We start from the raw sequence: 56,622 nt of genomic DNA on the forward strand, positions 1-56,622 counted from the left end.
CTCAGCCATCGCGGACTGGTCAACAATGCACGTTTCTACGCCACCCGGTGCGGAGCGACCGAAAAAACATCCTGGGTCAATGTCATGCCGATGTTCCATACGTCTGGCTGTGGAATGGTCACGCTGGGATGCCTTCAGGCAGGCTGCCGTATGGTATTGATCAGCTTGTTCGACCCGGAAGTGGTTCTGGATCAGCTTGAAGCGTGCCGCGCTGACATCATCCTTGGCGTACCGACCATGGTGGTGGCTCTTCTGGACGCACAGGAACTAAGCCCGCGAGACCTGTCCGCGCTGAAGGTGGTCAGTTGCGGTGGCTCTATGGTTGCACCAGAACTGGTCCGCCGGGTGCAAATCCTGATGGGGGCCGGGTTCTCGACACTCTATGGGCAAACCGAACACTGCCCGGTGATCACCCAGCACCACCTGTCTGATAGCATTGAAGACATTTGCAACACAGCAGGCCGACCGGTTGTGCAGACCGAGGTCTCGATCCGCAGTGTCGATGATAACAGTGCAGTCGCCATAGGGGAGATCGGAGAAATCTGCGCCCGCGGCCCCTGCGTCATGCTGGAATACAACGACAATCCCGAAGCCACATCCGAGACGGTCGATTCGGATGGCTGGCTGCATACCGGTGATCTGGGCCGGATGGACGCGCGCGGGTATGTGAGCGTCACTGGCCGTGTCAAAGAGATGATCATCCGGGGCGGCGAAAACCACTTCCCTGCAGAGATCGAGAACTGTCTGCTGGAGCACCCTGAAGTTGCCGAGGTTGCAGTCGTCGGCTTGCCGGATCCTAAATGGGGTGAGCTGACCGGCGCGTTCATCCGCAGCAGCAAACCGCTCGCAAAGGCAGAACTTCACACACATTGCCGCGCAAACATGTCACCGCAGAAAACACCGAATGTCTGGGTGCAGGTGGATGAGTTTCCCCTGACCGGTTCCGGCAAGATCCAGAAATTTTTTCTCCGCGACCGCTTTGCTGCTGGAGATTTCCATGAACTCTGACCGAAAGGGAACGCCATGAACATCATGACAAAACACTACATCAGTGGACATTGGGTTGCCTCGGTTGACGGGCGCGAGATGGCCGTGGAGAACCCCTCGACCGAGGAACGGATCGCCACAATCTCGCTGGGCGGTCCTGCTGATACCGACGCAGCCGTTGCAGCGGCCAAGTCTGCCTTTCCGGCCTGGGCGGCGACTGAGCCCCAGGAGCGTATCGCCGCGTTGGAACGGCTGATGGAAGCCTACAAAGGGCGCGCGAAGGAAATGGCGCAGGCGATCAGCCAGGAGATGGGCGCACCCATTGCATTGGCAAGTACGGCACAGGTGGGCGCCGGCGCCGGGTATCTCAAGAACACCATCCGTGCAGCCAAGTCGTTTGCTTTCGAGCACCCCTTGGGAGATCACGCACCGGGTGACATGATCTTCCATGAACCGGTCGGGGTCTGCGCTCTGATCACACCTTGGAACTGGCCGATGAACCAAGTGATGCTCAAGGTCGCGCCTGCATTGGCGGCGGGTTGCACGATGGTTTTGAAGCCCGCCGAGCAGGCACCGCTCAGCGCCGTGCTGCTGGCCGAAATGATTGACGAGGCAGGTTTCCCACCGGGTGTATTCAATCTTGTCAATGGCAACGGCGCAGGTGTGGGCAGCGCTCTCACCGCACATCCGGACGTGGATATGGTCAGCTTCACGGGCTCGACCCGTGCGGGTGTAGCGATCAGCAAATCCGCGGCAGACACTGTCAAACGCGTCAGCCTTGAGCTGGGCGGCAAAGGCGCCAACATCATCTTTGCTGATGCAGACAAAAAAGCAGTCGCGCGCGGTGTGGGCCATTGCTTCAACAATTCCGGCCAGTCCTGCAACGCACCAACCCGGATGCTTGTGGAACGCTCCATCTATGATCAGGCTGTCGAAACTGCGCGTGCCGTTGCGGAGAAGACCGAGATCGGTCCGGCGGACGTTGAAGGCCGGCAAATTGGCCCAGTTGTCTCCGATACGCAATTCAACAAGATTCAGTACCTGATCAAACGCGGGTTCGATGAAAGAGCGACGCTGGTTGCTGGCGGATTGGGGCGGCCCGAAGGGCTGGAGCGTGGTTACTTTGTCAGGCCCACCGTCTTCGCGGATGTTACACCGGACATGACGCTTTGGAAGGAGGAAGTCTTTGGCCCGGTTCTGGTCATGGCTCCGTTTGATACCGAAGAAGAGGCCATCGCATTGGCCAACGACACGCCCTATGGCCTGACCAATTATGTTTAGACCGCTGATAAGCTCCACGCACGCCGGGTGGCGCGGCAACTCCGCTCCGGTATGGTCGAAATGAACGGAAAATTCGGCGCCGCCGGATCCCCCTTTGGCGGAATGAAACAGTCCGGAATTGGCCGTGAAGGCGGCGTCTGGGGATTGGAGGAGTTCCTTGAAGTCAAAGCCGTCAGCGATTGGCAGTGAACATGACCAAAGTTCTGTATGAAAAAGACGGCCGCATTGGGCGGATCACCTTGAACCGCCCTGAAGTGATGAACGCGATTGACGATGATCTGCCGCGCGAACTTGCCGCCGCTGTAGGGCGGGCAGACGCAGACCCAGGCATTCATGTGATGGTATTGGCCGGAGCGGGCAAGGCGTTTTGCTCAGGCTATGATCTGGCGCACTACGCCGAAGGCAACGGCCCCAACAAGGTGGTGCAGGAGATGCCCTGGGATCCGATGGGCGTTGTTGCAAAACTCCCTCTTGAGGCCTGACTACCCCTTTCCCCTCTGAACTTAGGCGACGCGGACGATCTCGGCGGTGCCGAGTGCATTGAAGCGATTGATGAGGGCGATGCGGATGTGGATTTCAGCGGTTTGGCTACCAGGGTCTCTTGCGGCGATGCGTTCGCCGAATGCCTTCAAGCAGCGCATCTTTGCCTCGACCCGGCTCCGGGCGTGGTATCCTGTCCAGCGTTTCCAGAAGGCCCGGCCGTAGTGCCGGGTGGCGCGCAAGGTTTCGTTTCTGACCTGTGCCGCCGGGCAGTTTTCTTTCCACGGCTGGCCATTCTTGCGGATAGGGATAATCGGGACGGCCCACGCTTGATGATGGCGGAGTGGCAACGGCGCGTGTCATAGGCCCCGTCTGCAGTCACGCTGCCGATCTCTTCGTCCTTCGGACTCTGGTCGCGCAGTTCCGGCAGGACCGGGCTGTCCACTGCCCGGCAGTGGTTTGCGCAGCATAACCACGAGAGGGGCCGTCGCGGCTGGGGGTGAATTCCCTCTCGTCAGATTTGCTTTGCAAATCGCCTGCCGGACAAGGGACAGCACGGATGTCAGACGTGGCAGCATCCATCGCAAGATGCACCTTGCGCCCCTCTCATTGATTGCTCTGCAATCAACTGCCGGGCAGCGATTGGCGTCGCCCCTGAACGCCGTGCTTGCGGGCCTGCCACTCACCATCGCCAAGGAACTTGATCCCGGTGCTGTCCGTTGCCCGGCAGGGCATTGCATAGCAATGTCCCGAGAGGGGACGCAGGTTCAGCGGACCATCGGCGCGGCGATACGGGATCTGGACGGCCAGCGTTCTATGGGCTTACGCGGCCCCACTGGGGCCACGGTCCCATCTCACTCTGCCGGCGGCACAGTGTAGAGAAATCGGGAACGGGCCAGTCCAACCCCGCCAGGTGCAAAAGGCTGGCGACCATCCCGGCGGTCTGCCGGAGTGGCAACTTGAACAGAACCTTGATCGACAGGCAGAACTGGATCGCCGAGTTCGAGAAGACTGGTGGACGCCCCGGTCGCCCTTCATGCGGCGCGAGCCAGGTCATCTCTTTGTCCAACCGGATCAGAAGCGACCCGCGCTTCCTGAGCGCATCGTTGTAGCTGGACCAATTCGTCGTGCGGTAGCGGGCAGGTGCGGGCTTGCTCATCTAACCCGTCTAACCGCATGGATTCGTGATGTGAATCCTTAGCGGTCAGAGTTCTGCAACAATGCCGATCCGATGCAGGACTTCCAGTTCATGTGGGCGAATACTCAGAACTTCATGTCGCTGTTCCGGGCGATGAAGCCGGTCGTGTGCAAGGTCCATGGCTTCGCCGTCGCTGGCGGGTCGGATATTGCGCTTTGCGCAGATCTGACAGTCATGGGAGATACCGCTCAGATCGGTTACATGCCAACCCGGGGCTGGGGATGCCCGACCACAGCAATGTGAGTGCATCGGCTGGGCCCGGAGAAGGCGAAGCGGATGATGTTCACAGGTGATAAAATCTCTGGCGTCGAGGCCACCGAGATGGGGCTGATACTGAAATCGGTCCCGGATGATCAATTGGATGATGCTGTCGAGGCCTTAGCCGGGCGTATGGCAACTGTACCGATCAACCAGCTGGCCATGCAGAAGATGGTGATCAATTCCGCCGTCGAGGAAAGGATCAACCAGACTCAACGTCTGGCAACTGTATTCGACGGCATTACGCGCCATTCCCCGGAGTGTATGAACTTCAAGGCCCGTGTCGAAAAGGTCGGCTGGAAACAAGCGGTAGAGGAAAGGGATCAGGGTTCGTTCGACTGGACGGGAAACCAGCCATTTGATTCCGACGATTGAGATGTACACCTTCAGGTCGAAGGTGCTATCATAGTTGTTCTGTCGCAAATGCAGACCCTAATAGCAAACGAAAAGAAAGCCAGCTTTCACCCCGGTGCGCGTTAATATGAGGTCGCGAAGCGGCACGAAGCTATCATTCGGTTCCGACAATCTACCGTACACCTTGAGAAGTGAATGAAATCCAACATATGTAGCCGGCACTTTGCATCGCTACGACTTGCTATACCAGTGCGTACCAGATTCGCGTAGGCGAAGGTTGAAACAAATGACGCTTGAGGTTTTGAACGGTTGTGAGAGGATTATTACTAATCCATGGAAGGTTAACTGTGTCCATCAATAAATTTCAAATGAGGGTTTGACCCAAGCTTCGACAAATTGGTTCTATTGGCGTCTATGTACTCTTCAGCCGAACTGGCCGAAGGAAACACCATCGCAGAATTAACAAAAAAGGTGCACCCATCCCCATCCCTCCCCAAAAGATGAAACTTTGGGTCGTCAAATTCAATCGCCCACTTTTCATCTTGAAACACGCTGGTCGGTCCGTTTCCATTTTCTATAAAACGATCAGACGAAAGGGGGTGCGCCTCTACCTTTGTCAGGAACTGATCCGAAATTAAGTGAGCATACGTTAGCGGGTTTTTTGACCGCGGCAACTGACCCTTTGATATGGAAACCTCTATCTTTGGAAGCAAATTTACTAAAACACCTGTCCCAATGGCAGCCATGAGCGCTTCCTCCAAACCTTTCAGTGAGTACATGACCGCACCAGAACCTAGCGCTACCTTGGTATCGATATCCCAATGTAACCTCGCCTCCATAGACGCGAGCGACATAGGGAAACTACTATTCTCGAAACAATTCATCAGATCAGAAATTGCGTCTTTAAGATTGTCGAGCTCTAGTTTAAAAGAAAGAACGCTGTCAGAGGACGATTGAATTTTCAAAAATAATTTTGAAAGATGTAGTCGCAGCGCCTTTCGCTCCTGTGCGCATTTATTCTTAAACTCCACGAGATCCAATAGCTGAACTCCGACAGCTGGCACAGGGATGGCGTCATGCAACCTGACCAAAAGGGAACGACCGACATTCAACTTTCGATGTTGATAAAAAGGGTCGGCAATTGCCCAGCAACCAGGTGACTTCTTGTCAAGCGCGAAAAATGTTTGCACTTGATTTTCCCACTCCAGATCGGAGGTTTCATAAATTTCAGATCTTTGAACATCGTGATTGCGCCTATTCTTGAAAGGGTGCCTTTCGAGAGGGCGGTCCTCAAAAAAATCAAATACGTTGTTCCTCTGGGGCGTTGACAGTAGCTGGTCATGGCAATAATCAATAAGATCAAAGTCCTGAGGTAGCTTCGACACTTTGTTTGGCCTGGGTATTGCAGCTTTATCCCAAAAGAAAAGATGAGCCATGACACCGTTAATGTTGTACTTAGTACCCATTGAAACTAAACGGTTCTGGCCCGTTTTCTTGTAGCTCGGAGGTAGAACTACCCCCGTCCACTCTTCGATATCGGAATTGTCGTAACAGATTATTGAATGATGATATTTTCGCTTTTTCCCACCGCTATGGGTGCTCAGACTGCGACCGGTCGCTCTTTGCCGACTTCTTTCGGTACTCATGTCAGTGCCTCTAGATGAAAATTCCTAAAGTATTTTCTTAGCCTTTTTTGTACTAACTTCTTGATTGCGGTCAAGGATAACTGGTTGAATCTTGTTTTGAAACAAACTCGAACCTGACATTCATGCAAGCCGCAGCACCAGTTAATATGGGCTCGACCCGTTTGTCCGCTAGGTGGGCGCTAAAAGCCCTAATCGGACACTGATTACCAGGCAGGCCCTCGCATCCGCAGAAGGCCGAGCGGCTCTAACCAGGCCTTGATGGCAGGCGCAGAGAAGGTCCGGATAGGGGCCACTTTGTCTTCTGGCTCTTCGTAAAGGCTGACGATCAGCCTCCAACGTGGCTCCAACTATTGCTCAAAGGTCGAAGCCATATCTAAGAAAATCGTAGTAGGCGTGCAGTTTACGAAAAAAGCTTTTGTAGGGATCCTTGTCTAATTGATCGACGTGATTGCATAGAAAATCTCGAAGCACCTCCAAATCAACCTGATCTCGTGGTTGATGTGGAATCATAATTGTAACCTTTTCTGGGTTCGTTTTCTCAATAATTTCTGCAGTGGAAAGACCGGCGAAATCTCTTTCATACTGAGCTTTGTAGCTTGGTATCGAGAAGCCCCGCTCAACGCTGCGGATTGCTATTGTCTTCGCATCTTCAAAATCCGATTCTTCCAGCGCCTTTTTTGAATCCACTCCGGCAGCGCGCAGGTAACGAAACGCGGGGATATACTTGTTTGGCAACTTCCTGAAGGCGGGATAGACGATGTTAAGGAGATCTCTTGCATCATACTCGGAATCATTTTTGATAACATCTGCAAATATATCGTCAACTGTAATACCCTTGTACCCCAGCTTCGAAAGGGTTTCCGCCTGCACCTGTTCGTCGCTTGCGAGCTGTGCTTTGTGGGCTTCCGCAACACCGACACCCACTACGAACTCCACGTCATCCTTATCCTGAATCTCGTCAATATCCACCACAGACATTTTTTCTTCAGGATTGGCGGACTTAACCAGTTCGTACATTTGTTCTTTCGGAAAACGAAGTACACGAGCGGGTACTTGGCGCTTTACGGTGTCTATCGCCGAATAAACTTCCTGAAAATCGTCAGTACTTACAAGAGTGTAGTTTATGTTTGCATCACCCAGCGTCATCACGCCTTGCCCGATTGTACTATCTTTGCCTCTGGCTCGGATGACGAAGATTAGGTTTTCCTGTAGTTTTTCCAGGCGTTCTGGCCCCAGGCACCGAGAAATATCTGAGATAATCGCCTGAATGTGCGGGTCTGTTATCGAGTACCCGATGAAAACTATGGGGGTGCTCGACAAAGATCGTGATTAGCTTCGCAGCAAGATAAGGATTGCGCTCTCTAAATCTGCTATAGTCCTGTTCAGTCAGTACAAGGCTTTCTGGGTCAGAGGAGCAGCCGTGTATTTTGTATATTTCAGCAATTGATTGCGGGTTGGCGAAAAGTAATGGTTCCTGTCCAACGAATGAGCGGTAGTCAGGAAACAGTTCTTCAAGCAGCAGGTCCCAGTTCGTCGTAATAATACCATCGACGTGAAGGCCTTTCAGTGCAGCCAGCTCGGCTTCGAGTCCTTCGGTACCAGCTTGCTTCAGATCAATTTGAGTTAGGTACGTCGCGATTTCGAGCTTCAAAGCCGAAGACTCTGTTCTCAGTGCGTCCTTGTGTTTCTCTCGGCTTTCCGCAAAGCGATCATCCCCCCACCACAACTCATTGAAATCTTGTGCCATCAATGAAGCGGCGCGCGGAAGGTCACCGTTAGCCTTTGTAGAGTAATAGCCAAAATCACGGATCCCATCACAAAATCGCTGCAACAGTTCCGCCCAACTCTCCAGGCCTACGTAGCGTCGCGAGAATCCTGACCCAACAAACAGGAATGGGCCGGCTCCTCGGCCATCCAGTACTTTGGCGAGGCTATCAGCCATAGGTGTGAGCGTCATCGATACTATCTTTCTATTACTGCCGCTCATGCATCTTAGAGTTTACCTTACACATTGAAAACAGTTGGCCGAACACATTGAAAACAGTTGGCCGAGGGTTCACTGGTCGGCTGTAAGTGATGCCGCGACGAGGCATCTTGCGATATGATTTTGTGTGCGGCCCCGCCGGTGCATTGCTACCTTCTACGTTTTGTTGCCGTTCCTGTTCGGCGCAGCGAAGGTCGGCAGTCGGCCCTGTCACTATCGGGAGAGGCTTGTTTTTCGCCGACTTCTCGCACCTGCAGCGAACGGCCGCAAAGTCCCGCATCCCGTTCGTTCGATGATGGTTAGCGGCTGCACGTGCGGCGAAGGTCTGTTCCTGCCATCGCTCATGCAGCATGGGATCGCCGCCTGACTGCCAGACCCCGAGACTATGCAAAGGTCACTAACTGCGCATCGCGCCCCCTGAAGCGGTCCGCAGCATTGGCAGTAGCTCGCCGGGTTCGGTGAGTTGACGCTTTTGGTGAGATGGCCCGAAAATTTTGCACCGGCAGCATCCTTGCCGCGTCGCACCAAGTCTATGACCGCTTCGGGCTGCCTGCTGTCTTGGAGCAGGCTGATGTGAAACTCTATCTTTTCACTGTTGCAGAAAGCGGCGGCTGCCCCCATCGCCGTGCATGAAGCTACCTGGCCCCCGAATATGCAGGCACAGCAAAACGAAGGAGCCTGTTCTCTGTTTCCGTAATGCATTCGGCCTCTGCCACAATGTTCCAACCCAGATATAGAAAAGGCGCCCGCTGGGCGCCCTATATGTAGATCCTGGTGAGAACTCGTGCCGAAACGGTGGGAACTCGTGGAAGATTTACACACATCTTCAGTGTGTCCAGGGACCGCGGCGGTTGGTGGCGAAGTTGTCGCCATAGCCGCCCGGGCGGATGTTGGGCTTGCGTTCCTTGGGCTCGACCACCTGCGCTTCGATGCCGTGGTCCTTGGCATATTCCAGTGCCGCCTCCTTGCTCTCGAACCGCAATTTGACCTGGCTCTGCGTGTCGCCGGAGGAGGTCCAGCCCATCAGCGGATCCACTTCACGGGCCGAGGCAGGCGCGTATTCCAGCACCCATTTCCGCGTCTTGGCCATGCCCGAGGTCATGGCATTGCGTGCCGGCCGGTAAATCCGCGCTTGCATGGGCTGTCTCCCGCTTCGAGTCTTCGTCCAGCGCTTTTATGCGCCGGATACGGCTCTGCGGCAAGGTGCCAATTGCACAGCATTAAAGCGGCTTTGCTGCCGTGCCACAGGCCGCCCGCGCCAGCCCGCCCAGATGGGAGTGCCGCGCGCAAAGGAATTCCATCAGCCGGGCCGGGTACCCCTCCGGCGGCGCCTCCCGTACCGATGCCCGCGCCATGACCGCAGCCCTCCACACCGCCATATGCGAGGCCTCCGGCATCAGCCCGAAATCCCCAATGGCCTCAAATGTCTCAAAATACCGGAAGATGGTGCCCCAGACGCCATCCACCAGACGGAAGGTTTCTCCGGCAAAGAAAGGCCCCGCCACCTCCGGCGCAATCCGCTCAAGCCGGGTGCGCAGATCTCTGGCAGCCGCGGCAAATGCGGCCTCATCCGGTGCGCCATACAGTTTGCCGATGGCCGCCAGCGTCTCGGAGCCGAATGCGATCCAGGCCCGATGCCGCGCCCGCTCCAGCGGATCAGCGGGATGCAGGCTGCCCGGCGTGGTCTCATCCAGGTATTCGGCAATCACCTGGCTTTCAAACAACACCCGCCCGCCGGTTTCCAGCACCGGAACCCGGCCCAGCGGCGACAGCGATCGGAACCATTCGGGCTTGTCCGCCAGATCGATATAGGTGCGCCGGTGCGGGATGGCTTTTTCACTCAGCACAATCACCGCGCGTTGCACATAGGGGCACAGGTGGTGGCTGATCAGATGCAAGTCAGTCATGGGACCTCCATTTAAATGCAATTGCATGTATACCAGATGAGCAGCCCACTCTTGCATGTCAATGCATATGCATTTAAATTCCCTGCATGGAAACACCTGACCCGTTCGGCATCTGGCTGCCGCTGGCCCGCGCCCATAAATCCATCCTCGCCACAGTGGAGGCTGCACTGAAACAGGCGGGCCTGCCGGGCCTCGACTGGTACGATCTGCTGTGGGAGCTTGAGTGCGCCGGCGCCGCCGGTCTGCGCCCCATTGAGCTGCAGGAAAAACTGCTGCTGCCGCAATACGGCGTCTCGCGCCTGGCGGAGCGGCTGGCCAAGGCAGGCCTGCTGCAGCGCCAGACCTGCGACGGCGACGGGCGCGGCCAGACATTGGTGATCACGCCGGACGGCGCCGCCATGCGCGCCCGCATCTGGGCGGTTTACGCCGATGCCATGCAGCAGGCCGTCCTCCCCCATTTCAGCCCAGGCGAAGCACGGCGGCTGGCGGAACTGCTCGGCAAATTCCATCGTCCTGTGCGCAGCTGACAAAAACAGGCGGCATTCCGGCGAAACCCCGCCCTGCCCCCTTGCACAAGAACAAAAACAGACCAAAATCAGCGCCAGCCGCCAACGGAGTCGCCTGATGCCCTATGCCCATTCCGACAAGACCATGCCGATGATGACCCAGCGGGCACCGCAGCAGCGGCCCAAGCTGGAAGGCGGCAAGCGGTTTGTGATGCATACCCCGTTTCAGCCCGCCGGCGACCAGCCCACTGCGATCCGCGAACTGTCCGAGGGCGTGCTTGAGGGCGAGCGCAACCAGGTGCTGCTGGGCGCCACCGGCACCGGCAAGACCTTCACCATGGCCAAGGTGATCGAGGAGACCCAGCGTCCTGCCATCATCCTCGCCCCGAACAAAACCCTCGCCGCGCAATTGTATGGCGAATTCAAAGGCTTCTTCCCGGAAAACTCGGTCGAATACTTCGTCTCCTTCTACGACTATTACCAGCCCGAAGCCTATGTTCCGCGCTCGGACACGTACATCGAGAAGGAAAGCCAGATTAACGAGCAGATCGACCGGATGCGCCACTCTGCCACCCGCGCCCTGCTTGAACGCGACGACGTGATTATCATCGCGTCGGTATCCTGTATCTACGGCATCGGCTCGGTTGAGACCTACTCGGCGATGACCCAGGACCTCAAAGCCGGGGAAATCTACGACCAGCGCCAGATCATGGCCGATCTGGTTGCCCAGCAGTACAAGCGCAACGACCAGGCGTTTCAGCGCGGCTCTTTCCGGGTCCGCGGCGACACGCTGGAAATCTTCCCCGCCCACCTGGAAGACCGCGCGTGGAAGTTGTCCTTCTTTGGCGAGGAGCTGGAGCAGATCACCGAATTCGACCCGCTGACGGGTGAAAAGACCGGCAGCTTCGAGCAGATCCGCGTCTATGCGAACTCCCACTATGTGACGCCGAAACCAACCCTCAATCAGGCCGTGATCTCAATCAAGAACGAGTTGAAGATGCGGCTGGAAAACCTGCTCGGCGAGGGTAAGCTGCTGGAGGCCCAGCGGCTGGAACAGCGCTGCAACTTCGATATCGAAATGCTGGAGGCGACCGGCCACTGCAACGGGATCGAGAACTATTCCCGCTATCTGACGGGCCGCGCACCGGGTGAGCCGCCCCCCACCCTATTTGAATTCATCCCCGACAATGCCATTGTTTTTGCCGACGAAAGCCACGTCTCGGTGCCGCAGATCGGCGGCATGTACAAGGGCGACCACCGGCGCAAGATGACATTGGCCGAACACGGCTTCCGCCTGCCGTCGTGCATGGACAACCGCCCGCTGAAGTTTGAGGAATGGGACGCCATGCGCCCGCAATCGGTGTTTGTCTCTGCCACGCCGTCCAAATGGGAACTGGAACAATCCAGCGGCGTCTTTGCCGAACAGGTGATCCGCCCCACCGGCCTCTTGGATCCGCAGGTCGAAATCCGCCCCGTCGATATGCAGGTTGATGATCTGCTGGACGAGGTGCGCCGCGTCACCGCCGATGGGTGCCGCACGCTTGTGACCACGCTGACCAAACGCATGGCCGAGGATCTGACCGAATACCTGCACGAACAGGGCATCAAGGTCCGCTATATGCATTCCGACATCGACACGCTGGAACGCATTGAAATCCTGCGTGATTTGCGCCTTGGTGCCTTTGACGTGCTGATCGGCATCAACCTGCTGCGCGAAGGCCTCGACATCCCCGAATGCGGGCTGGTCGCCATTCTGGACGCCGACAAGGAAGGCTTCCTGCGTTCCGAAACCTCCCTCATCCAGACCATCGGCCGCGCCGCCCGCAACGCCGAGGGCCGCGTTATCATGTACGCCGACCGCATCACCGGATCGATGGAGCGCGCCCTGGGGGAAACCGACCGCCGCCGCGACAAGCAGATCGCCTATAACACCGAGCATGGCATCACCCCGGAAACGGTCAGGAAAAACGTCGAGGACGTTCTGGCCGGGCTTTATGCCGGCGACACCGACATGAACCGCGTCACCGCGCAGATCGACAAGCCGATGCACGGCGCCAACCTGGAGGCGCATCTGAACGGGCTGCGCGACCAGATGCGCAAGGCCGCCGAGAACCTCGAGTTCGAAGAAGCCGCCCGCCTGCGCGACGAGGTCAAACGGCTGGAGGCAGTGGATCTGGCGATCTCCGACGACCCGCTGGCGCGGCAATCTGCGGTGGAGGCAGCGTCTGATGCTGCGGTAAAATCGCGGGGGCGGTCAACCGCGGGCAAGGCTGGGACAAGGGCGTACCGGGGCAAGTCGCAGAAGAAATTTTCTTGACCATGTTGTTAGGCAAGTCAGCGCGATTGCGCTTTGCTTTGAAAGGAACCAGTGACGATATTCTCTTCTCGTCGCACTGGACTGCTTTCAGAAACAAGGATGACATTTACTTGTCAGAAAGCTCCGCCGGAGGTCTTCACAAAGTCAGCCTGCATGCAAGCGGCATCTGCAGGTACGCGATCACGAGTAATTTGGCGTCTCACAGTCCGCCAATGCCCTCCACTGATCGCGTTATCTCAAAATGGCGAAAAGGAGATTTTCGAGGAATCGAACACACCCATGTTATGTCACTAAAGTTCGTTCCGATTACTAGATGCGTTCCTCACGCTCGTTCCACCCAAAAGAAAATCCATTTTTTACCGGCACCGCCAGTCTCAGGCTGCACCGAGGTTTCAGTTTTTGCGTCAGAAACGAACCCTAACGAATGGGACACTTTCTATTGGCCGCGAAGAAACATACTAGGTACATGGCATCTAAGCGACGGCAGTTACATTTGCTTCCGCGCACGCACTGCGCGTTTTCCTGAAAGCAAGAAACTCGAATTAGCAGAACTCGCTAATTCGACGAAGTTGACAAAAATGGTAGCCGGGGAAAGAGACCCTAGTCTCATGACCGCAGGGCTGTATAGCTGCCTCATCTCTGAAGCGAACGCGAACTTTTGCACTTTGTATTCACTTGAGGGCCTACCAAGCTTTTTCATGGGCAAAACAGCGGATTGGTCCACGAAAACCGGGCATATCTTTAAGCCCTAGCAGTGGGTTGACAGAGCAATCGCAAACCAATTCCCCAAGCACGACTAGTAAATGAGAGTTGGCATCTAGCACTAAGCAACCTCTTGTAAAATTTAGTGCCCCCAACGCCCGATCCCGAGGGTGGGCGTTCGCGCCCGCCGTCACGCCGAAGGCGTGCCACCCACAGTCGGCGCACCTTTGGTGCGACTGGGCGGGTCGGGCGCGATGCACGGCTGCGCTGTGCAATTGGCTCCGCAAAACCACAAAAAATATATTAACACACTATTAATAAACAAAGTTTCGCAGCGAAACCCCTTTTCATTTACCCCCCCCGCGCTCCCCTCTGCCAAAACCGGACCCGAATATTTCTGCCCCCTGCGGTGTTCTCAGGGACACCCGCAAAAGGGCACCCGCGATGCATATGCTCAAGTACCTCCTGCTGGCCCTCTGCCTTAATCACCGCCCGTTACACCTGATACGGTTTGCCGCCGCGCTCTTGCCCGTCTCACCCCTTGGGGAGCGGACCGGAGGGCATCAGAACCCTGCGCGCGCCCCGGCTTTCCGCTCCTGTTTTCTGCGCCACTTGCGGCCAACAAAAAGGGCGGCCAATTGGCCGCCCCGTTCGTGCATATCACCGCACAAACTTCTTGTGCTTCAGGCGCTTGGGCTCCAGCGCGTCGGCTCCCAGACGGCGCTTCTTGTCTTCCTCGTAGTCCTCGAAGTTGCCTTCGAACCACTCCACATGCGCGTCGCCTTCAAACGCCAGCATATGGGTGCAGATCCGGTCGAGGAAGAAACGGTCGTGTGAGATCACCACAGCGCAGCCGGCGAAATCGACCAGTGCGTCTTCCAGTGCCCGCAGGGTTTCCACGTCCAGGTCGTTGGTCGGCTCGTCAAGCAGCAGCACGTTGCCGCCCTCTTTCAGCAGCCGCGCCATATGGACCCGGTTGCGTTCACCGCCCGACAGCAGGTTCAGCGGTTTCTGCTGATCGCCGCCTTTGAAATTGAACGAGGAGCAATAGGCGCGGGAATTGACCTGCGCATCGCCCAGTTCGATGATTTCAGAGCCGCCGGAAATCGCTTCCCAGACGGTTTCATTGTCTTTCAGGTCATCGCGCGACTGATCGACATAGGACAGCTTCACGGTGTCGCCATAGGTGACGGTGCCCGCGTCGGGCTGCTCCTGGCCGGTCAGCATGCGGAACAGGGTGGATTTACCGGCGCCGTTGGGGCCGATCACGCCGACAATGCCGCCAGGCGGCAGATCAAAGGACAGGCCTTCAACCAGCTGCTTGTCGCCGTAGTGTTTGGAGATGCCTTCGACGTCGATCACCTTGGACCCCAGACGCGGGCCGTTGGGAATGACGATCTGGGCGCGGGTCAGCTTTTCACGCTCGGACTGGCCGGCCAGATCGTTATAGGCGTTAATCCGTGCCTTGGATTTGGCTTGGCGCGCCTTGGCGCCCTGACGCATCCATTCCAACTCGCGCTCCAGCGTCTTCTGCTTGGATTTGTCTTCGCGCGCTTCCTGCTGCAGGCGCTTGGCCTTTTGCTCCAGCCATGCAGAGTAGTTGCCTTCGTAGGGAATGCCGCGGCCGCGGTCCAGCTCCAGGATCCAGCTGGTGATATCGTCCAGGAAATAGCGGTCGTGAGTGACGCAGAGGATGGTGCCCTTGTAGTCGATCAGGTGCTGCTGCAGCCAGGCGATGGTCTCGGCGTCCAGGTGGTTGGTCGGCTCATCGAGCAGCAGCATTTCCGGCGCTTCCAGCAACAGCTTGCACAGGGCTACACGGCGGCGTTCACCGCCCGACAGGTTGGCAATTTCGGCATCATCCGGCGGGCAGCGCAGCGCCTCCATCGAGATGTCGATCTGGCTGTCCAGATCCCAGAGGTTTTCCGCGTCAATGCTGTCTTGCAGCGTGGTCATCTCTTCCATCAGCTCGTCGGTGTAGTTCTCGGCCATTTCGACCGCGATCTGGTTGAAACGGTCGACCTTGTCCTTCTTGGCCTTGACGCCCAGCATGACATTTTCACGCACAGTCAGGCTCTCATCCAGCTTCGGCTCCTGCGGCAGATAGCCGACTTTGGCGCCCTCAGCCGCCCAGGCCTCGCCGGTGAAATCGGTATCAAGACCGGCCATGATTTTCATCAGGGTGGATTTACCGGCGCCATTGACGCCGACCACACCGATTTTCACGCCGGGCAGGAAGGACAGGTGAATGTTTTCAAAGCATTTCTTGCCACCGGGGTAGGTCTTGGAGACACCCTGCATGTGGTAGACGTACTGATAGGCGGCCATGTGACTGCTCCATGATGGGGGAATTCTAGCTGGCTGGTGTGATAACGGATGGGCGGCGGCGGGGCAATGCGGGATAAATGCGGGATACAAGCGGTGCGTAATCCGGCGGCTGAACCGGTGGCGGCGGCTGCCCTCTTGCCCGACTCACCCCTCCTGCCCCACACTGGCGGGCACCGGAAACTTCGGGGCGCCCCGGCTTGCCGCTGGCTGCGCCCAGACCTGATGATGCCGCCCTTTCCAGGATCGCAAACCCACCGGCGGCATCCCAGACCTGCGCCACAGCGGCCGGGGGGCCTTTCCTAACACAGGAGGACCCTTTGATGATCGCCTCACGCCTGAAACATCATCTGGAGGCACAAGGCCTGCCGTTCGGCACGGTCCGCCATCCCTATACCGCCACGTCCGCCGAATGCGCCGAAAGCGCCCATGTGCCGGGGGACCATCTGGCAAAATCGGTGCTTATCCACATGGAGGAAGGCCCGGTGCTTGCCGTGGTGCCCTCCAACCAGACGGTTGATCTGCACGCGCTGCAATCGATGATGGACCGCCGCCTTGGCCTGGCGCCGGAATATGAGCTGAACCAGGTCTTTGACGATTGCGACCCTGGCGCTGCCCCCTGCGTGGGCCAGGCCTATCATGTGCCGACGATCATTGACGACAGCCTCAGCGGCCTGGACAAAGTCTGGTTCGAGGCCGGCGACCACAAGACATTGGTGGAAATGAAGGGGGATGATTTCGACACTCTGATGAAGGATGCCAAACACGGATCTTTCTGCATCGTGCATTAGCGCCTGCGACAATGGCTTGCCGCCCCCGCGTCACCGGGGCGGCGCCTGATGCGGGTCAGAAATCGAACAGATCTTCCAGAAAGTTCTTCTTTTTCTTCTTATAAGGCTTCTTGCCGTAGCGCGGATCATAATCGCCGCCCCGCTCGTCATAGCGCTGCTGCTGCTGCTGCGGTGAGGCCTGCGCTGGCTGTGCCGATCGCTCGATGATCTTGTCCAATTCGCCCCGGTCCAGCCACACACCGCGGCATTTCGGGCAATAATCAATCTCCACCCCGGCGCGGTCGCTCATGACCAGCTGGGTTCCGTCAATCGGGCACTGCATCTGCGTCTCCTTGCACAACTCCAGCGACTCAGGTGGGCAGCGCCGCAGCCCGGCACAAGACAACAGTGCCGTAAATTCGCGATATTTGCAGAATTCCGCCCATTCACACGGGGCTGACCCGTGGTAAGCTGGCCAAAAATCACAGCAAAAACCGCGGAGGCACACTTGAGCAGCAAAACCATTCAGGCCGGAGTCCTGACCCTGATCCTCGCCAGTACACCCGCCTTTGGCGGCGAAGGCGGCGGCGGCGGTGGCGGCAGCCGGGACAGCGGCGCAAGCAGCGGCGGCGGCGGCCAGCGCAGCGGGCTGAGCTCGCGGGCGACAAAAACCGTTGTCACGACGCTGACGCGCGGTTTTGACCGCTGCGGGACATTGCCCAAGGTCTACAAATACGACTGCTACCGCCACACCTATAAACTGGCGGTTCAGCAGCTGGGCGGCAACCATGCCTATGCCGAAGCAACCAAAGCGCTGGTCCTGGTGCAGGACACGCTGACCCAGGCGGTCAACAGCAATCTGGACCCGGCGCAAAAGCCCAAGCGCAAGGGGTTGAATCTGTACCGTGCGGTAATACCGGCTGCTGTGCCGCAGATCAAACGGCAGACCGAACGGGCGATGCAGCAGGCCGAAACCATCCTGCTGCGCTCGCCTGCGGACAAGCAGGTGCATTACGCCCGCATCGCCGAAGCGGTGAATTCCAACAAGGTTCTGCTGCGCTCAGCCATGCTGCCGGGGGCGGTGATCCGGCTGGCCTGGAGGCTGCTTAAGGCGGCGGTGCCGGTCTGACCGGGGCGGTGTCAGCGCACCACATGCACTGCACATGCAGCGTGGCGCACCACATGGCCGGAGGTCGACCCCCACAACAGATCCTGCATTGACGGGCGGTGCGATGCAAGAATGATCAGATCCGGCTGGTTCTGCTCGGCCCAGTCCAGAATGGTGCGGCCGGAATGGCCCTCAACCAGTTCTCCGCGGGCATTGGGCAGGGTCTTGGCCAGCCCGTCCAGTTCTGCCTGCAGCGCGCTGCGGGTGCCGTCCATGAAATCTGCCGGAATGTAGGAAATCGCATAGGCCGGAACCTGTTCGATCACATGCAGCAGCGTCACGTTGGCCCCCGGGGCGGACAGCAGCCGCGCCACTTTCAGCGGCCCGGTCACATCCCGCTCGGGATCAAATGAAATCGGCACCAGGACATTGTGATACATAGCAAACCTCCATCGGTTGATGTTCCCGTCAATGATAGCCCTGCCGGTGGCATCCTGCCATGACCGGGGTCAAGGCAGGCGCCGTTTTGGGTGGGATTGGAAGACGCTAGGTGCCGAACACCTCGGCCACGTCATACATCACCGGCTCAAAACTGCGGCACAGTTCGTTGATCTTGCGGTTGCGCTCGCGCATTTCGGGACTGCGCAGCATTGCCATGAAATCCTCGCGGCGGCGCCATTGCGAGTAATTGGCGATACGGGTCTGCGCGTCATTCACATGCAGACCGGCCGCAACAAAGCCCGGCTGTTTCGAGATGAAGTCCGCATAGGCGTCCTGCAGCGCCTCCAAAAGGTCCTGGCAGGTCCCAGGCGTCATCTCAAATGTGGTGATAACGGTTTGGATATCAGCGGTTTTTGCTATTTTCGGCATTGGCCCCTCCGTTGAATTCCCCCAGCCTACGCCCGTTCGCGCATGAAGCGCACCACCTTTTTTGAGACGCCAATCATTTCGTGTAAAGTAAAAATTTAACACAACCTTAATCATAAACCGAAACTCTTACCGCAGTGTTCTGAGGGTTTTGGGATGAAACCTGTCTGTGCCGTTTGTCTTGCAATGACGCTGGCCCAGCCGGTGGCTGGCGGTGCATGGCTGGAGAAGCCAGGCAGGGGGTTTGCGTCTGCCAGCGCCACCTACCGGAAAACCGGGGATGAAGGCGCCCAAGAGACAAGCTATTATGGCGCATTTGGCGTTACCTCCAAGCTCACCCTTGGTATTGACCTGAACCAAAGCTCGGCTGGCTCCGGCCACGCGTTGATGTTTGCCCGATTGCCGCTACGCGCCGGCCCCCGTTTCCGGCTGGCGGTTGAGACAGGGGTCGGCGGCAATCATTATCAGGGTCTTTGGCAAATGATGCAAAAGACAACCCTGTCTTACGGGCGCAGTTTCGAGACCGGCCAAAGCACCGGCTGGCTGGCGGTCGATGCCGCGTACGAGCTGCGCAACAGCGGATTTGATGCGGCCTGGAAACTGGACGCCACCATCGGTCTGAATCGGCCCGGAAAAGTCGCACCAATGCTGCAGGTCGAGACATCCAAGCCGGGCGGCGGCCGGTTTTCCTATGCGCTGACCCCGGCCCTGCGCTATCCGCTGGATGGCAGCCGCGAGCTGATCCTGGGGCTGGAATACCGCAACACAGGCCGGCGCAGCCTTGGTCTGGAGCTGGGGGTGTGGCAAAAGTTCTGAAGCCTGTCACTGAAGCCAGAGAAACAGATGCCCGACCCGGTCCGCCCCGCAGATGACGATGCCCGCGCCATGGGTCAAAGCCTGATGGCAAGCGCCCGCTTTGCCGCCCTTGGCGTGCTGCTGGACGATGGCAGCCCGCTGGTCACACGGGTGGCTTTCGGACTGGATCCGCAAGGGGGTCCTGTCAGCCTGATCTCCGGCCTGGCGCTGCACACGGCTGCGCTGCGTCAGCGCCCGGCCTGCTCGCTGCTGGTGGGCGAGCCGGGGAACAAAGGCGATCCGCTTGCCCATCCGCGGCTGAGCCTGATGTGCCAAGCGTGTTTTGTCAGCCGCCAGGACCCGCAGCATGAGGTACTGGCCGCGCATTACCTGCGCCGCCAGCCCAAGGCCAAACTGTATCTGCAACTGGCTGATTTCACCTTTGTGCGGTTTGCCGTGACGGGGGCGCATCTGAATGGCGGCTTTGGCAAGGCCTTCCGCCTTGCCAAAGCCGATCTGCAACCGCCTGGCAGCACTGGCTAGCTGTCCATCCGCATGATCACCTGAACCTCGCCCTTGACCGCTTCGCCCCAGCGCAGCCGGATCTCGTCGTTGTCCGGCCCTTGCTCCGCTTCGGTATACGGCACAATGTAGCGGGTGCTGTTGCCGCCGCTCTTAAGCGCGCCCAGCGGCACCACGCTGTCGACATAGCGGGCAAACCCCTGGAACGGCAGCAACCCCTCAGCCCGCACCGGCCAGGAGGTTGAGGCCGAGGATTGATCATGCCGCACCCGCAGCGGATTGGCGGTTTGGGCGGTGACATTGTGATACATGTTGCCGCTGAAATCGACGTTTTTAGACCGGCTGAAATCCAGATCCGAAAAACTGGTATCCACGCGCTCCGCCCGGTCAATGCTGCCCTGAAGCGAGCGGAATTTATTGCCGGTGACAGAAAGCCCGTTCAGAAAATGGCCGCTGCCGTAGGGTTTGACGACGATGTAGCTGAACCACGGCGCGACATCGCCGGACAGGAACACATTGGCACTCACTGACAAGGCGCTGAACGAAAACCCGCCGGTGAAATCAGGTGTTGCGTCCCGCTCATTGGTCCATTCAATAAAGCAATTGTCGATGTAGTTGTCCGACACGGTTGAGGTGCAGTTGTTGGAGGCCAGCACCAGACCTGCTGTGCGCACGCCGTTGGCGATGCTGTCGCCCTGAAAGAAGTGATTTCCGGTTACCGTATTGTTGCCGCCCGCCAGCAGCGCGAAATGGCGGAACCTTGTGGCCCGGTTGCTGCGCAGCTTGGCGTCGTTGGAATTGACGTTAAGGCCGATGCTGACCCGGTCTGGAACGTCCAGCGGGTCCTCAGCTGACAGGAACTGGCAATTGTCGACCAGAATACCCTGGCAGCCGGTTCCGGCCGAAGTAATGCCTCGGTCTTTAGGGCGTGAAAAGAAACAGCTGTCGAACGAATTCACCGACCCGGCCGGCGCCAGCCGCACTGCGCTGCAGCGGGAATTGCACTGGAATTCGATGCCTTCCATGCCAAACTTGCTGAGCGAACTGAAGCCGCTGAAATCCACCAGGTATTTGAAGTCGCGGAAGGTGAACGTCTGGGTGCCTTCGGCATCATAAAGCGCTGCGCTGAGGGTCAGCTCTCCGGCGCCGGTGTTTTTGGATTTCACATAAATCTCGCGGCCCACTCCGGCGCCTTCGACCAGCGAGCCAACCGCGATATTCGCGATGTTCGCAACATTGGTCAGCTTCTTGGAGTCCGAGGCACTGTAGGTTGCCTGCGAGGTCACCGTACCGGTGTCCCAGGCCGCATTGCTGGCGGCCTCCAATTGGCCGTTGCGGATCACCCGGCGGGTCGCATAAGAGCTTTTGTTCGGGACTGCCGCTTGCATGTCGATCGGCCCGGTGACGGTGATCTTGCGGCCCTTCAGATCCAGGGATTCGTGATCTGCGTTGTTGATCAGCGCCTGAAACGCCTTTTTGAACCCCAGCTCCTCATTGCCGAAGGCGGCGGCATAGGCAGGGAAATCGAAATTCTTTGTCAGCAACAGCATCTGACTGTCCGGCATGGAAACGGTGCCTTCGAACACGGCCTGGTGGTTCAGCGAAACGGTGCTGCTCAGGCGGAAATCCCCTGCGGGCACCAGGATACGCCGCCCGTCTGCTGCCGCGTCCGCCGCTTCAAAGGCCGCCGTGCAATCAAAGCTGCCATTGCCCACCGCGCCATAATCAGTGACGTCCACCAAGCTTAGCATATCCCGCACAAAGGCACTGGTGATGTCAGTGATCTCGATGTCGTCAATCCGCACCACACCGCCATTGGCGCCGGTCAGGTCGAGGCCGAAATGGCCGTAGGCCGCACTGCGCCCCCAGGGCATGTCCACGCCGCCGCGGCTGCCGCTGCCGACAATGCCGGTGACCTCCGCCACCTGGCCATAGGCGGTCAACGAAACCTGCGGCGCAGCCTCAGTCACGCCGCCGATATGGCTGCCGCCGCTGGCACCGGCCCAGCCTGCAACGCGGACCGCAGGCAGCGCGCCGCTCACTGCTTTGACACGGATCTTGATCTGCAGATAGCAGCCCGGTTGCAGCGGCGTCTGACCGATGAAGCGCAGCTTCTGGGTGTTCTCAGTCTTCTGCATCTCCAGGCAGCCGCCGAAATCAGCGTCCGCCGCCACAAAGACTGCATTGGCGGCGCCGTCATAGGTGTCTGATCCGGGGGTGCCGTCGCCGCTGGACCAGACGTCCAGACCACCCGCAAATGCTGGCGGCATCAGCTGCAAACCTTCGGTGATTGCCTTGTTCATGAGAATTCCTTTTCCTGCTGAGCATGTCGCGTTCAGGGAAAAGGATTTACAGATGCCGCGTTAAATTCCGCCCAGCGGTGCGTGCGCAGGCCTGGGCTCAGGCGCCTTCAGCGTGCCCGTTCAATAACTGTACCGCGTTGATTTTCCAACCACTTTCAAGATTAACCATTTGGTAATCCAAAAGGTGCACGCGGCCCTTTGTGTCAGTGATCATCACCCGCTGCCAATGGCTGCCTGCCACCTCGCGCAAGTCCAGATAGCGCACTTCGGCAGGCCGCCAGACCATCGGGTAGCCCTGGCGCACCATCTCGGCAAAGTGGTCCGGAGTGCCGAAAATGCGCCGGATCAACGGCGAAGCGTAGGAGAAGGCGGTTTCGGTATCATTGTTCAAGAAGGCAGAAATCTGAGAGCCGATCACGGCTGTGACCGGCTCCCTTTGAGCTATTGCCGGGAAGGCCAGAAGAAAAACACTTACCCCCGCAAACAGAACACTGCGCATCTGTCCCTCCCGGTCCGTTTGACTCCAGTTAGGGCAATGTGACGTGACGTCAAAAAGTTTTTTTTGATGGAGCTGACGCACAGGGCGGAACAAGGCCGCAGGCCGCCGCGCAGGGCTGAAAATGAAAAGGGCGCGGAAACCCGCGCCCTTGCTGATCGCTATTGCGCGAAAGTTTACGCCAGCTCGCCCGCCAGCGCCTGCTCGATCAGCGCGACGGTGTCCGCGACGCCGTAAAGCGCGATAAAGCCGCCGAAACGGGGGCCTTGGGAGGCACCCAGCAGCACCTCGTAGATCGCCGAGAACCAGGCGCGCAGCGGCTCAAAGCCGTGGATCTTGCCGATAGCAAAGACCACGGACTGCAGGAATTCCTCGTCCGCGAAATCGGCTTCGGGCAGCGGGTCGTCATTGCCGGCCAGCTCGTTCTTTTTGGCAATCGCCGCCAGCGCCGCCTCGGGCGATTTCAGCGCGTCTGCCAGATCCTGCAGCGCTGCGCGCTCCTGATCGGTGGGCAGGCGGAACACTTTGGAGGGTTTCACAAAGTCGTTGAAATAGGCCACGGCAAAACCCGCCGCCTGATCCATCGCCGGGTTGCTTTCCGGGGTCGCGTCGGGCGCGTACTTGTTGATGAAGCCCCACATCGTTGCCTTGTCCTCGGCGCTGGAGGCCGAAGCGAGGTTCAGCAGCATCGAGAACGGCACCACCATATCCGACTGCGGCACGTCACCGCCATGGATGTGCCAGACCGGGTTGTTCAGCTGGCCCTTCAGGTCCTGGGTGTGATAGGCGCGCAGCTGCTGGTGGTATTCGTCCACCGCCTTGGGGATCACGTCGAAATGCATCCGCTTGGCGGTTTTCGGCTTCAGATACATGAAGTACGCGAGGCTTTCAGTCGAGGCATAGGTCAGCCACTCATCAATCGAAATGCCGTTGCCGGACGTCTTGGAAATCTTCTGGCCGTTGGCATCCAGGAACAATTCATATGTGAAATGCTCCGGTGCGCGGTGGCCCAGCACCCGGCAGATGCCATCATAGATCGGCGTATTGGTGGAATGGTCCTTGCCGTACATTTCAAAATCGACTTCCAGCGCCGCCCAGCGGGCGCCGAAATCCGGCTTCCACTGCAGCTTCACATTGCCGCCGGTCACCGGCAGGGTCCATTCCTTGCCGTCTTCGTCGTCAAAGGTGACGGTGTAGGTCTCGGCGCAGACCTTTTTCATCGGCACGTACAGGACGCGGCCGGTTTCCGGGTGGATCGGCAGGAAGATCGAGTAGGTCTGGCGGCGCTCCTCGCGCAGGGACTTCAGCATGATCGCCATCACGTCGTCGTATTTGTCGACAGCACGTTTCAGCACCTCGTCGAACTGGCCGGATTTGTAGAATTCCTGCGCCGAATAAAACTCATACTCGAACCCGAAGGTATCAAGGAAGCGGCGCAGCATGGCGTTGTTGTGGTGGCCGAAACTCTCGTGGGTGCCAAAGGGATCCGGCACCGAGGTCAGCGGCTTTTGCAGATGCTCTTGCAGACTGTCAGCATTGGGCACATTGCCCGGCACCTTGCGCATCCCGTCCAGATCATCAGAGAAGCAGATCAGCTTGGCCGGGATATCCGAAATCAGTTCAAACGCGGTCTTGATCATGGTGGTGCGGGCGACCTCGCCGAAGGTGCCGATATGCGGCAGGCCCGAGGGGCCATAGCCGGTCTCGAACAGAACATAGCCCTTTTCCGGCGCGCCCTTGGCGTAACGTTTGAGAACCCGGCGGGCCTCTTCAAACGGCCAGGCTTTGCTCTTGAGAGCTTCTTCGCGCACATCAGACATTTGTGTTCTCCATCGGCGGCGTCGTTTCCGGTTTTCCAGGGGCCGCAAGATAAGTGCGGATGCCCCATGCATCCAGCCCTTTCCTCTATTGTGCTGATGCAGCATGAGTCAATAATCACTGGCCCGCCGAGACTGTCTTTTGCCGCAGCAGAGAGGATAAAACACCGCGCAGGCACAGCCTGTTGTTGAACCTCGCCGCCGGCCTACCTATCGTGGCCGGATCAATATTGCGCAAAGAAGGATTCCGTCCATGAGTGAGCAAACCCCGCACCCGATGTCCCCGCAGGACTGTCTGGTGGCGCTGATGGTGGCGGTTTCTGCCTCGGACGAGAACATCCGCACCGCCGAGCTGGTAAAGATCCAGTCCGCGGTCAACATGCTGCCGGTGTTCGCCGACTACGACATCGACCGGGTTACACGGGTTTCGCAGACAGTTCTGGACCTGTTTGAACAGGAAGACGGTCTGGCGGCGCTGTTCGGCCTCATTCGCGGCGATCTGCCGGAGCGGCTGTTTGAAACCGCTTATGCGCTGTCCTGCGATGTAGCGGCTGCGGACGGGATCCTGGGCGAGACCGAACTCGAGTTCCTGGCGGAGGTCCGCTATGAGCTGAACATCGACCGGCTGCATGCCGCGGCCATCGAACGCGGCGCACGGGCGCGGCACATGGTCTGAACGGTGGAAGGGGGCGCTGCCCCCGGCCTTGCGGCCTCCCCCGGGATATTTTCAGCAAGAAGAAGATCCCGGGGGAGGCCGGCGTGGCAGAAATTGCTGCCACTTTGCGGTTTTCCGGACTTTCCGCCTGCGAAGTATAAGCAGCCAAGCGCGGGCGCGGCTGGCTGCGCAGGGTCCTGCGGTATCAGCCTGTCCGCCTGGCCGCTGCGATCAAAGTGCCCAAGCTTTGCTTTTGCTGCCCTTGGGCACCGAAGTTTGCTGGATCAAGCCACGTCTGATAAGCGGATTCAAGCATGGGCCATTCGCCATCCAGCACTGAATGCCATGCGGTATCGCGGTTGCGGCCCTTATAGACAATGGCCTGGCGGAACAAACCATCATAGGTGAAACCGAAACGCTCTGCCGCGCGGCAGGACGGCGCATTCAGGGCGTCGCATTTCCATTCATAGCGGCGGTATCCCAGATCGTTGAACACCCGCGCCATCATCAGACACATCGCCTCGGTCGCCGCCCGCGTCTGCTGCAGCGGCGGGGCAAAAGTGATGCCGCCAACCTCAATCACGCCATGGGCAGGCTGAATGCGCATATAGCTGGCAATACCTTCGGCCTTGCCGCTGACGCCATTGATGACCGCGAAGTAGGGCTGCGCGTCCATGCCGCTGACTGTCTGGACCCAGGCGTGCAGATCCTTCTCTGCCGCAAACGGGCCATAAGGCACATAGGTCCAGATTGCATCGGTTCGGTCCTGCCGGAAAGCCGCGAACAGATCCACGGTGTGGCGGTCCGCGTTCAATGGCTCAACCCGGCAGTATTGCCCAGCCATGCCGGTGTGGCCGGGGTGCCGGGCCCCGCACCAATCCGGCAGCGGCGCGCCGATAGGCTGGCCATGTTCGTTGAAGTATCTGATCATGGCGGCATCCTTTTCTAAGCAGTTCCGCGGCGGCTTGCACCACCGCCCTGCGCAGGTTTGGCATGCCCCCGGACCGGAAAAAACGTCCAGATATTGGCAATATGCCCAGACCAATCCCGCCTGTCCCGGGCCCGGGTCAGCTGCCGTAGACCGCGCCCCATCGTTCGATCAGTTGTTGTTGCAGCTTCTTGGCGCGGCGGTTCCAGCCGCGCGCGCCCTTGGGGCGTTCGCGCTGTGCGCGGGGGATGCGGGCACGCGTTTTCTGGTCAGCAGTGAAAATGGCAAAGGCCAGTTCCGTCCCGTCCGCAGCGGTCATGAAACCGCCCAGGCCCGAGACAAAGTTCAGCGTGCCGGTCTTGGCCGCGACCTTGATCGGATGTCCCTTGACGATACCGCCCTTGGCATCGCGCATCCGGAAAGGTTTCAGAAGCGGTTTGAGCCGGCCTGCCCTGTAGGCCGCAACCAATGCACCGGTCAGATCCCCCGGCGTCATCCGCGACGCCTCGCCAAGGCCGGAATGATCCACCAGCCTGGTGCCGGACATGCCGTATTTTCCGGCTGCCCAGCGGTTCATTTCGGCGGCGGAGGCCTTGAGCGAAGCAGGCCGGCTGCCGCGTGCGGCGGTGGCGGACATGCCGATCATCTCGGCCATCAGGTTGTTGGAGTATTTCAGCATCGCCTTGAGCATTACATCCAGCGGCGGGCTGTGATGCCGGGCCAGCAGTTGCGACTGGGGCAGGGATTTGGCGGATTTTGCCTTGTCCAGCTTGATCCCGTTTGCCCGCGCCAAGGTGCGGAACACATCGCCGGCATAGGCCGCAGGGTTGCGGACCGGCAGCCAGCGCGATCCGCCCTTGCCCAGCGCCTTGCCGGCGACAGTCCAGTGATCGACGCCCGCTTTTTCGGCATAGGTATAGACCGGCCCCGAGCGCGAGGCGATTTTCATCTGCGCATTGACCACTTCGGGACGGTATTTCTCGGTCCTTGCATCCATGGTGATCGCCCAGCCGCCGCCGGACGCGCGTTTCCATTCGAAATGCACCCGGTTGAAGTTCAGCGCGATGCCGGACACGGCGGGGGAATAGCCGACATGGTCGGGCTGGCCCGGGTCGATGGTTTTGACCGCGGGAAGCGCGCCGTCCCAAACCAGGAATCTGCCCCGCACTTCGCGCACACCGGCGTTTTTCAATGCCTTGGCCAGCAGCGCCAAATGATCAGTATTGAGCATAGGGTCGCCGCCGCCGGCCAGGATCAGATCACCCTTGACGATGCCGCCCGCGACACCGCCGGTCGCCAGTATGCGGGTCTCGAACCGGTGGTCCGCGCCCAGCACATCCAACGCATACAGCGCGGTAAGCGCCTTGGCGACGCTGGCAGGCGGCAGGGCTTCGGCCTGGCCCGAGGATTCCAGCAGCTTGCCGGTTTTCACATCGGCCACCGCACAGACCGCCTGGCCCGGCAGATTGGCCCGCGCCAATAGCGCCTTGAGCCCGTCCGCTCCGGCCGCGAGAGAGCTGACACGGCGCGCCACGGGCCGCAGCGACACCGCCGGCGCATTGGCCAGCGCTGAGGAGCCCGCCAAAGCGGCAAGCCCGGAAAGGAGGAATGTCCGGCGTGAAGTCATGTTATTCATTTTTAGTGTCAGGACCTGCTCTTCTTCAATCCCGTTTCCACGGCAATCCGCCGCAGCATCCGGGGTTTTTCCCGGTGGGAAGTCCTGCTACCGCTGGCAGCATGTTGCAAGCAGTCATCCTTATGTTCGTGGCCATGTCAATGATCCCTGCGGGCGATCTGTGCGGGAAGCTGCTGACGGGCGGCGGGCTGGCCACACCGGCGTTTGTCGCCTGGTCGCGGTTTGCCATCGGCACCGCGCTGATCCTGCCGTTTGTGCCGCGCCGGGCCTATGCGCTGCTGGGCGATTGGCGGCTGTGGCTGCGGGCCGGACTGCTGACCGGCGGCATCTTTTCGATCCAGCTGGCGCTGGCGACCGAGCCGCTGGCCAATGTCTTTGCCGCCTTCTTTGTCGGTCCGGTAATCAGCTATGTGCTGTCGGTCCTGCTTTTGCGGGAACAGGCGACATTGTTGCGCAGCCTGCTGATGGGGCTGGGGTTCATCGGCGTGCTGATGGTGGTGCGGCCTGGCCTGGGAGGCTCCATCAACCTGCTGTGGGCGGTGCTGGCGGGATGTTTCTATGGCGGTTTCCTGACCAGTTCGCGCTGGCTGGCGCATTTGGGGTCGCCGTTGGAGCTGAGCCTGACCCAGCTGCTGCTTTCCGCCATCCTGTTGCTGCCCTTGGGCCTCGGCAGCCTGCCGGAGTTTTCGCCCTCGACCGCCGCACTGACGGTGGGCAGCGCGGCGTTTTCAATGACGGGCAATCTCTTGCTGCTGTTTGCCTATGGCCGGGTGCAGGCGGTGAAACTGGCGCCAATGGTCTACTTCCAGCTGGTCGCCGCTGTCAGCCTCGGATGGGCGGTGTTCAGCCAGCTGCCTGATGCCTGGACCTGGGCCGGGCTGGCTGTGGTGCTGTCTGCCGGTCTGGCCTCAGCTGTGCTCCGCCGCTGACCATTCGCCGCGGGCCCGGATTTCGGTTGAGCTGACATCCACCATCGGAACGTTGACAAAACACCAGGCCGGAGCCGCGGCCCGCGCCAGCAAATGGCTCTGGCAGCCTTTCAGCATCGCATGGCGGGCAAAGCGCGCTGCGGGGGAAAACCGCGCCGAGATCCGGTCGTTCGGCCGTGCCAGCACACCCACCGGCACAGTGTCCAGGATCTGCTGCCAGTCTTTCCAGCGATGGAAATGGGTCAGATTGTCGGCCCCCATCAGCCAGACAAAGCGCACGCCCGGATGGCGGCGGCGCAGGTGGCGCAGGGTCTGGGCGGTGTAGCGGGTGCCGAGATCCGCCTCGATGCCGCTGATGTGGATGCGCGGGTGCTGGATCAGGCCTTGAGACGCTGCAATCCGCCGCTGCAGGGCGGCCGGCTGGCGCGCTTTCAATGGGTTGCCCGGGGACACCAGCCAGAACAGGTGATCCAGTCCGAACCGCCGCAGTGCCGCATGGGAAATCGCCGCATGGCCGCGGTGCGGCGGATCAAAGGACCCTCCCAGAAGCCCGACGCTTTGGCCCGGGCGGATATGCGGCAGCTTGCAAACCATAACAGCCTTGATGCACATAATTTCCCGGGGAGATCAATCGGGTGAGGCACCACGGCTCTGATGATGCGGCGGCGCTTTACAGCCCGCGACCCCGCAACTGCCGCGGATCAAATGCTCTCTCGAACCGGTGGCCTTCGCAGTCTCACTCATTGCATCGTTGCTGGCTGCGGCGCGGGATATCCAGATTGCCGGACGCCGAGGGTGGCAAACCAAATCGGCAAAAGTTCAAGCGCGGCCCGATCGGCAGAAGCAAAGAGCAGCTTAGTTTGCGCTCAAAACTGTCCCAGCATCGGAGAACAGCCCAGTCCTCTTAGCCATCGGCCTGGCTGCAACTGTTACTTATTGGTCATGTGTCCTGAGCCTAAGGAACGGCCAGCAAACAGCCTGTTCGCAAGCGGCAACTTAAAGTTGCGCATCTATTGCTGAAATATCCAAAAGGTGTAATCTGGTAAAAAACCGGCCCGTATGCAGCGCGCAGCAGGGAATACCAGCGATCAGTAAGCAGGCTTTGGACCGCTTGCGCAGCAGCAGAAAGCTCCAAGGATGACATTTTCCAGACAAATGGACGCCTCCCAGCCACTCCGGGGCAATCGCATCCGGTACCTGACCCGCGGCACCGCAGCCCTGCTCGTTGGCGCCGGTTTTATTTTCGACCTGCTGACGCCGCTTGGGATTGCGGGCGGCCTTATCTACGTGACCGTTGTCCTGTGCGCTCTTTGGGATGACAACCTGAACACGGCTTACAAGTATGCCGCAGCTACCACTGTGCTAACGATTCTTGGCTATCTGCTGTTCCCGCGTATCGGGGTCAATGAATGGATCGTCCTGACCAACCGGGCGCTAACTGTATTGGCGCTTTGGGCCCTTGCCTTCATCGTTCGCCAACAGAAAGCTGCCCAGATTTCGCTGGAGCGTAAAAAGACTGAGCTTGCTGCCATTCAGGACAACACTGTCGAAGGGATGATAACCATCAGCACCGAAGGGACCATCCTGAGCTATAATCACGCCTGCAGGAAAATCTTCGGCTATGCCGCCGAAGACGCGATTGGCCGGAATATCAAATTTCTGATGCCGGAACACTACCGCTCTGAACATGATGGCTATCTCAGCAACTACCTTCGGACCCGGCAGAAGAAAATCATTGGCACGATCCGGGAGGTTCAGGGACAACGCAAAGACGGCAGTATCTTCCCGCTCGATTTGTCTGTCAGCGAAGTCCGGGTCGGCGGCCACCATCTGTTCAGCGGTATCGTCCGCGACATTTCCGAACAGAAGCGCGCTGAGGCGGAGCGGGAACAGTTCATCAGTGATCTGTCCCGTTCGAACCAGGATCTGGACGATTTCGCCTATGTGGCATCCCATGATCTGCGGGCGCCTTTGCGGGTTATCGGAAACGCCTCCAGCTGGCTGGAGGAGGATCTCGCCGACACCTTGGACGATGAGAGCCGGGAAAACCTGCAGCTTATCCGGTCCCGGGTTTCAAGGATGGAACAACTGCTGGACGACCTGCACGAATATTCCCGGGCCGGGCGCAGTACGGACGCCAGATACCAACAGTTGATGCCGGGTTCCGATCTGATGGAAGAGGTGCTTTTGCTGATTGATCAGCCAAAGGGGGTCACCATCAATACCGACCCCGGATTCGCCGCCATCCAGCTTCCCAACATGCCGTTAAAGCAAATTTTGGCCAACCTGATCTCCAATGCGATCAAACACAACGAAACCAGCACAGGCGTGGTTGACGTGCTGCTGGAAGACGACGGCGGCATGTATGCCATTACGGTCGCCGATGACGGTCCCGGTATTGATCCGCAGTTTCACGAGCAGATTTTCAAGATGTTTCAGACCCTGAAGTCGCGCGACGTGGTCGAAGGCAGCGGTATCGGCCTGGCGATCGTCAAGAAACACGTGGAAAATGCGGGCGGCAGAATATCTTTGCAGTCTTCGCCGGGCGAAGGCTGCGCATTCCGGTTCACCTGGCCCAAGACGGCCCGCCCTAGTCAAGGATAAGAAAAGTATGAAGAGATTTAATAGCGGCGGGCAAACCTCCCATAAGGATTTGAACATCCTTCTGGTAGATGACGACCACGGGGACGCCAAGGCCGTTCAGCGGGCATTCAAGAAAGTCAAAATCGCAAATGAGATCACCCGCGCGATCGACGGGCTTGAGGCGCTGGATTACCTCCGCGGGACGGGTGGCAAGGACAAGATCCAACAGCCCTATGTGTTGCTGGTTGATATCAAGATGCCGCGGATGAGCGGCATCGAGCTGGTCCAGGAATTGCGCGCAGATCCTGAACTCAGCAGGTCAGTGGTATTCTTCCTGACGACCTCAAGCCACGAACAGGACATCGAAGCTGCCTATGATTTGAATGCAGCAGGCTATATCGTGAAAGAAACAGCAGGGCGTGATTTTCTGCAACTTGTCGATATGGTTGACCGCTATTGGCGGATTGTCGAATTCCCTATCCCCGGCACCTGACCCGCAGCACTGTTGCGGCACTGCGTCTGAAAATCACCGGCAGCCATGCAAAAAACGCCGCACTTCCGGGCCGGTTTCAACGCGATGGCAAGGTGCCGTCATATCTTGACACTGAGGGGTAAAGGATAGCTGTCTTGTGCCTGAGACAGATTGCAGAAATTCCATTCACATCCCCGAGAGCAGGAGGTGCAGCAGATTATGCCCCGCTTTGAGATCAGTCCGGAAAACCCGGCCGGGCCGGAAGCGTCAGCCCTGATCCGGCGGCATCTTTCGCAAATGGCGGCACAATCGCCGGAAGAAAGCTGCCACGCGCTGGATACAAGCGGCCTTGAAGGCCCTGAGGTACAGTTCTTTCTGCTGCGCCAGGGCGGCAAACCGGTTGCCATGGGGGCGCTGAAACTGCTGGACGGCGGCGCACGCGAACTGAAGTCCATGCACACGGTGTCCGAGGCCCGCGGCAGCGGAGCAGGACGCGCAATGCTGGAATTCCTGCTGCAGCTTTCCCGCAAAGAAGAGGCCACAAGCCTCTTTCTGGAGACTGGCTCCACCGATGATTTTCTGCCTTCGCGCAGACTGTATGAATCCCTTGGTTTTAAGCAATGCGCGCCCTTTGGGGATTACGCAGCGGACCCTTGGTCAGTATTCATGCACCTGGACTTGCGCGCAGCGGCTTGACCCTTGGCACCCGCCTGTCATAACTGGCGCCAAGCGGTCCCTTAGCTCAACTGGATAGAGCAGCTGACTTCTAATCAGCAGGTTGAGGGTTCGAGTCCTTCAGGGATCGCCATTTCCTTTAGTGCCAATTAGGCATAACCTTGCACACTTTGGGGGTTTTGATGCACACCCTGTGTCAAGTGGAAAGTGCCAAGTGAAGTTGAGAGTAGTAAAAGGCTCAGATAGAAAACGCTTTCGCTCCTCGACCGACCCCAGGGGACCAGCAGGCAAATGTCAGCTCATGAGCGTGTTCAGGACGGGTGCAACCTCCTTTAGGAGGTAGATCGGTGCGATAGCCACACCATTCAGCCGGAAAGCTTCAATCCCGTGAGCTGCAAAAGCCGCCAGAATCGTGTTCCGGTGAAGCCCGGTCTCCTTCACTAACACCGTCGGCGTGGTGAACTTGTCATGGAAAGCAGCGATGTCCGCACCGGACATCCGCCACTGGGAGCGTTTTGTCACCGGGTGCAGAACCTCCATCGCAGGTGTATGGCCACTTTCGATCAACGCTTGGAACGCCCCCTTCTCCCGCACTCCGATTGAGCGGGCAAAGGCAGTTGCGTTCACCTTCCCTTCCATGGCCGCCATTTTCTGCTCGCGGGGGCGAAGTAACTCCGACTGATCAACTTCGGCAACGTTGACGACGAGTCCGTGATAACCAAACGTTTCAGCGCGCTTGCCGACCCTCAATCTGCCGTCCCTGATCGCAGCGATAATCTGGCCGACAGAAAGGCTCACTCGCTTGTGAACATGCTGGATCGTTTCCCATCCTGGCGTACCAGCTTCTAACAAAATAGCTTTTCGCTCCAAATCCTCGAGCAGGTGCAGCCCATCAGACACTCGCCAGGGATACTTGATCGTTGCAACTTTCGTCCTGGGCGCCAGAACGCCGTCAGCTTCTAGAGATTTGAGTTCGACTAGCGTCGCGCCCATAGCTTTGCGCATCGCAATCGGCCCGACCAAAGTCGGGATCTCCTCCAGAAGGGGTCTGTATCTCTTTGCGTCGAAGGTCTTGCGAGCATCAGCGCGCGTCTCATCAGGAGGGAACGCTCCAGCCTCAGTCAGGAAGCCGTTGAGGACCGACTTGCCAACCCCGGTTTCCCTGCTTGCCGAGGCAAGCGAATGGAGGCGTCGTTCAGGCACGGTTTGACCGAGAACCTCATCTCCCGCCTCGACCGGCCAGATCCTCAACAAATGCCGCCGTACAATATGGCGAAACCCATCGAAGCTATCATCGCTGCAATAGAGGCGACCTAGAGCCTCGAGCAGCATAGGAAATGCCTGTTTTGACCCAAAGTACCCCCCATCCCCCGCCTGCAAAATGCGATCGAGAGCACACGTGATTGCCTCAGGCCCTCTCGATGCGGCATCAAAGCCTTTGGCCTTCGCAGCACGGTCGTCAGTTTCAAGTTCCTGAGCACGAAGGAGTTCCTTGCCAAGCAACGCACAGCAGGTCATGGCGGCAAACAAAGGCTGAGTTTCCAGCCACGTTTTGTCCTCACCTTGCGACAGGCGCCGATCAAGCCAGACGTCACAGGCGGACGGCTCAATCAGATCGCTGTCAAAATTGCCCGCCAGAAGGTTTGGCAGGATCTCAGCCAATCTGGCACCGGCATCATCACGATTTACAGGCCGCGAGCATTCCCATAGTGGCATCAGAGGATGGCGGTGCCGCAAGCACACATCAACGCCGCTGCACAGCCAGTCTCCCGCCATGGCCATGTGCCTCAGCGGAGAGGCTTGTTTTTCTGCCGCCTAACGCAGGCAAAGAGGGCAGCCGCGGATGACAGGGTTGCGTTTGGCGCGGGAGACAAAAACTTCTCCGCGATTTTTCATGCGTACGTCCCCGACTGGCTCACCTGTCCATGACAGCATGGTGGCCAGCTGATCGGGCGCCAAGCCGGATCGGGTGGCAAAATGTCAATCGCCTCCCGATCCTGGTTCAAGATCCGCTTAAAACTAAAGCCAAGATCAAGGGCAAATCCGGTGGCGTCGGTACCATTGATCGCAGCCATGCGCGAAAAGAAGGAGGGAAGAGTCTCCCGCTCCGAAGGCTCGACCGCCAAGGGTAACGTTTCTATCAACGGGGTACTCCGTCTCATTCTTGCATAACTTTAGGGCAAGATCGCTTATGCAAGCGCGAGTGTCCAACCCGTGAGGCCCCAGGATAGATTCAGGACGGTGTCGATCCCGCTTTTGGTTGCGAGTGAGCTATTAGGTAAGTTCGAGACCATGGCCCCGGCTGTGTGAAAAATTGATAAACTTGCAACCGCAGGTTTGGTGCAGGCATTTACAAGCGGCGAAACCGCCCCTCTCGTGACATTGCTGCGCAATGCACTGCCGGGCAGTGATCGAGAGCATGTTCGGCAGGCTCAAGGACTGGAGACGCATCGCAACCCGCTACGGCAGATGTCCGAAGGTGTTCCTGTCAGCAATCGCTCTTGCCGCCCTCGTCATCTACTGGCTTTGAAACTCAAGGAGTCCAGAGCCTAGGGGCAAACCGGGGGACTTCAGGCAGCTTCGGTCCCTGGCACCTGCATATCGGCATCTTTGATGCTGCTGCGCCATGATTTCAGTGAAAGACAGGCTCAGGTTGCCTGATCGACGTGTCTGTCGGCAGAGTTTCTGGGTCCAAAGGCATCCTAAACTGAGAGAGGCTTTGGCTCGTCTGGTTGGTTTGGTTATGCGGCGCGTTGTCTGTGGTGCAGGGTGCATGTCGGCGGCAATGCCAAGGACGTCTGCAAGGAACTGAAAGCCAAAACCTTTACCGTCGGCAACAACATCTATGTGATGAAGTCTGCATTCGCCAAGGATACCGACCTGCTGGCGCATGTGCTGCAGAAGGGCAAGGGCAAGATGCCCAAGGCCAAGGACGGCGTGGCGCTGACCTCAAAGTAGGCCTGTACCATCCTTTCGCGCGGTGCTGCTCAGCCTATTGACACATTTTAAACCTTTTTTAAGCAAAATTGCCCGCAAGATAGTCTTGAGAGACACTGGGGCGGTCAGGCTAGATTGCTCCCGGAGAAGGAGTTGCCATGGTTTGGGCTGGACTGTTCGCAGGTATGATCACCGGAATGTGCGCCACGGCGTTTGGTTTTTTTGTGGCCGCGCTGCCGCTGTGGCTGAGCCTGCTGCTGTATCCGGCAGCCGGGCTGGGCGCGACCGTGCTGGTGATCGCGGGGCTTTCCCTGCGCTGCTGGCTGCAGTCGCAGCCGGTCTTCGGGCAAGCCTACGGCAACCGCGCCTAGCCGCGCAGCCAGCTGACGATCTGGCCTTGCCGCATCGCGCCGGCCTGGCGCTTTTTCTCCTTGCCGCGCTCAAAGGCGACCAGGGCCGGGATGCCGCGGATGCGGTAGCGCGCACCGGTGGACGGGTGGTCCTGGGTGTTCAGCTTGACCAGCCGCGCCTTGCTGCCCAGTGCCTTGGCGGCCTTGGCAAATTCCGGCGCCATCATCCGGCAGGGCCCGCACCAGGGCGCCCAGAAATCCACCAGCAGCGGCAAATCGTCATTCTGCGCCGCCTTCTGCAATGTGGCCGGATCCACATCCACCGGCTTGCCCGGCAGCAACGCCGCGCCGCAGCTGCCGCAATTGGGGCCTTTGCCCAGCTTGTCCTCCGGCACCCGGTTCAGCTGGGCACAGGCCAGGCAGGTCAGGGTCTTGGCGCCCATGATGGTTCCTCCGCTTCAATCCTGCCCTGATACAGACATCGGCTGCCAGGCCGCAAGAGACACCGCCGGAGCTTCACAAACCTGTAATCAGCACTGGAAGCCGCAGGCCGCCGCTTCAATATCAAAGGCATGCAACAGATACTCCGCCTCCTGCCGCCGCTTGCGGCCGTTCTGGCAGCCGCCGAACTGGCGCATTTTATGAATCTGACCGCAGGCCTGGGGGCACATCCCTGGTGGGCGGGCAAGGTGATCTGGCTGGGCGCCCTGCCCGGCCTTGTTCTGGCCCTTGCCGTCCGGCTGCTGCATCCCCCGCGCTGGCTGGCAGCCGTGGGGTTCGCGGTCTTCTGTGCCGCGGCCTTTGCCATCGCGGCAGCAGGTAAGGCGCAATTCGCCGCGTCTTATGCCGAGGACCTGCTGGCCGGGAAATTCTGGTACTTTGGCTGGATTGCCGTCTGCACCCTGGCTGCTGCTACGCTTGCAACACTTGCCGGCCCGTCTGCGGAAACCCGTTGACCCAGCGCATTCCGCGCCGGAAGATGATTAGACGACACAACAGACATCCGGAGATTTAGCCATGATTTCACGCCGGAAAATTCTGAGCACCGGTACTGCGGCCGCCGCAGCAACCTTGCTTCCGCTGCCTGCGCTGGCCCGCAAAAAGGACCCCGCTCCCTTTGATCCCACCCCGCAGGAGGTCCGGATCCGCAAAGATTTTGCCCCGGGGCAGATCCTGGTGCTGCCGCGCTCCTACTACCTGTACTTTGTCACCGACAAACGCAAGGCGATGCGCTATGGCGTTGGCGTCGGCAAGGCTGGTCTTGAGTTCACCGGCACAGCGGTGATTGAACGCAAAAAGGTCTGGCCCACCTGGCGCCCGACCGACGAGATGATCGAACGCGATCCGCGGGCCTATGCCAAGTTTGTCGACAATGAATACATTCAGCCCGGCGGGCCGGAAAATCCGCTGGGTGCGCGGGCCCTTTATCTGTTTCAAAACGGCATCGACACCTACTTCCGCATCCATGGCACCAACCAGCCGCAGACCATCGGGCACTCGGTTTCCAACGGCTGCATCCGGATGATGAACGAGCACGTTACGGATCTGTATCAGCGGGTTCCGCTCGGCACGGTTGTGACAGTGCTTTAGGCACGGTTCTGCCGGAGACTCCGCGTCACTTTGGATTTTTTCTTGCGCCAGGGGTGATTCCTACTCAATTCTGTCACCGCAACGTCACGCGAGTATCATCACTGTTGCCTTACCGGCGCGGTCATGACCTTTGCAGGCCGTTGCCGTTCTGCCGCATGAAGCGGGCAGAGAATTGAGACGACTTAGGAGAATACGACGATGGCGACTGGCACCGTCAAATGGTTCAACACCACCAAAGGCTACGGCTTTATTGCACCCGATGATGGCGGCAAGGACATTTTTGTCCACATTTCCGCAGTTGAGCGATCAGGGCTGACCGGCCTGGCCGACAATCAGAAAGTGACTTACGAACTGCAGGCTGGCCGCGACGGCCGCGAGTCCGCGGTTGATATCGCACTGGCCTCCTGATCCGAACTTCCGATCACGCCTGAGAGCTTTCAAACAGCCCTGCCCGCCGGGGCTGTTTTCAATGTTGAATCGCCGTGACCAGCTGCAGGGCTGCCGGTCCGATCGCAGCCACGTTCAACGCAACGCCCCGGGCATTCGGGTGGATGCCGTCATCCTGCAAATAGGCCTGCGCCGCTGCCGGGTCGCCGCCCACCGCTGCTGCAATGCCCGCAAAGGCATCCGGGTGCAGCACCGCATCGAATTCGGCAGCCAAGTCCGGGTATATCGCATCAAAGGCGGTCTTGTAGTCCAGCCCGTAATTGCCCGGCGCCTTCATGCCGATCAGCAAGGTTTCAATACCCAAGGTTTCGGCTTCCTGCAGGATGAGGGCCAGATTGGCTCGCGCCGCCGCTGGCGCCAGGCCGCGCAGCAGGTCGTTGCCGCCCAAAAGCACGATCAACCCGTCGGGATTGTCCGACAGCGTCCATTCCGCCCGCTCTGCCCCGCCGGCGGTGGTGTCGCCGGACACACCGGCATTCTGCAGCACCACTTCGGCGCCGTTTTCATTCAGCCAGTGCTCCAGCTGCGGCACCAGACCCTGGTCCTGCGGCAGCCCGTAACCCTGCACCAGACTGTCGCCCAATGCCGTGATCCGCAGCGGCTCAGCCCAGGCGGCGTTTGAAAAAAGCAGCAAACTCAACAGCGCCAGTATCTTGTGCATCGCCGCAAACACTCCATATCCGATAGGTGGATCCAACAGGCAGGCCCGATGACCAACGATAACAGCCCCGTTCTGCATCTCTTAGATGCGTCTTTGACCCTGAATAGCAATACCGGTCCGGTAGAGATTTTGCACGGCATATCGCTCGATGTGCGGCGGGGGGAGACGTTGGGGCTGGTGGGGCCGTCCGGGTCCGGCAAGTCCTCGCTTTTGATGCTGATGGGCGGGCTGGAGCAGGCCACCGGCGGCACGATCACCGCACTTGGCCAGGATCTGACGGCAATGGACGAGGACGCGCTGGCACGTTTCCGGCGCAACAACATGGGGGTGGTGTTCCAGAGCTTTCACCTGATCCCAACCATGACCGCTCTGGAAAATGTCGCCACGCCGCTGGAGCTGGCAGGCCACAAGGATGCCTTTGACCGTGCCCAGGCGGAACTGGAAGCGGTTGGCCTTGGCCATCGTGCCGGCCATTTCCCGGCGCAAATGTCGGGCGGTGAGCAGCAGCGCGTGGCCTTGGCGCGCGCCCTGGCGCCGCGGCCTGCGATCCTGTTGGCGGATGAACCCACCGGCAATCTGGATGAGGCCAACGGCGAGGCGGTAATGGATCTGCTGTTCGGTCTGCGCGACCGCTACGGCGCGACGCTGGTGATGGTCACCCATGCGCCGGAACTGGCGGCCCGCTGCGACCGGGTCGTCCGCTTGCGCGACGGGCGGGTGGATGACGCCGCCGCGCGCGAGGCCGCGGAATGAATGCTGCCGCCTTCCGCCTCGCCTGGCGTTTTGCCCTGCGCGAGCTGCGCGGAGGCCTGAAGGGGTTCCGCATTTTTCTGGCCTGTCTGGCGCTGGGAGTCGGGGTGATTGCTGCCATCGGTTCGATCCGGGCGTCGATCGAAACCGGGCTGTCGCGTGAAGGCGCGACCATTCTGGGCGGCGACGCCGAGCTGAACTTCACCTACCGCTTTGCCAATGAGGACGAGCGCGCCTGGGTGGAGAGAAACGCAGTGCGCTATTCCGAAATTGCCGAGTTCCGCTCGATGGCGACGGTGGGCGAGGAGCGCGGGCTGACCCAAGTGAAGGCGGTGGACGGGCTGTATCCGTTGAAGGGAGCGATGCAGCTTTTGCCACCGATCCCCTTGGAGTCCGCTTTGGCAGGCCCAAAGGGCCTGCCGGGCGGCGTTATGGACCGGGTACTGGCGGACTGGCTGGGATTGCAGCCGGGCGATACGTTCCGGCTGGGTACGCAGGATTTCACGCTGACAGCACTGATCGCACTGGAACCGGATGCCGCGGCCTCGGGCTTTGAACTGGGTCCGCGCACTATGGTGCGGACAGCGGATCTGGCGGACTCCGGACTGTTGGAGCCGGGCACGCTGTTTGATACCAAATACCGGATGCAGCTGCCTGCGGGCAGCGACCTGACCGCACTGCAGGCCGAGGCCGAAGGCCTGTTTGAAACCACCGGGATGCGCTGGCGCGATGCCAGGAACGGCGCGCCGGGGATATCCTCATTTGTGGAACGTCTCGGCGGGTTTCTGGTGCTGGTGGGCCTGTCCGGACTGGCAGTAGGCGGGGTTGGCGTTTCCGCCGCCGTGCGGGCCTATCTGGCGACCAAAACCGCCACCATCGCCACCCTGCGCACGCTGGGGGCGGAGCGGCAGACGATTTTCCTGACCTACTTTCTGCAGATCGGCGCGCTAACGCTGATCGGGGTGGGTATTGGCCTGGTTTTGGGCGGGTTGGGACCCATGCTGCTGGGGCCGCTGATTGCTGCACAGCTGCCGTTCCCGGCGGTGTTCTCGATCTATCCGTCCGCACTGGCCGAGGCCGCAATATACGGCGTGCTGACCGCCTTCATCTTTGCCCTATGGCCGCTGGCCCGGGCCGAGCGCATCCGCGCCGCCTCGCTGTTCCGGGACGCTTTTGCCAGCCAAACGCGGCTGCCTGCACCGCGATATCTGCTGGCGACCGCGCTGGCATTGGGGGCACTGGTGGGGCTGGCTGCCTGGTTCAGCGGCTCGGCGCAGCTGACGCTGTGGACAGCGGGCGGGCTGATGGGCGCGCTGATGGTGCTGCTGGTTGCGGCGCTTGGCATCGGTTTTCTCGCCCGCCGCGGTTCCGGTGCGTCGCGGGGGCGGCCTGCCCTTCGATGGGCGTTGTCGTCCATCGGAAGCGCCCGTGACGGCGCGGTGCCTGCGGTGCTGGCACTGGGTCTTGGCCTGACAGTACTGGCTGCCATCGGCCAGATCGACGGCAACATGCGCCGCGCTATTGCGGGCAACCTGCCGGATGTGGCGCCCAGTTATTTCTTTGTTGATATCCAGCGCAGCCAAATGCCCGGGTTCCTGGAGCGGGTCGAGAATGACCAGGCTGTGACCCGGGTAGAGAACGCGCCGATGCTGCGCGGGGTTCTGACCCGGATCAACGGCCAGGCGGCCACGGAAGTTGCCGGTGATCACTGGGTGGTACGCGGCGACCGCGGCATCACCTATGCCGCGGCCCGGCCTGAGGCGACGGAGGTGACTGCCGGCAAATGGTGGCCGGAGGATTATACCGGCGAACCGCAGATCAGCTTTGCCGCAGAAGAGGCGGAAGAACTGGGACTGTCCTTGGGCGACACGCTGACGCTGAACATTCTGGGCCGCGACATCACCGGCACCATCACCAGTTTCCGCAATGTGGATTTCTCCACCGCCGGCATGGGGTTTGTGATGGTGCTGAACGAGGCCGCACTGGCCGGCGCGCCGCATAGTTTCATCGCAACCGTCTATGCCGAAGAGCAGGCCGAGGCCGCAATCCTGCGCGATCTGGCCCGTGAGATGCCGAACATCACCGCGATCCGGATGCGCGACGCGATCGACCGGGTGTCGGACATCCTGCGCCAGCTGGCCGCCGCCACCGCCTATGGCGCCGCAGCAACGCTGCTGACCGGGTTTCTGGTGCTGCTGGGCACGGCGGCAGCTGGAGAGCCCGCGCGCCGGTATGAGGCGGCACTGCTGAAAACCCTGGGCGCGCCGCGCAAACAGATCCTGCTGAGCTTTGCCCTGCGATCCGCCTTGCTGGGCGCCGCCGCCGGGCTGGTGGCGCTGGCGGCGGGCATTGCCGGAGCCTGGGCGATCAATGCCTATGTGTTCGAGACCAGCTATGCGGTGATCTGGCCGAATGCGCTGATGGTGATTTCAGGCGGGGTGCTGACCACGCTGCTGGCCGGACTGGCCTTTGCCCTGCGCCCGCTGGCCGCCAAGCCCGCCCGCATCCTGCGCGCAAGGGAATAAATGGCGCTGCGGCGGCCTTAGCGGGCGCCGCAGGAGACCGGCTGCAAAATGCGCAACAGGTCGTGGTTGTCGCACACCAATGCCTCCAGCGTGATGTCATCAAGCGAAGTATAAAACGCCTGTGCCGCATCTGCCAGCGCCACCTTGAGACGGCAGGCATCGGTCAGCGGGCAGGTATTGTCCGCGTCGGCAAAGCACTCCACCATCGGCAGGCCGCCTTCGACATCGCGAAACACGTCGCCGATCCGGATTTCCAATGCGGGCTTACCCAGGTTCATACCGCCATTGCGCCCCCGCTGGGTCGCCAGATAGCCAAGCTGGCTCAGCTGGTTGATCACCTGCGCCAGATGGTTTTCCGAGATATTGCAGCATTCGGCAATCTCGGCCTTGGTCACCAGACGGTCTTTGTGCGCGGCGCAATACATCAGCAGCCGCACGGCAATGTTGGTCCTTTTGGTAATGCGCATGGGTCGCTCCCGCAGCTATGGTGCATCGCTTATTGCACAGGCCGCCAAAAAGCGGTTTGACATACATCAATAACCGGAAACACGAACGATAGGCAGAGCGGATGACAGGCCCTTATTTCTTTGGCTACGGCAGCCTGGTGAACACGGCAACGCATGACTATGGCGGCGCCCGGCCTGCCCGGCTGCGGGGGTGGCGCCGCGCCTGGGTGCATACTGGCCTGCGCGAGGTGGCGTTCCTGTCGGCGGTCCCTTGCGCGGACAGCGTGATTGACGGGCTGATCGCCGAGGTGCCCGGGGCCGACTGGGCTGCGCTGGATGAACGGGAATTTGCCTATGAACGGCTGCCCGCATCAGACAGGGTCCAGCATAGCCTGGGCGGGGCGCCGGAGATTTCCGTCTATGCCGTGGCAGCGGAACAGCAAAACGGCGCCACGGATAAGCATCCCATCCTGCTCAGCTATCTGGATGTGGTGCTGCAGGGCTATTTGCAGGTCTTTGGCGAGGCAGGATTGCACGGCTTTGCTGCCACCACCGATGGCTGGGACGCCCCGGTTCTGAACGACCGCGCCGCGCCGCGCTATCCGCGCCACCAGCCGGTTTCAGCAGCCGAGCGCAAATTGTTTGATGAACTGATCGACAGTACAGGTGCCCGCCGGATAGACTCAGGATCATGATAGAAAAAGCGCTGCTGCACCTCGGCCGGATTGCACGGCAGCTCTGGTTCAGGGTTGTGCTGATTTCCCTGTTTTCCTTGCTGGCCCTGCTGCTCGCACCGCTGGCAAAACCGCTGCTGCCGGACAGCCTGAGCGCAGATTTCGGGCGCGAGGCGGTGCTGCCGGTGCTGACGATCCTGGCGTCGGGCATGCTGGCGGTCACCACCTTTTCGCTCAACGTCATGGTCAGCGCCTACCGCACCGCGGCGTCAATGGCGACGCCGCGGGTCTACCGGCTGCTGCTGGAAGACACCGTCACCCACCGGGTTCTGGCAACCTTTGTGGGCGGCTTCATCTATTCGCTGAGCGCGGTGATCCTGTTCCGGGCCCGCTATTATACGCCTGAAGGCGCGCTGGTGGTGTTCGGTCTGACGATCATCGTGGTGATCCTGATCGTCGGCGCCATCCTGCGCTGGATAGACCATCTGTCGAGCCTGGGCAGCATGGATCACACCCTGCGGCTGATCGAAAACCGCACCCGCGCCAGCCTGCGCGCGCGGATGGAAAAACCCTGTCTGGGCGGGCTGTGCGCACGTGCAGAGGCCAAACCCGGCGACGCCGTTGATATCCCCGCCGCCAAGAGCGGTTTTGTCCGCTTTGCCGGGCTGACCCGGTTGAACGATCTGGCTGAGGAAGCCGGCACGCAGATCACCCTGGCACGCGCGCCCGGCGAGTACATTCTGCGCGGCCAGCCGGTGGCCTGGGCTACCGCCGGGGATAATGACTTCTGCAAGGCGGCTTCAGCTGCGATCGACATCGGCGATGTACGCAGCTTTGATCAGGACCCGTCATTCGGCCTGTCGCTGCTGGCCGAGACCGCGCAAAAGGCACTGTCGCCCGGTGTCAATGATCCCGGCACCGCGGTTGAAGTCATGGGCCGGCTGGAACGGTTGCTGTGGGAGAACACGCCGGCGGATGAGACCAGTGACGCCCGCGAGGCTGCCTACCCCAATGTCTGCATCCCGCCGGTCACCGCACAGCATCTGCTGGCCTGCGCCTTTCCCCCGATTGCCCGCTGCGGCAGTGATGCCCCATCAGTCATGCGCTGGATGGGAAAATCCCTAGACGCGCTTGGCGAGCATCCGAACCCGGATATGGCCAAAGCCGCCAGGGAAATGTGCCGGGAACTGAAGGATGGCAGCTGGGGCTGAGCGGCCTGTGATTGGCAAAAGGGTGTGCACCCGCCTGTTCCGGCGCATGAAATATGCGCTGTGCACAGTTGGGCATGGCACCGCTCCCCATGGGGAGCGGTGCAGCGCCGCGCCTCCGCGCGGCGCTGGGCCCAACCGGCGGCACGGCATCTTTGATGCCGGTCCGGCGGGCGGGAGCCCCCGATAGCAAATAGGCGGCACCTTGAAGCGCCGCCTATTTTTTAGTTCCGGCGAACCTCAATCAGCCGCGGGCGCGGACCGTTTCCATCAGCGCCAGAAGCGCCGACATGTCCGGGCCGCGCTCCATGCCGGTGACCGCCTTGCGCAGCGGCATGAACAGACCTTTGCCCTTGCGGCCTGTTGCCTCTTTCACAGCGGTGGTCCAGGTCTTCCAGCTTTCACTGTCATACGGGCCTTCCGGCAGCAGCGCCATCGCTTCGGCGATGAACTCCTTGTCCTCGTCGGCTATCAACGGCTCGGCACCATCGCGGCACAGCTCCCACCAGCCCGCCAGATCCTTCAGCGTGGTGATGTTTTCCTTGGCCACATCCCAGAAGGCCGCCTGTTTCGCGGCAGGCACGCCCAGTGCGTCTACATGGCTTTGCACCGCCTCCAGCGGCAGCGACTGCAGGTGGCGGGCGGTCAGCGGATAGAGATCCTCGACATCGAATTTGGTAGGGGCTGCCCCAAAGCGGTTGATGTCGAAGCCATCGATCAGCTCGGCCAATTCCGAACGCAGCTCCACCGGGTCGGAAGAGCCCAACCGCGCCATCAAGGACAGCAGCGCCATCGGCTGCACGCCCGCTTCGCGCAGGTCGCGCAGGGCAAGCGTACCGAGACGCTTGGACAGCGCCTCGCCCTGCGGGCCGGTCAGCAGCGAATGGTGCGCAAAGGACGGTACGGTACCGCCCAGCGCTTCGATGATCTGGATCTGGGTGGCAGTGTTGGTCACATGGTCCGAGCCGCGCACCACATTGGTCACGCCCATTTCGGTGTCGTCCACAACCGAGGCCAGCGTGTAGAGGAACTGACCGTCGCCGCGGATCAGCACCGGGTCCGAGACCGAAGCCGCGTCAATGGAGATATCGCCGAGGATGCCGTCGGTCCATTCAATGCGCTGGTGATCCAGCTTGAAGCGCCAGACGCCATCGCCACGCTCGGCGCGCAGGGCCGCTTTTTCGTCCTCTGACAATGCCAGCGCAGCGCGGTCATAAACCGGCGGTTTGCCCATGTTCAGCTGTTTCTTGCGCTTCAGGTCCAGCTCGACCGGAGTCTCGAACGCCTCGTAGAAACGGCCGATCTCGCGCAGTTTGTCCGCAGCTGCGACATAGCGGTCGAGACGCTCGGACTGGCGCTCCACCTTGTCCCAGGTCAGGCCCAGCCATTCCAGGTCCTGCTTGATGGCATCGACGTATTCTTCCTTGGACCGCTCAGGGTCGGTGTCGTCGATGCGCAGGATGAAAGTGCCGCCAGCCTTGCGGGCGATCAGGTAGTTCATCAGCGCGGTGCGCAGGTTGCCGACGTGGATATAGCCGGTCGGCGACGGGGCAAAACGGGTGGTGGTCATCACGGTTCTCCTGTTGCCGATGCCTTGTCACATGGGCGGCGGATTGTCCAGTTTCAGCAGGGTTAACGCGCCTCGCGGCGCGTGCCTCCGGCGGGGATATTTGGGGCAAGAGGAAAGCGCGGGTCAGCTTGGCTGCACCGGCCAGATTGCGTTGAGGTCTTTCAGGCCGGTGCGGATCAGTTCAGCCAGGACTTCCAGATCGATATCGGCCAGCTTGCTCACATAAAGGCAGCTTCTGCCCAGCTTGTGTTTGCCCAGGCGCGCCAGGATAGCGCCGTAGTCCTGATAGCCCGGCATGATGTAGATCGAATGGCGCCTTGCGTGGCGAGAAGCCGGTGGCAAGAAAGTCTCCTTCGCGTCCCGTTGCATAGCGGTAGTGGTAGCGCCCGTAACCGATGATGGAAGGGCCCCACATCTGCGGCGTGAAAGCGGTGGATTGGCGGAACAGGGCATCCAGCTCTTGCGCTTCCACCGCCTTGCGCTCTGGTTCAACCGTGGCAAGGAAATCTGCAACGCTGGCTCCGGTCGGGACGGTTTTGTTCTGGCTCATGGCGGGGGCCTCCTGCCCGCATCTTAACCCGCATCACGGGATTGTTTACAGCCCTCTGCCGCCGCGGCGCTAGGATGCGGGCAGTCCAATGCAACTTGGAGGTTCCCTGATGACTGTTTCCCTGTCCCGCCGTGCAGCCCTGGCCGGTGCCGCCGCCCTGCCCCTTGCCGCTACCGCAACACCGCTTCTGGCCGGCGCCCACGGCGGCCGCGCCGAAGTACCCATTGCCCATACATTCAAGCTGGGCGAGAAGCCGGTCACCACGCTGCTGGATGCCTCATCCTTGCGTGACGGACCGAAACCGCTGTTTGGCGCGGCGGCCAGCGATGCGGAGTTTGCCGAAGTTTCTGCTGAGAACTTCGTCTCAGCAGAAACACTGCAATTCTACTTCACGCCTACGCTGGTGGATACCGGGGCAGAGCTGGTGCTGTTTGATACCGGGCTTGGCGCAGGCGGTATTGCCAAGGCGCTGGCCGCAGCCGGAGTCACCCCGGACCAGATCAATGTGGTTGTGATCACCCATATGCACCCGGACCACATAGGCGGGCTGATGACAGACGGTACGCCCACCTTTGCCAATGCCCGCTATATCATGGGATCTGCCGAGTATAATTTCTGGTCCCAGATGGAGGCAGGCAACCGGGTTGGTGATCTGGTAGCCAGCAATGTGACGCCGCTGGCAGAGAAAACCACATTCATTGACGACGGCGCCAGCGTGGCGCCGGGGATCACTGCGATGGCAAGCTTTGGCCACACGCCGGGGCATATGGGCTTCATGCTGGAAAGCGGCAACCGGCAGCTGTTGCTGACGGCGGATCTGGCCAATCATTATGTCTACAGCTTTGCCCGGCCCGACTGGGCGTTCAGTTTTGATGCCGATGCAGAGGCCGCCAGCGCGTCGCGCCGGCGGGTGCTGGGGATGCTGGCTGCCGACAAGGTGCCGATGATCGGATATCACATGCCCTTCCCCGCCGCCGGTTTTGTCGAGACACGCGGCGAGGGCTTTCGCTATGTGCCGGTCAGTTATCAGCTGATGGGCTGAGCGGCCCGGTTCAATAGCCGGTTTGCGGCCCGTATCTGCTGCCGTCCGTAAACCGCGACAGGCGGAAGGCGTGCGGATCCACCACGGGGGCGTCGCCGGTCACCAGATCGGCGGCCAGTTTGCCTGCCGCCGGTCCAATGCCAAAGCCGTGGCCGGAGAAGCCGGTGGCAACAAACAGCCCCGGCAGCCCGTCGGCCTGCGAGATCACCGGGATCGCATCCGGAGTGACATCGATCAGCCCGCCCCAGCTTTGCACCACATCGGCGCCTTGCAGCACTGGGAATGCCTTTTGCGCCGTTGACCAGCCGCTTTTCAGCGCCTTTTGCGACGGCGCAGGGTCCAGCACCCGGCACAATTCAAACGGGGTGGTCTGGTTCGGCTGCCAGCGGCGGGCCTGCGCCGCCTCCTCGCGCCAGCGGTCTGACAGGCGAAATTGCAGCGCACGCCATTCCTGGCGGTAGCTGGGCAGGAATTTCCAACCCAGCCGGAAACTGTCGGGCACGATATCGACAATGTTTTCATGAGCATCGGCCACGGTGTAGCCGCCGTCCGCGCGCTTGCGCAGGCCAAGGCTGGCGGCACGGATGGCTGTTTCCGGCCCGCCTTGCACCGGCGAAGTGCGCAGGACCGAGTTCAGAACCTTAAGCTGCGGCAGGTTGATACCGGCATTGCCCAGGAACAGCCGCGACCAGGCACCGCCTGCCACCACCACGGTGGAACAGGCAACGCGTCCGCGTTCGGTCATCACGCCGCTGATGCGGCCTGCAGCGGTTTCAACGCTGCGCACGGCACATTCGGTCATCACCTTGGCACCTGCCGCCTGCGCTGCGGTGGCGATGGCATGGGTGGCCAATTGCGGCTCCGCCCGCCCGTCTATCGGCGTCAGCAGCGCGCTGCGGGTCTTGGTCTGATGGCCCGGCATCAGCTGCTCGATCTGGTCACTGCGGATCATACGGGCGTTCTGCCCCCAGTTGTCAAGATTGCGCAGCCAGCGCTCCAGCTGTGCCTCGCGCATGGCGGTTTCCGCAGTGTAGAGGATGCCGGAGCAGGTAAAGCCGGTTTCCTTGCCGGTGCGTTCGGCCAGCCCTTCCCAGAGCCTGAGCGCCTCGGCCATCAGCGGAATTTCGCGGGGATCGCGGCAGGACATCCGCACCCACCCCCAGTTGCGCGAGCTTTGCTCTGCTGCAATCTGGCCTTTTTCGCACAACAGCACGGAATGTCCGCGTTCAGCCAGTTCCAAAGCCGTCGCTGCGCCAATGATACCACCGCCGATCACAACGGCGTCAACGGCCTTGGGCAAGGCCAGATCGGATTGAAAGTGAGGCAGCTTTGGTCCGGGCATGAGGGCATCTATGCCCGCAGCTGCCCCCTCGGTCCAGCGTACAGGCCGCACAGCGTGCGCCGCTTTTCTGCATTGTGATTTTTCCGCCGCATATCAGGGCGTTATCACTGCGGAAAGCCAGATAGGCAGGAGGCAAGAAAGCGTAGAAACACTGTGCCTTCAATAGGTTACCGCGACCCTCAGGACGGGTCGCGCCAGCGATTCACGATCGGATAGCGCCGGTCCAGCCAGAACGCGCTTGGGGTCAGGCGGGCGCCGGGCGCGGACTGGAAGCGTTTGTATTCGCTGATGTAAACCAGATGCTCGACCCGTTTGGCCACATCCCGGTCGAAACCGGCGGCAACACAATCTGCGATTGAACCATCCTGGTCGACCAGGATATCCAGAATCGCGTCCAGCTCAGGGTAGTCCGGCAGGCTGTCGCTGTCCTTCTGATCCTCGCGCAGCTCGGCACTGGGCGGCTTGTCGATCACATTGGGACGGATCACTTCGCCTTCCGGCCCCTTCATCCAGGGACGGTGATTGGCGTTGCGCCAGCGGCAGGTCTCAAACACCCGTGTCTTATACATGTCCTTGATCGGATTATAGCCGCCGTTCATGTCGCCGTAGATGGTGGCATAGCCCACCGCGACTTCGGATTTGTTGCCGGTGGTCAGCAGCATCTCGCCAAACTTGTTGGACATCGCCATCAGCAGCAGCCCGCGCAGGCGGGACTGGATGTTTTCTTCGGTCAGGCCCGGCTCCATCCCCGCAAACAGCGGCGCCAGCGTTTTGGTGATCGCGGCGCGGCCTTCGGAGATCGGCACATAGTCGTAATGAACGCCCAGCGCCTTGGCGACAGCCTCGGCATCCTCCAGCGATTCCCGGCTGGTATATTCCGAAGGCAGCATCACGCAGCGAACATTCTCAGCACCCAGCGCGTCCACCGCAATCGCCGCGACAATCGCCGAGTCGACACCGCCGGACAGCCCCAGCAGCACCTTCTTGAAGCCGGTCTTGCCCATGTAGTCGCGCAAGGATTCGACCATCACCCGGTAGTCCTGTTCCCACGCGTCCGGCAGATGCGCCTTATCGCCCTCCACCGCGCGCCAGCCGTCTTCGGTGCGCTCCAGATCAAGATGGGCATAAGCCTCGTCAAACACCGGCATCTGCAGCGCCAGGGCGCCGCCCGGGTTCAGCACAAATGAGCCGCCGTCAAACACCTGATCGTCCTGGCCGCCGACCATGTTGAGGTAGATCACCGGCAGGTGGGTTTCGACCGCGCGCGCCACCATGTGGTTGAAGCGCACCTCCATCTTGTTGCGGAAATAAGGCGAGCCGTTGGGGATCAGCAGAAACTCGGCACCGGTTTCGGCCAGGGTTTCCGCGACATCCTCGTGCCAGCCATCCTCGCAGATGGGGGAGCCGATACGGGTGTTGCCGACCGCATAGGGGCCGCCCAAGGGGCCGGCATCAAAAATCCGCACCTCGTCGAACACAGTTTCATTGGGCAGGTGATGCTTGAGGCTGCGCGACGCGATCTTGCCGCCCTTGAGGATCAGGTAAGCGTTGTACAGCCGCCCTCCCTCGATCCAGGGGCCGCCGATTGCCAGCGCGGGACCATCGGCACAGTCTGCCGCCAGCTTTTCAACTTCGGCTATGGCAGCCGTGTGAAAGGCCGGTTTCATCACCAGATCCTGGGTGTTGTAGCCGGTGATGAACATTTCCGGCAGCGCCACCAGATCGGCGCCGGCGGTGCGGCCCTCCTCCCAGGCGGCTTTGGCCTTGGCGGCATTGCCTGTCAGGTCGCCCACCGTGGGGTTCAGCTGCGCCAGTGTCACGCGGAAACGGTCTGCCATGCTGCTTTGGCCCTTTGTAAATGTCCTCCCCCAGCCATTTACCAGATTGACCGCCAAGGAAAAGACCGCAGGGTAAAAGACATTGCGGCCCCGCCTGCGGTAGCTTAGTTTCCGGGCGAGCAACCCAATATGGCAGCAGCACCGTAATTCCTGGGCAGGCAGAGGTTTCAATGACCCGTTTCGGCACCGCATTCACGCTTTCCGCACTTCTGGCACTGGCCGCACCGGCGCTGGCCCAGGAGAGTGACGTCATAACCACCCAGGACGAAATCGGCGGTGTCTACCAAGGCACCTTTAGGGGCGGGCTGCAGCATGGCACCGGCACCTACAAGCTGCCAAGCGGTTATGAATACACCGGTGAATGGGTCGATGGTGAAGTGCGCGGCCAAGGCGTGGCACGTTTTCCGGACGGCTCGGTCTATGAGGGCGGGTTTGCGCAAGGCAAGCCGCACGGGCTGGGCAAACTGACCCGCGCCGACGGCAGCACCTATGAGGGCGGCTGGCAGGATGGGCAAATCCATGGCGACGGCACCTCGGTCTATGCCAGCGGCGTGCGGTATCACGGCAGCTTTGCCGATGGTAAGCGGCACGGCAAGGGCGCAATGTCTTCCCCTGACGGCTATTCTTATGATGGCGATTGGGTTGCCGGCCGCCAGCAAGGCCAGGCCAGGATCACCTACGGCGAGGGCACTGTTTACGCGGGCGCTGTAGCTGACGGCCAGTTGCAGGGCCAGGGCAAGCTGGAGACCTCGGACGGGCTGGTCTACGAGGGCGAATGGGCCGCAAGCCAAATGCATGGCACCGGCCGCCTGATGCAGCCCAACGGCGATATCTATGAAGGCGAGCTGCAAAACGGCCGCCGCCATGGCACCGGCAAGCAGACCTATGCCAACGGCGACGTCTACGCCGGTGACTTTCTGGACGATCAGCGCCACGGCATGGGCACTTTCACCGAAAAAGACGGCTACACCTATACCGGCGAATGGGTGAAGGGACAGATCGAAGGCAAAGGCAAGGCGGTCTATCCGGACGGATCGGTTTATGAGGGTGACTTCCGGGACGACCTTGCTGAGGGTCAGGGCAAGATCACCTATCCCGACGGCTCCACCTACCAAGGCGCTTGGATGGCTGGCGTGATCGAGGGCAAAGGCACCGCGACCTACCCCAACGGCATCACCTATGCCGGGGACTTCCAGAATGCTAAGAACCACGGCCAGGGTGTCATGACCTATGCCGACGGTTACCGGTACGAGGGCGGCTGGCAGAACGGGCAGCGCCATGGCGACGCCAAGGTGACCTATGCCGACGGCTCGGTCTATACCGGTGCGTTTGCGGACAGCCAGCGGCACGGTCAGGGCAAGATCGAAATGCCCGACGGCTTCATCTACGAGGGCAGCTGGCAAGAGGGTAAGATCTTTGGCGACGGTGTCGCGACCTATGCCAATGGCGACGTCTATGAGGGCAGTTTTGTCAACGGCAAGCGGCAGGGGCCGGGCACGATGAAATACGCCAGCGGCCAGCAGGCGGACGGCACCTGGGAAAACGGCGCGCTGATGAGCCGCGAGGCCGGGGACGCCGCGCAGACCGAGTAAGCCAGGCGGGATTTCCAGACCGGAATTCAGGCGCGCCGGAGTGGCGCGCCTTTGCCATTTCAGCCGATACGGATGCGGCTCAGGTGATCGGGCATTGCCACGCCTTCCAGATTGGCAGGGTCCGGCTGCGGCGGCTTCAGCTCCAGTGCCATCGGCACCACCCCGGCCCAGATCGGCAGCGCGTAATCCTCCTCGTCGTCCTTGGGCGGGCCAGAGCGGATCTTGGCGGCGCCTTCCTTGATCGGCATGCGCAGCAGGGCTGTTGCTTTCAGCTCCTGGCCAGTCATCGGGCGCAGCGCGTCCCAGCGGCCGGGAAAGATGTGGTCCACCATCGTTTTCAGGCTGGCCGCCTTGGCGTCTTCATCCGTCACCTTCTCAGCCACGCCGAACAGCATGGCGGAGCGGAAGTTGACCGAATGGTGAAAGGCCGAACGCGCCAGCACGTAGCCATCCATGCAGGTGACGGTCAGGCAGACCTCAGCCCCTTCCATCGCGCGGATTGCCCGGCTGGCTGCGGAACCGTGCCAATAGACGTGATCGCCCTCGCGCCATTGCAGCGTCGGCAGAACCGATGTGCTGCCATTGATTTGATAGCCGATATGGCCTAGCGGCATGGCATCCAGCACCTGATACACGGCTTCGCGGTCGTATAACCCGCGTTCATGCGCGCGGCGCAGGCGGCTGCGTTCGGATTTCAGGGCGGTTTCCACTTCGGACTGGCACATCGGCTGATCTCTTGTTCCTGATTGTCTTTTCACGACAGCTATGCGCAAATTGGCCTATGATTAAGCTCCAGTTCCTTGCAAAATGAGCAGTCCACTATGATTGATCTGTCCGGCATGCTCTCCGGTACAAAGGCTGAACCGCTGTATCAGCAGATCGTCACGGCACTGCGCGGGCGGATCAGTGAAGGCAGCCTGGCGATCGGCACCCGGCTGCCTTCATCGCGGGCGCTGGCGCAGGATCTGGGGGTGGCACGCTCCACTGTGGTGACGGCCTATGATCAATTGGTGGCCGAAGGTTTCGCCGAACCCCGGCGCGGCGCGGGGATCTTTGTTTGCGATGTCGCCCCGATCCGCCCGCCGGCGGCCCCCTCCCGGTCCCTTCGCGCAACGACAGCGCCAGCTCCGGGGATGCTGCTGCCCGGCGTGCCGGATCCGGCGGTGTTTCCGGCGCGGCCCTGGGCGCGCTGTGTTTCACGTGTGGCAAGGATGGATCCGCTAAGCCTCAGCCACCAGGAAGATGCTTTTGGCGATCCAGAGTTGCGTCGCGAGATTGCTGCATATGCTGCCCGCTGGCGCGGGATCGACTGCAGCGCCGAACAGGTTCTGGTCACCAGCGGCGCCCGCGAAGCGCTGGAGCTGACAATGGATTTCCTGGTCGGCGGCGAGGACATCGCATTGGAGGCACCCGGTTTTACCCCGACGCAGCGGTTTGCCCTGTCGCGCGGCTGGGAGGTGCACTGGCTGCGGGCCGGGGAACGCGGCGCGGCAGTGCCGCCGCAGATGGCCAAGGTCACATTGCTGACCCCGTCGCATCAGTTTCCCCTCGGTGGCACCCTGCCCGTCCCGCAGCGGCAGGCCTTTCTGCAAGCGGCCAAGGACCGGGACGGCTGGATCATCGAAGATGATTTCGACAGTGAGTTCCGCTATTCCGGGCAGCCGGTTCCCGCCATGGCCGCGCTCGACCGCGAGGGGCGCTGCATCTATGCGGGCACATTTTCCAAAACATTCTCCCACGCACTGCGTCTGGGATATGCAATCCTGCCGCCCGCGCTGGTGCCAGAGTTCCGCGCCCAGTTTATCCACCCCAGTGCAGGCGCCGCGATCACCGCGCAGCGGCCCCTGGCTGAGTTCATGGCCTCGGGGCAGTACGACCGCCACATCCGCCGCGCCCGCAGGCTATATGCCGAACGTTACTATGCGGCGGCGGAGGCTCTGTCAGCATGGCCAGAGGATTTGGGCTCCTTCCAGCGCCACAATGCCGGGATGCAGATCGCCTTTCATCTGGCCGGCAAGCGATGCGACACGCAGATCTGCCGCGATGCTGCCGAAGCGGGATTCGCCGTCCGGCCTTTGTCCCCGCATGATCCAGCCAAACGGTCACAGGGGCTGCTGATCGGATTTTGCCAAAGCTGCGCCGATGTGCTGCCCGGCCAAATCGGAACGCTGCGCCGGATCGTAGAGCAAAGCTGAAATTCTCTGCCTATGGGCTTTTCATTTACCATTGCCTCTGTATAAATCCCTGCATGACCATTTGCGCAGATATCCCCTTTGCCGACGCCGCGTCCCGCGGTGCCGCTCTGCGCGCCCTACTGATCCTAGCCCGCCTCTGAGCGTGCCCTTCCGGCGCGCCCGCTCAGAGGATTGCCGCACGCGCGCCATCAAAGGCTTATGATGCCCCAAAGGGCTTAGGACAGAGACAAGAGATACCGACATGACCAACAATTCCCCGACTGCCGGCGCAAATTCCGGCGACAAATCCCGTGTTGTCATTTTCGACACAACCCTGCGCGACGGCGAGCAAAGCCCCGGCGCCACCATGACCCATGACGAGAAGCTGGAGATTGCCGGGCTTCTGGACGATATGGGCGTCGACATCATCGAGGCCGGCTTTCCGATTGCTTCCGAAGGCGACTTCCGCGCGGTGTCCGAGATTGCGGAACGCTCGAAGAACTCGGTGATCTGCGGTCTGGCCCGCGCCAGCTTTAAGGATATCGACCGCTGCGCCGAAGCGGTGCGCAAGGCTGCGCAGCCGCGCATCCACACCTTTATCGGCACCTCGGCCCTGCACCGCGCCATTCCAAACCTGACCATGGACGAGATGGCCGAAAAGATCCATGAAACGGTCACCCATGCCCGCAACCTGGTGGACAACGTGCAGTGGTCGCCGATGGATGCGACCCGGACCGAGTGGGATTACCTGTGCCGGGTGATCGAAATCGCGATCAAGGCGGGTGCGACCACCATCAACATCCCCGACACTGTAGGCTATACCGCGCCTGCGGAAAGCGCCGATCTGATCAAGCGCCTGATCGAGACGGTGCCGGGTGCTGACGAGGTGGTCTTTGCCACCCATTGCCACAACGACCTTGGCATGGCGACCGCCAACGCACTGGCCGCGGTTGCGGGCGGAGCGCGGCAGATCGAATGCACCATCAACGGCCTTGGCGAACGGGCCGGCAACACCGCGCTGGAAGAGGTGGTGATGGCGCTGAAGACACGCAATGACATCATGCCCTGGCACACCGGCATCGACACCACCAAGATCATGCATATCTCGCGCCGGGTCTCGACTGTGTCCGGCTTTGTGGTGCAGCCGAACAAGGCGATTGTCGGCAAGAACGCCTTTGCGCATGAGTCCGGCATCCACCAGGACGGGATGCTGAAGAACCGCGAAAACTTTGAAATCATGCGGCCCGAGGATGTGGGCCTCTCCGGCACCTCGCTGCCGCTTGGCAAACATTCCGGCCGCGCCGCGCTGCGTGATAAGCTGGAGCACCTTGGCTATGAGGTTGGTGACAACCAGCTGAAGGATGTATTTGTCCGCTTCAAGGAACTGGCCGACCGCAAAAAGGAAGTGTTTGACGACGACCTCATCGCGCTGATGCGCACTGGTGTGGACGCCGAGAACGACTACCTTAAAGTGGTCTCGATGAAAGTGGTCTGCGGCACCGGAGGCCCGGCGGAAGCCACCCTCGAGATGGAGATCGACGGCAAGGACGTCACCGAGACGGCTGAGGGCGACGGCCCGGTTGATGCTACCTTCAAGGCGATCCGCATGATCCACCCGAACTCTGCCCGTCTGCAGCTGTATCAGGTGCATGCCGTGACCGAAGGCACCGATGCGCAGGCAACTGTGTCGGTGCGGCTGGAGGAAGACGGCATCATCGCCACCGGCGAAAGCGCCAATACAGATACGGTGGTGGCGTCTGCCAAGGCCTATGTGAACGCGCTGAACCGCCTGATCGTGCGCCGCGGCCGGGTTGGCGAAGGCGCTGACACCCGCGAGATTTCCTACAAAGATCTGGCTTGATCCAAGGCTGGACAGACAGGACAAACAGAGGGCGCCCGCTGCGGCGCCCTTTCTTGTTCAATGCGAAATCTCTGGCAGAACGGGGCAGCCGGTACGCGGTTACTTGCGGGAAACGCCCTTGAACAGCGCCGACAGCCGGGCGGTTTCGTCTTCGATCCCAAAGGGGGCGTTGACCACAAACATGCCGCTGCCGATCATCCGGTGCCCGTCCCGGACCGGTGGGAAAGCCACTTCATGCCGCAATGCGCCCGGCAGGGCCTGTGCCTCCAGCGCATTGAGCATCTGCTTGTGCGGGCCATCCTTGAGGATCGGATACCACAGCGCGATGATACCCACATTCCACTTCTTGTGCAGCTGGCCGATGATGCCGGGGATGCGGGCATAATCGGTTTTGATTTCGTAACTCGGGTCGATCAGCATGAGGCCGCGGCGGGGTGTTGGCGGCACCAGCGACATGGCCAGCTCAAACCCGTCCTGCTGATGCACCTTGGCCTTCCAGGGCCTCAGCGCGGCGCGCAGGGCGGCATGTTCCTGCGGGTGCAGTTCGGCAAAATGCATTGCGTC

Annotated in this window: 50 protein-coding genes, 1 tRNA gene and 5 pseudogenes (2 of these 56 cut by a window edge); 30 read left to right on the top strand and 26 right to left on the bottom strand. The window is 60.4% G+C overall.

Annotated elements, in window-relative coordinates; genetic code table 11:
• The 3 genes and pseudogenes from K3724_RS16865 to K3724_RS16875 form a co-directional block, all read left to right on the top strand.
• Positions 1–1,008 carry the 3' portion of a class I adenylate-forming enzyme family protein gene (locus K3724_RS16865; RefSeq protein WP_259987456.1) on the top strand. Its footprint begins 549 nt before the window's first position, so the window shows 1,008 of its 1,557 coding nt (coding positions 550–1,557); the start codon falls outside the window, past its left edge; it ends in the stop codon at positions 1,006–1,008.
• 15 nt (positions 1,009–1,023) lie between these two features.
• Positions 1,024–2,457: pseudogene (locus K3724_RS16870) on the top strand (aldehyde dehydrogenase family protein).
• A gap of 2 nt (positions 2,458–2,459) precedes the next feature.
• Positions 2,460–2,750: an enoyl-CoA hydratase-related protein gene (locus K3724_RS16875; RefSeq protein WP_259987459.1), complete on the top strand. Its 291-nt coding sequence runs from the start codon at positions 2,460–2,462 to the stop codon at positions 2,748–2,750.
• A 21-nt stretch (positions 2,751–2,771) separates the two neighbouring features.
• Here K3724_RS16875 and K3724_RS16880 read toward each other — a convergent pair.
• Positions 2,772–3,907 (bottom strand): annotated as a pseudogene (locus tag K3724_RS16880) (IS5 family transposase).
• 132 nt (positions 3,908–4,039) lie between these two features.
• Between K3724_RS16880 and K3724_RS16885 the strand changes: the two are divergent.
• Positions 4,040–4,579, top strand: a pseudogene (locus K3724_RS16885) (enoyl-CoA hydratase-related protein).
• Positions 4,580–4,899: 320 nt separating this feature from the next.
• Here K3724_RS16885 and K3724_RS16890 read toward each other — a convergent pair.
• The 5 genes from K3724_RS16890 to K3724_RS16910 form a co-directional block, all read right to left on the bottom strand.
• Positions 4,900–6,204: a DUF6236 family protein gene (locus tag K3724_RS16890; protein ID WP_259987461.1), complete on the bottom strand. Its 1,305-nt coding sequence runs from the start codon at positions 6,202–6,204 to the stop codon at positions 4,900–4,902.
• 354 nt (positions 6,205–6,558) lie between these two features.
• A complete protein-coding gene (locus tag K3724_RS16895) occupies positions 6,559–7,350 on the bottom strand; it encodes a hypothetical protein (protein ID WP_259987463.1) in 792 nt (263 codons plus the stop codon).
• Between the two features lie 19 nt (positions 7,351–7,369).
• The gene (locus K3724_RS16900; RefSeq protein WP_259987464.1) at positions 7,370–8,161 is read right to left on the bottom strand and encodes an SIR2 family protein; all 792 of its coding nucleotides are present in this window, start codon (positions 8,159–8,161) and stop codon (positions 7,370–7,372) included.
• 853 nt (positions 8,162–9,014) lie between these two features.
• On the bottom strand, positions 9,015–9,326 hold the full coding sequence (locus K3724_RS16905) for an ETC complex I subunit (RefSeq protein ID WP_259987466.1): 312 nt from the start codon (positions 9,324–9,326) through the stop codon (positions 9,015–9,017).
• Positions 9,327–9,408: 82 nt separating this feature from the next.
• Positions 9,409–10,095 carry a glutathione S-transferase family protein gene (locus K3724_RS16910; protein ID WP_259987468.1) on the bottom strand — a complete coding sequence of 229 codons (687 nt, stop codon included), beginning with the start codon at positions 10,093–10,095 and terminating at the stop codon, positions 9,409–9,411.
• A gap of 86 nt (positions 10,096–10,181) precedes the next feature.
• Here K3724_RS16910 and K3724_RS16915 point away from each other — a divergent pair, with 86 nt between their 5' ends.
• On the top strand, positions 10,182–10,622 hold the full coding sequence (locus K3724_RS16915; protein WP_259987470.1) for a MarR family winged helix-turn-helix transcriptional regulator: 441 nt from the start codon (positions 10,182–10,184) through the stop codon (positions 10,620–10,622).
• A 97-nt stretch (positions 10,623–10,719) separates the two neighbouring features.
• Positions 10,720–12,918: an excinuclease ABC subunit UvrB gene (gene uvrB / locus K3724_RS16920; RefSeq protein WP_259987472.1), complete on the top strand. Its 2,199-nt coding sequence runs from the start codon at positions 10,720–10,722 to the stop codon at positions 12,916–12,918.
• A 1,362-nt stretch (positions 12,919–14,280) separates the two neighbouring features.
• Here the strand turns inward: uvrB and ettA are convergent.
• Positions 14,281–15,948 carry an energy-dependent translational throttle protein EttA gene (gene ettA, locus K3724_RS16925; protein WP_259987473.1) on the bottom strand — a complete coding sequence of 556 codons (1,668 nt, stop codon included), beginning with the start codon at positions 15,946–15,948 and terminating at the stop codon, positions 14,281–14,283.
• Positions 15,949–16,268: 320 nt separating this feature from the next.
• Here ettA and K3724_RS16930 point away from each other — a divergent pair, with 320 nt between their 5' ends.
• On the top strand, positions 16,269–16,736 hold the full coding sequence (locus tag K3724_RS16930; RefSeq protein WP_259987475.1) for an aminoacyl-tRNA deacylase: 468 nt from the start codon (positions 16,269–16,271) through the stop codon (positions 16,734–16,736).
• Between the two features lie 55 nt (positions 16,737–16,791).
• On the opposite strand, the gene K3724_RS16935 is transcribed toward K3724_RS16930, so the two are convergent.
• Positions 16,792–17,058, bottom strand: coding sequence for a zf-TFIIB domain-containing protein (locus tag K3724_RS16935; protein ID WP_259987476.1), 267 nt, complete (start codon positions 17,056–17,058; stop codon positions 16,792–16,794).
• Between the two features lie 165 nt (positions 17,059–17,223).
• On the opposite strand from K3724_RS16935, the gene K3724_RS16940 reads away from it, so the two are divergent.
• On the top strand, positions 17,224–17,844 hold the full coding sequence (locus K3724_RS16940; protein ID WP_259987478.1) for a hypothetical protein: 621 nt from the start codon (positions 17,224–17,226) through the stop codon (positions 17,842–17,844).
• Positions 17,845–17,855: 11 nt separating this feature from the next.
• On the opposite strand, the gene K3724_RS16945 is transcribed toward K3724_RS16940, so the two are convergent.
• Positions 17,856–18,263, bottom strand: coding sequence for a universal stress protein (locus K3724_RS16945; protein ID WP_134828926.1), 408 nt, complete (start codon positions 18,261–18,263; stop codon positions 17,856–17,858).
• A gap of 106 nt (positions 18,264–18,369) precedes the next feature.
• On the bottom strand, positions 18,370–18,693 hold the full coding sequence (locus K3724_RS16950) for an antibiotic biosynthesis monooxygenase (RefSeq protein ID WP_129369562.1): 324 nt from the start codon (positions 18,691–18,693) through the stop codon (positions 18,370–18,372).
• A 183-nt stretch (positions 18,694–18,876) separates the two neighbouring features.
• On the opposite strand from K3724_RS16950, the gene K3724_RS16955 reads away from it, so the two are divergent.
• Positions 18,877–19,506, top strand: coding sequence for a hypothetical protein (locus tag K3724_RS16955; RefSeq protein WP_259987482.1), 630 nt, complete (start codon positions 18,877–18,879; stop codon positions 19,504–19,506).
• A 27-nt stretch (positions 19,507–19,533) separates the two neighbouring features.
• Positions 19,534–20,028, top strand: coding sequence for a HugZ family protein (locus K3724_RS16960; protein WP_259987490.1), 495 nt, complete (start codon positions 19,534–19,536; stop codon positions 20,026–20,028).
• On the opposite strand, the gene K3724_RS16965 is transcribed toward K3724_RS16960, so the two are convergent.
• From K3724_RS16965 to K3724_RS16975, 3 genes are all read right to left on the bottom strand, one after another.
• Complete coding sequence (locus K3724_RS16965) at positions 20,025–22,310, bottom strand: glycosyl hydrolase family 28-related protein (RefSeq protein ID WP_259987492.1); 2,286 nt, start codon at positions 22,308–22,310, stop codon at positions 20,025–20,027. The two genes, K3724_RS16960 and K3724_RS16965, sit on opposite strands and share 4 nt — an antisense overlap.
• Before the next feature lie 97 nt (positions 22,311–22,407).
• Positions 22,408–22,809: a DUF4864 domain-containing protein gene (locus tag K3724_RS16970; RefSeq protein WP_259992669.1), complete on the bottom strand. Its 402-nt coding sequence runs from the start codon at positions 22,807–22,809 to the stop codon at positions 22,408–22,410.
• 173 nt (positions 22,810–22,982) lie between these two features.
• Positions 22,983–24,626 carry a lysine--tRNA ligase gene (locus tag K3724_RS16975; protein WP_259987494.1) on the bottom strand — a complete coding sequence of 548 codons (1,644 nt, stop codon included), beginning with the start codon at positions 24,624–24,626 and terminating at the stop codon, positions 22,983–22,985.
• A gap of 250 nt (positions 24,627–24,876) precedes the next feature.
• On the opposite strand from K3724_RS16975, the gene K3724_RS16980 reads away from it, so the two are divergent.
• Positions 24,877–25,299 (top strand): tellurite resistance TerB family protein, encoded by a 423-nt coding sequence (locus tag K3724_RS16980; protein ID WP_027257720.1) that lies wholly within the window; start codon positions 24,877–24,879, stop codon positions 25,297–25,299.
• 184 nt (positions 25,300–25,483) lie between these two features.
• Here the strand turns inward: K3724_RS16980 and K3724_RS16985 are convergent, their stop codons facing one another.
• Both K3724_RS16985 and dacB read right to left on the bottom strand, forming a co-directional pair.
• On the bottom strand, positions 25,484–26,209 hold the full coding sequence (locus K3724_RS16985) for a GNAT family N-acetyltransferase (protein ID WP_259987497.1): 726 nt from the start codon (positions 26,207–26,209) through the stop codon (positions 25,484–25,486).
• A 136-nt stretch (positions 26,210–26,345) separates the two neighbouring features.
• A complete protein-coding gene (gene dacB, locus K3724_RS16990) occupies positions 26,346–27,833 on the bottom strand; it encodes a D-alanyl-D-alanine carboxypeptidase/D-alanyl-D-alanine-endopeptidase (RefSeq protein WP_259992670.1) in 1,488 nt (495 codons plus the stop codon).
• Between the two features lie 131 nt (positions 27,834–27,964).
• Between dacB and K3724_RS16995 the strand changes: the two genes are divergently transcribed.
• Positions 27,965–28,771: a DMT family transporter gene (locus K3724_RS16995; RefSeq protein WP_259987499.1), complete on the top strand. Its 807-nt coding sequence runs from the start codon at positions 27,965–27,967 to the stop codon at positions 28,769–28,771.
• On the opposite strand, the gene K3724_RS17000 is transcribed toward K3724_RS16995, so the two are convergent.
• Positions 28,751–29,383: a nicotinate-nucleotide adenylyltransferase gene (locus K3724_RS17000; protein ID WP_259987501.1), complete on the bottom strand. Its 633-nt coding sequence runs from the start codon at positions 29,381–29,383 to the stop codon at positions 28,751–28,753. The genes K3724_RS16995 and K3724_RS17000 overlap by 21 nt on opposite strands.
• Before the next feature lie 525 nt (positions 29,384–29,908).
• Between K3724_RS17000 and K3724_RS17010 the strand changes: the two genes are divergently transcribed.
• The 4 genes from K3724_RS17010 (at position 29,909) to K3724_RS17025 (ending at position 32,634) form a co-directional block, all read left to right on the top strand.
• Positions 29,909–31,375 (top strand): PAS domain S-box protein, encoded by a 1,467-nt coding sequence (locus tag K3724_RS17010; protein WP_259987503.1) that lies wholly within the window; start codon positions 29,909–29,911, stop codon positions 31,373–31,375.
• Between the two features lie 7 nt (positions 31,376–31,382).
• Positions 31,383–31,847: a response regulator gene (locus K3724_RS17015; protein WP_259987505.1), complete on the top strand. Its 465-nt coding sequence runs from the start codon at positions 31,383–31,385 to the stop codon at positions 31,845–31,847.
• A gap of 198 nt (positions 31,848–32,045) precedes the next feature.
• Entirely contained in the window at positions 32,046–32,522 is a 477-nt protein-coding gene (locus K3724_RS17020; RefSeq protein WP_259987507.1) for a GNAT family N-acetyltransferase, read from the top strand.
• Between the two features lie 35 nt (positions 32,523–32,557).
• Positions 32,558–32,634, top strand: a tRNA-Arg gene (locus tag K3724_RS17025).
• 161 nt (positions 32,635–32,795) lie between these two features.
• Here the strand turns inward: K3724_RS17025 and K3724_RS17030 are convergent.
• Positions 32,796–34,283: a hypothetical protein gene (locus tag K3724_RS17030; protein ID WP_259987510.1), complete on the bottom strand. Its 1,488-nt coding sequence runs from the start codon at positions 34,281–34,283 to the stop codon at positions 32,796–32,798.
• A gap of 628 nt (positions 34,284–34,911) precedes the next feature.
• Here K3724_RS17030 and K3724_RS17035 point away from each other — a divergent pair.
• From K3724_RS17035 to K3724_RS17045, 3 genes and pseudogenes are all read left to right on the top strand, one after another.
• Positions 34,912–35,031: pseudogene (locus K3724_RS17035) on the top strand (transposase); the annotation flags it as partial.
• 239 nt (positions 35,032–35,270) lie between these two features.
• Positions 35,271–35,333: pseudogene (locus tag K3724_RS17040) on the top strand (DUF4157 domain-containing protein); the annotation flags it as partial.
• Positions 35,334–35,596: 263 nt separating this feature from the next.
• The gene (locus K3724_RS17045; RefSeq protein ID WP_259987512.1) at positions 35,597–35,809 is read left to right on the top strand and encodes a hypothetical protein; all 213 of its coding nucleotides are present in this window, start codon (positions 35,597–35,599) and stop codon (positions 35,807–35,809) included.
• Here the strand turns inward: K3724_RS17045 and trxC are convergent.
• The gene (trxC, locus tag K3724_RS17050) at positions 35,806–36,231 is read right to left on the bottom strand and encodes a thioredoxin TrxC (protein ID WP_259987514.1); all 426 of its coding nucleotides are present in this window, start codon (positions 36,229–36,231) and stop codon (positions 35,806–35,808) included. The two genes, K3724_RS17045 and trxC, sit on opposite strands and share 4 nt — an antisense overlap.
• 129 nt (positions 36,232–36,360) lie before the next feature.
• Here trxC and K3724_RS17055 point away from each other — a divergent pair, with 129 nt between their 5' ends.
• From K3724_RS17055 to K3724_RS17065, 3 genes are all read left to right on the top strand, one after another.
• Positions 36,361–36,744, top strand: coding sequence for a hypothetical protein (locus tag K3724_RS17055; protein ID WP_259987516.1), 384 nt, complete (start codon positions 36,361–36,363; stop codon positions 36,742–36,744).
• A 61-nt stretch (positions 36,745–36,805) separates the two neighbouring features.
• Positions 36,806–37,378: a L,D-transpeptidase gene (locus tag K3724_RS17060; protein WP_129369548.1), complete on the top strand. Its 573-nt coding sequence runs from the start codon at positions 36,806–36,808 to the stop codon at positions 37,376–37,378.
• A gap of 198 nt (positions 37,379–37,576) precedes the next feature.
• The gene (locus tag K3724_RS17065) at positions 37,577–37,786 is read left to right on the top strand and encodes a cold-shock protein (protein ID WP_024088679.1); all 210 of its coding nucleotides are present in this window, start codon (positions 37,577–37,579) and stop codon (positions 37,784–37,786) included.
• A 58-nt stretch (positions 37,787–37,844) separates the two neighbouring features.
• On the opposite strand, the gene K3724_RS17070 is transcribed toward K3724_RS17065, so the two are convergent.
• The gene (locus K3724_RS17070; protein ID WP_259987519.1) at positions 37,845–38,486 is read right to left on the bottom strand and encodes an arylesterase; all 642 of its coding nucleotides are present in this window, start codon (positions 38,484–38,486) and stop codon (positions 37,845–37,847) included.
• A gap of 48 nt (positions 38,487–38,534) precedes the next feature.
• Here K3724_RS17070 and K3724_RS17075 point away from each other — a divergent pair, with 48 nt between their 5' ends.
• Entirely contained in the window at positions 38,535–39,239 is a 705-nt protein-coding gene (locus K3724_RS17075; RefSeq protein ID WP_259987521.1) for an ABC transporter ATP-binding protein, read from the top strand.
• Positions 39,236–41,761 carry an ABC transporter permease gene (locus K3724_RS17080; protein WP_259987523.1) on the top strand — a complete coding sequence of 842 codons (2,526 nt, stop codon included), beginning with the start codon at positions 39,236–39,238 and terminating at the stop codon, positions 41,759–41,761. Before K3724_RS17075 ends, K3724_RS17080 begins: the two co-directional genes overlap by 4 nt.
• 17 nt (positions 41,762–41,778) lie before the next feature.
• On the opposite strand, the gene K3724_RS17085 is transcribed toward K3724_RS17080, so the two are convergent.
• Positions 41,779–42,228: an Rrf2 family transcriptional regulator gene (locus tag K3724_RS17085; protein ID WP_259987525.1), complete on the bottom strand. Its 450-nt coding sequence runs from the start codon at positions 42,226–42,228 to the stop codon at positions 41,779–41,781.
• A 101-nt stretch (positions 42,229–42,329) separates the two neighbouring features.
• Here K3724_RS17085 and K3724_RS17090 point away from each other — a divergent pair, with 101 nt between their 5' ends.
• Positions 42,330–42,902, top strand: a complete 573-nt coding sequence (locus tag K3724_RS17090; protein ID WP_259987527.1) for a gamma-glutamylcyclotransferase family protein — start codon at positions 42,330–42,332, stop codon at positions 42,900–42,902.
• Positions 42,899–44,092, top strand: coding sequence for a DUF2254 domain-containing protein (locus K3724_RS17095; RefSeq protein ID WP_259987529.1), 1,194 nt, complete (start codon positions 42,899–42,901; stop codon positions 44,090–44,092). The genes K3724_RS17090 and K3724_RS17095 overlap by 4 nt, the downstream gene beginning before the upstream one ends.
• Before the next feature lie 241 nt (positions 44,093–44,333).
• Here K3724_RS17095 and gltX read toward each other — a convergent pair whose 3' ends face one another.
• Both gltX and K3724_RS24020 read right to left on the bottom strand, forming a co-directional pair.
• Positions 44,334–45,659 carry a glutamate--tRNA ligase gene (gene gltX, locus K3724_RS17100; protein ID WP_259987532.1) on the bottom strand — a complete coding sequence of 442 codons (1,326 nt, stop codon included), beginning with the start codon at positions 45,657–45,659 and terminating at the stop codon, positions 44,334–44,336.
• Positions 45,660–45,782: 123 nt separating this feature from the next.
• On the bottom strand, positions 45,783–46,001 hold the full coding sequence (locus K3724_RS24020) for a DUF1801 domain-containing protein (RefSeq protein WP_409201384.1): 219 nt from the start codon (positions 45,999–46,001) through the stop codon (positions 45,783–45,785).
• Between the two features lie 317 nt (positions 46,002–46,318).
• On the opposite strand from K3724_RS24020, the gene K3724_RS17110 reads away from it, so the two are divergent.
• The gene (locus K3724_RS17110; RefSeq protein WP_259987534.1) at positions 46,319–47,251 is read left to right on the top strand and encodes an MBL fold metallo-hydrolase; all 933 of its coding nucleotides are present in this window, start codon (positions 46,319–46,321) and stop codon (positions 47,249–47,251) included.
• 10 nt (positions 47,252–47,261) lie between these two features.
• Here K3724_RS17110 and K3724_RS17115 read toward each other — a convergent pair whose 3' ends face one another.
• The gene (locus K3724_RS17115) at positions 47,262–48,593 is read right to left on the bottom strand and encodes an FAD-binding oxidoreductase (RefSeq protein WP_259987536.1); all 1,332 of its coding nucleotides are present in this window, start codon (positions 48,591–48,593) and stop codon (positions 47,262–47,264) included.
• Between the two features lie 179 nt (positions 48,594–48,772).
• Positions 48,773–50,431 (bottom strand): NAD+ synthase, encoded by a 1,659-nt coding sequence (locus tag K3724_RS17120; protein ID WP_259987537.1) that lies wholly within the window; start codon positions 50,429–50,431, stop codon positions 48,773–48,775.
• A 170-nt stretch (positions 50,432–50,601) separates the two neighbouring features.
• On the opposite strand from K3724_RS17120, the gene K3724_RS17125 reads away from it, so the two are divergent.
• Entirely contained in the window at positions 50,602–52,023 is a 1,422-nt protein-coding gene (locus K3724_RS17125; RefSeq protein WP_259987545.1) for an MORN repeat-containing protein, read from the top strand.
• 59 nt (positions 52,024–52,082) lie between these two features.
• Here the strand turns inward: K3724_RS17125 and K3724_RS17130 are convergent, their stop codons facing one another.
• On the bottom strand, positions 52,083–52,748 hold the full coding sequence (locus K3724_RS17130) for a pyridoxamine 5'-phosphate oxidase family protein (RefSeq protein ID WP_259987548.1): 666 nt from the start codon (positions 52,746–52,748) through the stop codon (positions 52,083–52,085).
• 96 nt (positions 52,749–52,844) lie between these two features.
• Between K3724_RS17130 and K3724_RS17135 the strand changes: the two genes are divergently transcribed.
• Together K3724_RS17135 and K3724_RS17140 are read left to right on the top strand one after the other, a co-directional pair.
• On the top strand, positions 52,845–54,218 hold the full coding sequence (locus K3724_RS17135) for a PLP-dependent aminotransferase family protein (RefSeq protein WP_259987550.1): 1,374 nt from the start codon (positions 52,845–52,847) through the stop codon (positions 54,216–54,218).
• Between the two features lie 241 nt (positions 54,219–54,459).
• A complete protein-coding gene (locus K3724_RS17140) occupies positions 54,460–56,058 on the top strand; it encodes a 2-isopropylmalate synthase (RefSeq protein ID WP_259987552.1) in 1,599 nt (532 codons plus the stop codon).
• A 99-nt stretch (positions 56,059–56,157) separates the two neighbouring features.
• On the opposite strand, the gene K3724_RS17145 is transcribed toward K3724_RS17140, so the two are convergent.
• On the bottom strand, positions 56,158–56,622 hold the 3' portion of the coding sequence (locus tag K3724_RS17145; RefSeq protein WP_259987560.1) for a 23S rRNA (adenine(2030)-N(6))-methyltransferase RlmJ. 330 nt of this gene lie beyond the right edge of the window; only the last 465 of its 795 coding nucleotides appear in the window; its start codon lies off the right edge, out of view; the stop codon is at positions 56,158–56,160.

This window comes from Leisingera sp. M658 (assembly GCF_025144145.1).
In the GTDB taxonomy this organism is placed as follows: domain Bacteria; phylum Pseudomonadota; class Alphaproteobacteria; order Rhodobacterales; family Rhodobacteraceae; genus Leisingera.

Coding starts and splice junctions, on each gene's coding strand:
- K3724_RS16875 (WP_259987459.1), top strand. CDS start 2,460: ATGACCAAAGTTCTGTATGAAAAAGACGGCCGCATTGGGCGGATCACC.
- K3724_RS16890 (WP_259987461.1), bottom strand. CDS start 6,204: ATGAGTACCGAAAGAAGTCGGCAAAGAGCGACCGGTCGCAGTCTGAGC.
- K3724_RS16895 (WP_259987463.1), bottom strand. CDS start 7,350: ATGACGCTGGGTGATGCAAACATAAACTACACTCTTGTAAGTACTGAC.
- K3724_RS16900 (WP_259987464.1), bottom strand. CDS start 8,161: ATGACGCTCACACCTATGGCTGATAGCCTCGCCAAAGTACTGGATGGC.
- K3724_RS16905 (WP_259987466.1), bottom strand. CDS start 9,326: ATGCAAGCGCGGATTTACCGGCCGGCACGCAATGCCATGACCTCGGGC.
- K3724_RS16910 (WP_259987468.1), bottom strand. CDS start 10,095: ATGACTGACTTGCATCTGATCAGCCACCACCTGTGCCCCTATGTGCAA.
- K3724_RS16915 (WP_259987470.1), top strand. CDS start 10,182: ATGGAAACACCTGACCCGTTCGGCATCTGGCTGCCGCTGGCCCGCGCC.
- uvrB (WP_259987472.1), top strand. CDS start 10,720: ATGCCCTATGCCCATTCCGACAAGACCATGCCGATGATGACCCAGCGG.
- ettA (WP_259987473.1), bottom strand. CDS start 15,948: ATGGCCGCCTATCAGTACGTCTACCACATGCAGGGTGTCTCCAAGACC.
- K3724_RS16930 (WP_259987475.1), top strand. CDS start 16,269: ATGATCGCCTCACGCCTGAAACATCATCTGGAGGCACAAGGCCTGCCG.
- K3724_RS16935 (WP_259987476.1), bottom strand. CDS start 17,058: ATGCAGTGCCCGATTGACGGAACCCAGCTGGTCATGAGCGACCGCGCC.
- K3724_RS16945 (WP_134828926.1), bottom strand. CDS start 18,263: ATGTATCACAATGTCCTGGTGCCGATTTCATTTGATCCCGAGCGGGAT.
- K3724_RS16950 (WP_129369562.1), bottom strand. CDS start 18,693: ATGCCGAAAATAGCAAAAACCGCTGATATCCAAACCGTTATCACCACA.
- K3724_RS16955 (WP_259987482.1), top strand. CDS start 18,877: ATGACGCTGGCCCAGCCGGTGGCTGGCGGTGCATGGCTGGAGAAGCCA.
- K3724_RS16960 (WP_259987490.1), top strand. CDS start 19,534: ATGCCCGACCCGGTCCGCCCCGCAGATGACGATGCCCGCGCCATGGGT.
- K3724_RS16965 (WP_259987492.1), bottom strand. CDS start 22,310: ATGAACAAGGCAATCACCGAAGGTTTGCAGCTGATGCCGCCAGCATTT.
- K3724_RS16970 (WP_259992669.1), bottom strand. CDS start 22,809: ATGCGCAGTGTTCTGTTTGCGGGGGTAAGTGTTTTTCTTCTGGCCTTC.
- K3724_RS16975 (WP_259987494.1), bottom strand. CDS start 24,626: ATGTCTGATGTGCGCGAAGAAGCTCTCAAGAGCAAAGCCTGGCCGTTT.
- K3724_RS16980 (WP_027257720.1), top strand. CDS start 24,877: ATGAGTGAGCAAACCCCGCACCCGATGTCCCCGCAGGACTGTCTGGTG.
- K3724_RS16985 (WP_259987497.1), bottom strand. CDS start 26,209: ATGATCAGATACTTCAACGAACATGGCCAGCCTATCGGCGCGCCGCTG.
- dacB (WP_259992670.1), bottom strand. CDS start 27,833: ATGACTTCACGCCGGACATTCCTCCTTTCCGGGCTTGCCGCTTTGGCG.
- K3724_RS16995 (WP_259987499.1), top strand. CDS start 27,965: ATGTTCGTGGCCATGTCAATGATCCCTGCGGGCGATCTGTGCGGGAAG.
- K3724_RS17000 (WP_259987501.1), bottom strand. CDS start 29,383: ATGTGCATCAAGGCTGTTATGGTTTGCAAGCTGCCGCATATCCGCCCG.
- K3724_RS17010 (WP_259987503.1), top strand. CDS start 29,909: ATGACATTTTCCAGACAAATGGACGCCTCCCAGCCACTCCGGGGCAAT.
- K3724_RS17015 (WP_259987505.1), top strand. CDS start 31,383: ATGAAGAGATTTAATAGCGGCGGGCAAACCTCCCATAAGGATTTGAAC.
- K3724_RS17020 (WP_259987507.1), top strand. CDS start 32,046: ATGCCCCGCTTTGAGATCAGTCCGGAAAACCCGGCCGGGCCGGAAGCG.
- K3724_RS17030 (WP_259987510.1), bottom strand. CDS start 34,283: ATGGCCATGGCGGGAGACTGGCTGTGCAGCGGCGTTGATGTGTGCTTG.
- K3724_RS17045 (WP_259987512.1), top strand. CDS start 35,597: ATGGTTTGGGCTGGACTGTTCGCAGGTATGATCACCGGAATGTGCGCC.
- trxC (WP_259987514.1), bottom strand. CDS start 36,231: ATGGGCGCCAAGACCCTGACCTGCCTGGCCTGTGCCCAGCTGAACCGG.
- K3724_RS17055 (WP_259987516.1), top strand. CDS start 36,361: ATGCAACAGATACTCCGCCTCCTGCCGCCGCTTGCGGCCGTTCTGGCA.
- K3724_RS17060 (WP_129369548.1), top strand. CDS start 36,806: ATGATTTCACGCCGGAAAATTCTGAGCACCGGTACTGCGGCCGCCGCA.
- K3724_RS17065 (WP_024088679.1), top strand. CDS start 37,577: ATGGCGACTGGCACCGTCAAATGGTTCAACACCACCAAAGGCTACGGC.
- K3724_RS17070 (WP_259987519.1), bottom strand. CDS start 38,486: ATGCACAAGATACTGGCGCTGTTGAGTTTGCTGCTTTTTTCAAACGCC.
- K3724_RS17075 (WP_259987521.1), top strand. CDS start 38,535: ATGACCAACGATAACAGCCCCGTTCTGCATCTCTTAGATGCGTCTTTG.
- K3724_RS17080 (WP_259987523.1), top strand. CDS start 39,236: ATGAATGCTGCCGCCTTCCGCCTCGCCTGGCGTTTTGCCCTGCGCGAG.
- K3724_RS17085 (WP_259987525.1), bottom strand. CDS start 42,228: ATGCGCATTACCAAAAGGACCAACATTGCCGTGCGGCTGCTGATGTAT.
- K3724_RS17090 (WP_259987527.1), top strand. CDS start 42,330: ATGACAGGCCCTTATTTCTTTGGCTACGGCAGCCTGGTGAACACGGCA.
- K3724_RS17095 (WP_259987529.1), top strand. CDS start 42,899: ATGATAGAAAAAGCGCTGCTGCACCTCGGCCGGATTGCACGGCAGCTC.
- gltX (WP_259987532.1), bottom strand. CDS start 45,659: ATGACCACCACCCGTTTTGCCCCGTCGCCGACCGGCTATATCCACGTC.
- K3724_RS17110 (WP_259987534.1), top strand. CDS start 46,319: ATGACTGTTTCCCTGTCCCGCCGTGCAGCCCTGGCCGGTGCCGCCGCC.
- K3724_RS17115 (WP_259987536.1), bottom strand. CDS start 48,593: ATGCCCGGACCAAAGCTGCCTCACTTTCAATCCGATCTGGCCTTGCCC.
- K3724_RS17120 (WP_259987537.1), bottom strand. CDS start 50,431: ATGGCAGACCGTTTCCGCGTGACACTGGCGCAGCTGAACCCCACGGTG.
- K3724_RS17125 (WP_259987545.1), top strand. CDS start 50,602: ATGACCCGTTTCGGCACCGCATTCACGCTTTCCGCACTTCTGGCACTG.
- K3724_RS17130 (WP_259987548.1), bottom strand. CDS start 52,748: ATGTGCCAGTCCGAAGTGGAAACCGCCCTGAAATCCGAACGCAGCCGC.
- K3724_RS17135 (WP_259987550.1), top strand. CDS start 52,845: ATGATTGATCTGTCCGGCATGCTCTCCGGTACAAAGGCTGAACCGCTG.
- K3724_RS17140 (WP_259987552.1), top strand. CDS start 54,460: ATGACCAACAATTCCCCGACTGCCGGCGCAAATTCCGGCGACAAATCC.